The organism is Neobacillus sp. MER 74 (assembly GCF_023714155.1).
On sequence record NZ_JAMAUV010000003.1, the window covers coordinates 115,343 to 173,013 of the forward strand.

54 protein-coding genes and 1 riboswitch (1 of these 55 cut by a window edge) are annotated in these 57,671 nt (G+C 35.4%); of the genes, 13 read left to right on the forward strand and 41 right to left on the reverse strand.

The window, feature by feature from the left end; genetic code table 11:
* Positions 1-187: 187 nt before the first annotated feature.
* From M3610_RS07245 to M3610_RS07395, 31 genes are all read right to left on the reverse strand, one after another.
* Complete coding sequence (locus tag M3610_RS07245; RefSeq protein WP_251457788.1) at positions 188-484, reverse strand: acyltransferase family protein; 297 nt, start codon at positions 482-484, stop codon at positions 188-190.
* A 201-nt stretch (positions 485-685) separates the two neighbouring features.
* The gene (locus M3610_RS07250; RefSeq protein WP_251457791.1) at positions 686-2,239 is read right to left on the reverse strand and encodes a lipopolysaccharide biosynthesis protein; all 1,554 of its coding nucleotides are present in this window, start codon (positions 2,237-2,239) and stop codon (positions 686-688) included.
* 51 nt (positions 2,240-2,290) lie between these two features.
* Entirely contained in the window at positions 2,291-3,169 is an 879-nt protein-coding gene (locus tag M3610_RS07255; RefSeq protein ID WP_251457794.1) for a glycosyltransferase family 2 protein, read from the reverse strand.
* Positions 3,166-4,191: a glycosyltransferase family 2 protein gene (locus M3610_RS07260; protein WP_251457797.1), complete on the reverse strand. Its 1,026-nt coding sequence runs from the start codon at positions 4,189-4,191 to the stop codon at positions 3,166-3,168. Before M3610_RS07260 ends, M3610_RS07255 begins: the two co-directional genes overlap by 4 nt.
* 18 nt (positions 4,192-4,209) lie before the next feature.
* Positions 4,210-5,415 (reverse strand): glycoside hydrolase family 88 protein, encoded by a 1,206-nt coding sequence (locus M3610_RS07265; RefSeq protein ID WP_251457800.1) that lies wholly within the window; start codon positions 5,413-5,415, stop codon positions 4,210-4,212.
* A 25-nt stretch (positions 5,416-5,440) separates the two neighbouring features.
* Positions 5,441-6,622: a glycosyltransferase gene (locus tag M3610_RS07270; protein ID WP_251457803.1), complete on the reverse strand. Its 1,182-nt coding sequence runs from the start codon at positions 6,620-6,622 to the stop codon at positions 5,441-5,443.
* 4 nt (positions 6,623-6,626) lie between these two features.
* On the reverse strand, positions 6,627-7,826 hold the full coding sequence (locus M3610_RS07275) for a glycosyltransferase (RefSeq protein ID WP_251457805.1): 1,200 nt from the start codon (positions 7,824-7,826) through the stop codon (positions 6,627-6,629).
* Positions 7,827-7,841: 15 nt separating this feature from the next.
* Positions 7,842-9,002, reverse strand: a complete 1,161-nt coding sequence (locus M3610_RS07280) for a polysaccharide pyruvyl transferase family protein (RefSeq protein ID WP_251457807.1) — start codon at positions 9,000-9,002, stop codon at positions 7,842-7,844.
* 24 nt (positions 9,003-9,026) lie between these two features.
* Positions 9,027-10,217, reverse strand: a complete 1,191-nt coding sequence (locus M3610_RS07285; RefSeq protein ID WP_251457809.1) for a glycosyltransferase — start codon at positions 10,215-10,217, stop codon at positions 9,027-9,029.
* Positions 10,214-10,966 (reverse strand): glycosyltransferase family 32 protein, encoded by a 753-nt coding sequence (locus M3610_RS07290; RefSeq protein ID WP_251457811.1) that lies wholly within the window; start codon positions 10,964-10,966, stop codon positions 10,214-10,216. Before M3610_RS07290 ends, M3610_RS07285 begins: the two co-directional genes overlap by 4 nt.
* Before the next feature lie 33 nt (positions 10,967-10,999).
* Positions 11,000-11,350, reverse strand: coding sequence for a helix-turn-helix domain-containing protein (locus M3610_RS07295; RefSeq protein ID WP_251457813.1), 351 nt, complete (start codon positions 11,348-11,350; stop codon positions 11,000-11,002).
* Between the two features lie 24 nt (positions 11,351-11,374).
* On the reverse strand, positions 11,375-12,523 hold the full coding sequence (locus tag M3610_RS07300; protein WP_251458350.1) for an aminotransferase class I/II-fold pyridoxal phosphate-dependent enzyme: 1,149 nt from the start codon (positions 12,521-12,523) through the stop codon (positions 11,375-11,377).
* A gap of 49 nt (positions 12,524-12,572) precedes the next feature.
* Positions 12,573-13,223 carry an acetyltransferase gene (locus tag M3610_RS07305; RefSeq protein ID WP_251457815.1) on the reverse strand — a complete coding sequence of 217 codons (651 nt, stop codon included), beginning with the start codon at positions 13,221-13,223 and terminating at the stop codon, positions 12,573-12,575.
* Complete coding sequence (locus M3610_RS07310; protein ID WP_251457817.1) at positions 13,220-13,834, reverse strand: sugar transferase; 615 nt, start codon at positions 13,832-13,834, stop codon at positions 13,220-13,222. Before M3610_RS07310 ends, M3610_RS07305 begins: the two co-directional genes overlap by 4 nt.
* 25 nt (positions 13,835-13,859) lie before the next feature.
* Complete coding sequence (locus M3610_RS07315; protein ID WP_251457819.1) at positions 13,860-14,003, reverse strand: YwzD family small protein; 144 nt, start codon at positions 14,001-14,003, stop codon at positions 13,860-13,862.
* 45 nt (positions 14,004-14,048) lie between these two features.
* Positions 14,049-15,119 (reverse strand): EpsG family protein, encoded by a 1,071-nt coding sequence (locus tag M3610_RS07320; RefSeq protein ID WP_251457822.1) that lies wholly within the window; start codon positions 15,117-15,119, stop codon positions 14,049-14,051.
* Between the two features lie 52 nt (positions 15,120-15,171).
* On the reverse strand, positions 15,172-16,056 hold the full coding sequence (locus M3610_RS07325; protein ID WP_251457824.1) for a glycosyltransferase family 2 protein: 885 nt from the start codon (positions 16,054-16,056) through the stop codon (positions 15,172-15,174).
* Between the two features lie 5 nt (positions 16,057-16,061).
* Positions 16,062-17,171, reverse strand: a complete 1,110-nt coding sequence (locus M3610_RS07330; RefSeq protein ID WP_251457827.1) for a glycosyltransferase family 1 protein — start codon at positions 17,169-17,171, stop codon at positions 16,062-16,064.
* Positions 17,156-18,319, reverse strand: a complete 1,164-nt coding sequence (locus M3610_RS07335; RefSeq protein ID WP_251457830.1) for a glycosyltransferase family 4 protein — start codon at positions 18,317-18,319, stop codon at positions 17,156-17,158. The genes M3610_RS07330 and M3610_RS07335 overlap by 16 nt, the downstream gene beginning before the upstream one ends.
* Before the next feature lie 147 nt (positions 18,320-18,466).
* Positions 18,467-20,293: a polysaccharide biosynthesis protein gene (locus M3610_RS07340; RefSeq protein ID WP_251457833.1), complete on the reverse strand. Its 1,827-nt coding sequence runs from the start codon at positions 20,291-20,293 to the stop codon at positions 18,467-18,469.
* Positions 20,294-20,328: 35 nt separating this feature from the next.
* The gene (locus M3610_RS07345; protein WP_251457836.1) at positions 20,329-20,550 is read right to left on the reverse strand and encodes a hypothetical protein; all 222 of its coding nucleotides are present in this window, start codon (positions 20,548-20,550) and stop codon (positions 20,329-20,331) included.
* Positions 20,551-20,729: 179 nt separating this feature from the next.
* The gene (locus M3610_RS07350) at positions 20,730-21,389 is read right to left on the reverse strand and encodes a CpsD/CapB family tyrosine-protein kinase (RefSeq protein ID WP_251457838.1); all 660 of its coding nucleotides are present in this window, start codon (positions 21,387-21,389) and stop codon (positions 20,730-20,732) included.
* Positions 21,373-22,131, reverse strand: coding sequence for a YveK family protein (locus M3610_RS07355; protein ID WP_251457841.1), 759 nt, complete (start codon positions 22,129-22,131; stop codon positions 21,373-21,375). Before M3610_RS07355 ends, M3610_RS07350 begins: the two co-directional genes overlap by 17 nt.
* A 125-nt stretch (positions 22,132-22,256) precedes the next feature.
* Positions 22,257-24,056, reverse strand: coding sequence for an ABC transporter ATP-binding protein (locus tag M3610_RS07360; RefSeq protein ID WP_251457843.1), 1,800 nt, complete (start codon positions 24,054-24,056; stop codon positions 22,257-22,259).
* Between the two features lie 12 nt (positions 24,057-24,068).
* Complete coding sequence (locus M3610_RS07365) at positions 24,069-25,256, reverse strand: nucleotidyltransferase domain-containing protein (protein ID WP_251457845.1); 1,188 nt, start codon at positions 25,254-25,256, stop codon at positions 24,069-24,071.
* Complete coding sequence (locus tag M3610_RS07370; protein ID WP_251457848.1) at positions 25,249-25,722, reverse strand: lasso peptide biosynthesis B2 protein; 474 nt, start codon at positions 25,720-25,722, stop codon at positions 25,249-25,251. The genes M3610_RS07365 and M3610_RS07370 overlap by 8 nt, the downstream gene beginning before the upstream one ends.
* 48 nt (positions 25,723-25,770) lie before the next feature.
* A complete protein-coding gene (locus M3610_RS07375) occupies positions 25,771-26,067 on the reverse strand; it encodes a lasso peptide biosynthesis PqqD family chaperone (RefSeq protein WP_251457851.1) in 297 nt (98 codons plus the stop codon).
* Positions 26,068-26,994: a phosphoenolpyruvate carboxykinase (ATP) gene (locus M3610_RS07380; RefSeq protein ID WP_251457854.1), complete on the reverse strand. Its 927-nt coding sequence runs from the start codon at positions 26,992-26,994 to the stop codon at positions 26,068-26,070.
* A gap of 88 nt (positions 26,995-27,082) precedes the next feature.
* Entirely contained in the window at positions 27,083-27,217 is a 135-nt protein-coding gene (locus M3610_RS07385) for a paeninodin family lasso peptide (RefSeq protein WP_251457857.1), read from the reverse strand.
* A 206-nt stretch (positions 27,218-27,423) separates the two neighbouring features.
* On the reverse strand, positions 27,424-29,367 hold the full coding sequence (locus M3610_RS07390; RefSeq protein WP_251457860.1) for an asparagine synthase-related protein: 1,944 nt from the start codon (positions 29,365-29,367) through the stop codon (positions 27,424-27,426).
* Between the two features lie 287 nt (positions 29,368-29,654).
* A complete protein-coding gene (locus M3610_RS07395; RefSeq protein WP_251457863.1) occupies positions 29,655-32,243 on the reverse strand; it encodes a hypothetical protein in 2,589 nt (862 codons plus the stop codon).
* 310 nt (positions 32,244-32,553) lie between these two features.
* A riboswitch (SAM riboswitch) is annotated at positions 32,554-32,667 on the forward strand.
* Between the two features lie 134 nt (positions 32,668-32,801).
* Here M3610_RS07395 and M3610_RS07400 point away from each other — a divergent pair.
* The 10 genes from M3610_RS07400 (at position 32,802) to M3610_RS07445 (ending at position 46,316) form a co-directional block, all read left to right on the forward strand.
* Positions 32,802-33,914 carry a methionine biosynthesis PLP-dependent protein gene (locus M3610_RS07400; protein WP_251457866.1) on the forward strand — a complete coding sequence of 371 codons (1,113 nt, stop codon included), beginning with the start codon at positions 32,802-32,804 and terminating at the stop codon, positions 33,912-33,914.
* Positions 33,914-35,107 carry a cystathionine beta-lyase gene (metC, locus tag M3610_RS07405; RefSeq protein WP_251457869.1) on the forward strand — a complete coding sequence of 398 codons (1,194 nt, stop codon included), beginning with the start codon at positions 33,914-33,916 and terminating at the stop codon, positions 35,105-35,107. The genes M3610_RS07400 and metC overlap by 1 nt, the downstream gene beginning before the upstream one ends.
* The gene (locus tag M3610_RS07410; RefSeq protein WP_251457872.1) at positions 35,104-36,969 is read left to right on the forward strand and encodes a bifunctional homocysteine S-methyltransferase/methylenetetrahydrofolate reductase; all 1,866 of its coding nucleotides are present in this window, start codon (positions 35,104-35,106) and stop codon (positions 36,967-36,969) included. The genes metC and M3610_RS07410 overlap by 4 nt, the downstream gene beginning before the upstream one ends.
* On the forward strand, positions 36,947-40,396 hold the full coding sequence (gene metH, locus M3610_RS07415) for a methionine synthase (protein WP_251457875.1): 3,450 nt from the start codon (positions 36,947-36,949) through the stop codon (positions 40,394-40,396). The genes M3610_RS07410 and metH overlap by 23 nt, the downstream gene beginning before the upstream one ends.
* Positions 40,397-40,538: 142 nt before the next feature.
* Positions 40,539-40,952, forward strand: a complete 414-nt coding sequence (locus M3610_RS07420; protein ID WP_251457878.1) for a MarR family winged helix-turn-helix transcriptional regulator — start codon at positions 40,539-40,541, stop codon at positions 40,950-40,952.
* Between the two features lie 14 nt (positions 40,953-40,966).
* Positions 40,967-42,178: an MFS transporter gene (locus M3610_RS07425; protein ID WP_251457881.1), complete on the forward strand. Its 1,212-nt coding sequence runs from the start codon at positions 40,967-40,969 to the stop codon at positions 42,176-42,178.
* A gap of 214 nt (positions 42,179-42,392) precedes the next feature.
* Entirely contained in the window at positions 42,393-42,956 is a 564-nt protein-coding gene (locus tag M3610_RS07430; RefSeq protein ID WP_251457884.1) for an NAD(P)/FAD-dependent oxidoreductase, read from the forward strand.
* Between the two features lie 27 nt (positions 42,957-42,983).
* The gene (locus M3610_RS07435) at positions 42,984-43,367 is read left to right on the forward strand and encodes a VOC family protein (RefSeq protein ID WP_251457887.1); all 384 of its coding nucleotides are present in this window, start codon (positions 42,984-42,986) and stop codon (positions 43,365-43,367) included.
* Between the two features lie 173 nt (positions 43,368-43,540).
* Complete coding sequence (locus M3610_RS07440; RefSeq protein WP_251457889.1) at positions 43,541-45,052, forward strand: MDR family MFS transporter; 1,512 nt, start codon at positions 43,541-43,543, stop codon at positions 45,050-45,052.
* Positions 45,053-45,341: 289 nt separating this feature from the next.
* Positions 45,342-46,316 carry a nuclease-related domain-containing protein gene (locus tag M3610_RS07445; RefSeq protein WP_251457892.1) on the forward strand — a complete coding sequence of 325 codons (975 nt, stop codon included), beginning with the start codon at positions 45,342-45,344 and terminating at the stop codon, positions 46,314-46,316.
* Positions 46,317-46,535: 219 nt separating this feature from the next.
* On the opposite strand, the gene M3610_RS07450 is transcribed toward M3610_RS07445, so the two are convergent.
* From M3610_RS07450 to M3610_RS07475, 6 genes are all read right to left on the reverse strand, one after another.
* The gene (locus M3610_RS07450) at positions 46,536-46,934 is read right to left on the reverse strand and encodes a cytosolic protein (protein ID WP_098572794.1); all 399 of its coding nucleotides are present in this window, start codon (positions 46,932-46,934) and stop codon (positions 46,536-46,538) included.
* 96 nt (positions 46,935-47,030) lie between these two features.
* Positions 47,031-47,180 (reverse strand): hypothetical protein, encoded by a 150-nt coding sequence (locus M3610_RS07455; protein ID WP_251457894.1) that lies wholly within the window; start codon positions 47,178-47,180, stop codon positions 47,031-47,033.
* Between the two features lie 18 nt (positions 47,181-47,198).
* Positions 47,199-48,419 (reverse strand): tetratricopeptide repeat protein, encoded by a 1,221-nt coding sequence (locus M3610_RS07460; RefSeq protein WP_251457896.1) that lies wholly within the window; start codon positions 48,417-48,419, stop codon positions 47,199-47,201.
* Positions 48,420-48,583: 164 nt separating this feature from the next.
* Complete coding sequence (locus M3610_RS07465) at positions 48,584-49,522, reverse strand: magnesium transporter CorA family protein (RefSeq protein ID WP_251457899.1); 939 nt, start codon at positions 49,520-49,522, stop codon at positions 48,584-48,586.
* Between the two features lie 229 nt (positions 49,523-49,751).
* Positions 49,752-50,648, reverse strand: coding sequence for a cation diffusion facilitator family transporter (locus M3610_RS07470; protein ID WP_251457902.1), 897 nt, complete (start codon positions 50,646-50,648; stop codon positions 49,752-49,754).
* A gap of 122 nt (positions 50,649-50,770) precedes the next feature.
* On the reverse strand, positions 50,771-50,908 hold the full coding sequence (locus M3610_RS07475; RefSeq protein ID WP_180230043.1) for a hypothetical protein: 138 nt from the start codon (positions 50,906-50,908) through the stop codon (positions 50,771-50,773).
* 100 nt (positions 50,909-51,008) lie between these two features.
* On the opposite strand from M3610_RS07475, the gene M3610_RS07480 reads away from it, so the two are divergent.
* A complete protein-coding gene (locus M3610_RS07480; protein ID WP_098572791.1) occupies positions 51,009-51,224 on the forward strand; it encodes a YozQ family protein in 216 nt (71 codons plus the stop codon).
* Positions 51,225-51,278: 54 nt separating this feature from the next.
* On the opposite strand, the gene M3610_RS07485 is transcribed toward M3610_RS07480, so the two are convergent.
* Positions 51,279-52,037 (reverse strand): yteA family sporulation protein, encoded by a 759-nt coding sequence (locus M3610_RS07485; protein ID WP_251457904.1) that lies wholly within the window; start codon positions 52,035-52,037, stop codon positions 51,279-51,281.
* 409 nt (positions 52,038-52,446) lie between these two features.
* Here M3610_RS07485 and M3610_RS07490 point away from each other — a divergent pair, with 409 nt between their 5' ends.
* Positions 52,447-53,802: an amino acid permease gene (locus M3610_RS07490; protein WP_251457906.1), complete on the forward strand. Its 1,356-nt coding sequence runs from the start codon at positions 52,447-52,449 to the stop codon at positions 53,800-53,802.
* A gap of 34 nt (positions 53,803-53,836) precedes the next feature.
* Here the strand turns inward: M3610_RS07490 and M3610_RS07495 are convergent, their stop codons facing one another.
* Complete coding sequence (locus tag M3610_RS07495; RefSeq protein WP_251457908.1) at positions 53,837-54,463, reverse strand: LysE family transporter; 627 nt, start codon at positions 54,461-54,463, stop codon at positions 53,837-53,839.
* Positions 54,464-54,713: 250 nt separating this feature from the next.
* Here M3610_RS07495 and M3610_RS07500 point away from each other — a divergent pair, with 250 nt between their 5' ends.
* Complete coding sequence (locus tag M3610_RS07500) at positions 54,714-55,700, forward strand: potassium channel family protein (RefSeq protein ID WP_251457909.1); 987 nt, start codon at positions 54,714-54,716, stop codon at positions 55,698-55,700.
* A gap of 1 nt (position 55,701) precedes the next feature.
* On the opposite strand, the gene M3610_RS07505 is transcribed toward M3610_RS07500, so the two are convergent.
* On the reverse strand, positions 55,702-56,109 hold the full coding sequence (locus tag M3610_RS07505) for a YugN-like family protein (RefSeq protein ID WP_098572786.1): 408 nt from the start codon (positions 56,107-56,109) through the stop codon (positions 55,702-55,704).
* Positions 56,110-56,721: 612 nt separating this feature from the next.
* Positions 56,722-57,671, reverse strand: the 3' portion of a protein-coding gene (locus tag M3610_RS07510; protein ID WP_251457911.1) for a glucose-6-phosphate isomerase. The gene runs 397 nt beyond the window's last position; the window shows 950 of its 1,347 coding nt (coding positions 398-1,347); its start codon lies beyond the right edge, outside the window — the gene reads right to left on this strand; the stop codon is at positions 56,722-56,724.

A 57,671-nucleotide genomic window follows, 5' to 3' on the forward strand; every position in this document is an offset into this window, starting at 1 on the left:
TGTAAGTTTTAAGCATTCGCTTCCTATTAATATCCTTACCTAATTGATATAAATAATCCACTTATCCACCTTTTCAATTCCTCCGCCTAATCATAGAAGTATAAAAATCTATCATAAGGTGGAGAACAATCTTAGTAAATAAGTGTTCAAATTTAATTGTCGTAAACTGTTCAATTTAGTCTAGCACTTACAAATACATACCTTGAGGATGAAAAGTTGCAACCACGAAAGGTACTGAAATAAAAAAAGTAAGAAAATGAACAGGGTAAATTTTTGCGAATCGAGCTTTGTAAAAATTTGAAATCTTAGCCATTGTCAATTCATCAAACTTTGATTGATAACTGTAAGTAAGTATAAACCCTGATAATACAAAGAAAAAAGATACTCCCGCTGAACCTAGTTGCAAGTGAACAAATACTCCTGTGTGAAATAGAAATACCATTAAAGCAGCTAAAAATCTAAAAGAAGTTAATGAATTTAGCAATTAATTCCTTCCCCTCTTATCGTTCTTAAATAATATCAAATCCTAATATTGCACTTATTCTCATTCAATTCATTTATAGAATTGCTCAATCAGACTTTCCTGCGAAATAATTTTATATCTTCATTTCCAATAAAAATGACTAAATGCAAGCACACTTAGTCATTTTTTCACCTTATATATTTCGAAATATATAATTACCTATTAACCCACGTTTCTTATTGTTTTATTTGCTTTAACTTTCAATTTAATCATCCCTATAATATTTTTTACTATTAACAATAAATATTTAAATTCAGATGTTTTATAAAAAATAACTATATACAGTACATTTGGTATAATTAAACAAACTAACCCAACTAAAATTAAATTAAATATATTTTTATGTGGAATAAAATCACATATGAATTTTGTTATGAAAAATACACATACCCCTATAATTATATAGTAAAAATATCTTTTGAAATATGTTAGTAATGGCTTATTAAATACATATTTATATACAAAATAAGGTGTAGTCCAAAAAGGAACCAATAAAGCACTTATAAGTGTTCCGAGAAAAACACCTGAAATCCCAATGTATTTAACTAATATTAAAGAAAAAACAAGATTAATAACAGCTTGATATAAAGGAACATACCTATCCTCATGGAAAATTCCTGAAGTTGATTTTACTGCTGTGATGGAATTCCTCATACCGCGTTCATAAAAGCAAAGCATTAATATTATTAATACACCATGACTCATTATAAACTTTGAACCAATCCATAATGATATAAAAGGTTCAATAATAATTATTAGAAAAATAGTGAAGAATGAATACAACCAAAAATTTAGAAATCTATATACCTTATATAAATTATAAATTTTTTCTTTACTTTCAATTGCAACTAAGTTTCCTATACTATGATACATATTATTAAAAACTTGGTTAATGAATGTTCTACATATTTCTATTAACATATTATAATTTGAATATAATCCAACAGCTGTAACACTCACAAATGAGGAGATAATAATGTTATCTGTACCAAGCACTAAATAATTACCAATATTTTGTAGCACAATTGCCTTTATATTCTTTATAATATTATTCCTAGTGTTGATATCTAATTTACTTGATACCTTTTCCTTCAAAAAAGAATACTTTTTATTTACAATTATAGAAATAACTATAGTATTTAAGATCGTTATGATACTATCGATAATTAAATAAAGTATATAATCTTTTGAATAATATAAGATAACTATTTTTAATGAAACAGATATTATTGATGAAATAGAATAAATTCCAGTAACTATATAACTTTTTTGACATACATTTAAAAATGATATTTTATGTATATATAAATATGGTGTAACTGTGTTTAATAAAAAAATAACATAAATGAAATAAATATCTTCAACACTGGTATCCTTAATAAATAAATCTAAAAAGGGCATTATTGAAAGTCCTAATACTAAAACAATCAAGGCAATTACAAAATATGCCTTTTTAAGCAAATTCATTAACATATTTATTTTATGCTTATCATTTTCTGCAACTGGCTTATATAGACTATATACTATACTCGAACCAATTCCAGCTTCTGCCAACGATAGCATTGCTAATATGTTAGTAAATAACCCATTTATCCCCAAGTAGTCAATACCTAAACTATTTATAAAAACCGTTCGAGAAATAAAACTAAGTAAGGTAATAATGATTTGATTCCCTAAGCCAAAAGATATGTTAATTAATGAATTTCTTACTCTCATATTTTTCTCCACTTTTTTATATTATTAAAACAAGTAAACAGGAGGAGTATCTTAACTTCGATATATCAAGTTTTTACATTTTACTAGAAGAATTGCAAATAATAATGTAATTTTTTTAACTTCTAGGTTCCTAGCGGCTTGTTCAAAATTAATTTTGCTTTTGACTAATTTAAAATATGCATTATAATGAGACAATCTATTCCTTAAATTATAATTATAAAACTTTATTTGTTGTTTAAAAAGAAAGGCTGTTCCCTTAGGATTCTCAACAAAAATCTTATCTCCTGATTTAGTTAGACCATCACTGAGATAATCACATATATAGATTGTGGTATTAAACCATCTTATTATATACCCTTCGTATGCCATGCGATCCCAAACTGTACATTCAGTAATAAATTTCTCTCCTTCAAATTCCTCAAATTTATACTTTTTTATTATTTTAGTATAAAAAACCTCAGCCTTATCACCATTAATATTATATTTCTTACGTTCAAGAGAAGTTGCATCAACATAATCACCGATGAATGATGTTCCCCAAAAATCACCATCAGATTTTCCTTTATTACCGGACACCCCACAAAATTTCCCATCCCTTGGAAGAGATTTCTCCCAATGTACAACATTTTCTAAAGCGTTTTCGGTAAGATAATCATCAGAATCAACAATGAAAAATAAATCTCCTGTGGCTAGTTCGGTACCTTTATTTATAGCTCTATGTTTTCCACCATTCTCTACTTTATAATATCTAATCGAAAATTGGTTATTTTCCTTCTCCCATTTTTCAAATAAATGATTGGTATTATCTGTGGATCCATCATCAATAACTAACCACTCAAAGTCCTTAAATGTTTGTCTTTTTAATGAAGAATATAATTTTTCAATAATATAACCTCTATTATAAGTTGAAGTGAAAACTGTTATTTTCAACTAACTATCCTCCTTTTTAATAATCCTATATTCCTACGCAAATTATAGTATTTCTGTAATAAAAAGCATTCTCCCCAGGTCATGAATGGATATTTTAAAAACTTTTTTACTCTTTTTCGAATATACTTAGGGGTATTTTTATTATCAATTATTGGATAAATTACACCATCATAATTATTTTTAGCAATAAATTTCTTTATTTTAAAAATATTCACACCATTACTACATAATAAAAAAGTTGTATCTATTATTGCTTGAGGTAGAAGAAAATCCTTAAATAATAAATGTATTTCATGACAGTCGGGATATTTATTCTGTAAATATTTCAGGACCCGATATTTAGCTTTGTAACAATCATATCTGTCGAAATTAACCTTTGAAATTGATGAACTATTATGAATAATATAGTTAAAAAAAATATCAGATGCGACTTTTACTTTAATTGCATTTAACAAACAATAGAAAATAAATTCGACATCTTCACCATACTTTGTTGATTCATTAAAAAAAATATTATATGAATTTACAAGTTCTTTGCTAACGGCAAAGGAACCCATGCATATCTTTACATTCCATAAACAAAATTCTCTTACAATTTCAATTCCATTTTTATAATCTTCACTATTTTCCGCTTTAGTGATTTCGCCGTTTTGGACATAATTGAAGCTCCCTAAAAGCATATCTAAATTGTTATATTTTTTTATATTAAAATAAAGACTTGTTAACGTATTATGTTCTAAAGTGTCATCTCCATCTAAAAAATATAGCCATTTACCAGTTGAATTTTTTACACCTAAATTTCGGGCATTTGAAACACCACTATTTTTTACATGTTTTACTTTAATTCTTTTATCTTTCTTTGCATATACTTCACAAATTCTACCACTCTTGTCCGTTGAACCATCATTAATTAAAATCAACTCAAAATTTGTAAATGATTGGCATAATACTGATTCGATGCAAGCCGTAATAAGCTTTTCAACATTATAAACCGGGACAATAATACTAAATAAAGGTTCCAAAGAATTATTCCCCCTCTATTAAATTACTTTACTAGTAATTTTTTTGCCAATAACACGTTCATATTCATTTAGACTTCTTATACAAAATCCTTGCGTAAATGGTAGTATATTAAACAGCATAGAATAAACACCTATTCCTTTTGTGTCACCTTGTGAAAAATCAACTGCACCGGCTCTTCTCGTCACTTTCATTAAATAACTAAATGCCTTATCTACTCCTTCTAAACATTCATTAGAAATATCATTAATTTTTGATGCATTTAATAGGAACCAGCATAATGTAGCGGTTGTTGAAGAATCTGGTCTAGATTCATTTATAGAAACTGACCAATTCCAATTCCCACTTTCTTGTTGAAATTTCAGTACAGCTTTCGAAAACTTTTTAATGATATGTTCTAAATCCTTTTTATATTTACTACCTTCAGGTAATTCATTCCAACTATCTATTAATCCTATGGCAAACCATCCAAGTCCTCTCCCCCAGCCAGCTAGTCCGGATGGAATTTTACTTCGAACATTATATGTATGAAATGGAATATAGTGATCTTTTAAAATTCCATAGTTTTCAAACTCCTTAATCTGTTTCATAGCTAATTCTATACATTCAGTTTTCTTGAAACTATTACCATATGCAATTAAAAAGGGACAAATAAAACCAATAGTATCTACATATCTATAACTTTTCATTGATTTTCTATATTCAACAGTACCATCATTACCAATATGATTTTTTATCATTTCCCAAACATGATCTAATGCGTTTTTGTAATTTTCCTTATTGATAAAATTAATTTTCATAATAGAATAAGCAAGTATTGCAACATCAATATGAGTGGGTTCTTTAATCCATCCACCATTTTTATTGAATTTCCTATTAAGGTATTTTAATAATTCTTCTTTTACTTTATTATCATCATAATTATTCAAATATTCCGATATACCTAGTATTAATGATGCTTCTTGCCAATCTTGTATAGTACTTTTAGTGTAATTCCCTTTAATAATATCCAAAATTACCAGTCTAATGTTATCTGTAACTTTAATCTTTGGTGTTTTGTTAAGCCATTTAACTCCCAATTTAGTTATTGATTTATTCCAAATAAACAAATCTCCCCATCTGCCAATATAGATTCTACTTAACCAATCTTTAAATATAGGTACAATATCAATTAGCCCAATTACCAACACAGTACTTACTATAAGAACACTCAAATTATCGAACAAAAGCTACACATCTCCCTTAAATATGTTAACTAATTAATTTATAAAATATCCCAATTTCACTCTCAGTTCCACAATTTTCATTTTCTAAATTATAGATTAATTTACTTCTTAAATTTTGATCATCAATTAATCTCTTAACCCCTTCATATATTGCTCTTGGATTTTGATCAACAATCAAACCATTTTGTTCATCTTCAATTTGATCATAGATTACCTTAAAGTTTGTTGAGACTATTGGCTTTTTAAGTATTTTTGCCTCTGTGATAGTTAAGCATCTTCCTTCGAATAAGGATGTTTGGACATATATATCACAATGTCTTATGTAGGGGTAGGGATTTTCTTTTAATCCTATTAAATTAAATGAATTATATAAATTTTTAGTATTTATTAACTTTTCTAATTTTCCTCTTTCTTCCCCTTCACCAATTAAATACCACTTAATTTTATAACCATTTTTAACTAAGATATCACAGGCCTCAATAGCCATATCAAATCCTTTTTGGTAATTTAATCTCCCTACTGAACATATAGTTATGTCTTTATGCCCTATTTCAATTTTCTCGTAAGACATTTTATTTATTGTAAATGGGGATATTATATTCCGCATTAGTCTAATTTTATTTTCAAACATTGGAAACCTTTGTTTTAATATTTTTAAACACTCTTCGGAAACTGTCACTAAATAATCTAATTGCTCGAAATATTCTAAATCAATATTCGAATCCATGCCTAGCTTATCATAATCATTATGAATAAAGCCTATTTTTTTATCAGCATTCACTATATCTACACAAAAATAAATTGGGTTTTTTTCAAGAAACCCTATAGCTACATCATATTTTCCTTTTAATTTTTCTATACACTTAGATATATATTTCCATACTCTTTGTTCACATCTGGCAGCATTTTTTTCAGTTTTAAAAATAACCCCCGCAATTATTCTTAATAAGGTTATGTCAAATCTACCCTTTATGATTGATTCGAATATAGCTGTTTTTAAAGACATATCAAAATATTTAAATTCATCCGGCTCTTTTAATAAGTTTACCTCTTTTGGAATCTTATTAAAGAATATGCCTTCGTGTTTAAACAATAATAAATCTACGTCGAGTAATTTAAAGTCTAAAGTTTCCAATAAAGAAATAAGGGCCTTTTCAGCCCCTCCACAATTTAAATTATTAATCACAATTAAAATTTTTTTTTTCATCCTCTTATTCACCTTCAATCATTTCATAAAATTTCCTTATTTCGTTTACTGTTCCTAAAATTTCATAGGATAAGTTATTTGTAAGTTTGTTCTTTAATGAGGGGTCTATCATTAATTTTTCCACTCCATAACATAAATCTTCTTTAGTTATATTAACAATTAATCCATTTTCACCATTTATTATTTGATCTTTTGCAGTATCAAAATTAGTTATAACTATTGGTTTATTAAGTATTTTTGCTTCCTCAATAGCTATGGATTTCCCCTCGTATCTTGAGGGTTGAACATATATGTCAGCATCTTGTACATAAGGGTATGGATTATCCCTATTTCCCAATAAAATAAATTGGTTTTTCAAATTATTCATTTCAATTAATTTTTCTAATTTCTCTCTATCGCTACCATTACCTAATACAAACCATTTGATTTTATAACCTTTATCTATTAGTAGTTTACAGGCTTGTATTGCTAAATCTATACCTTTTTCATGACTTAACCTTGCTACTGTAATAATTTTTGTACTATATCCGTCGCTTCTAATATCTGATTTTTCAACTGTTGATAATGATTTTATTACCTTTGGAGAAACAATATTTTCAATTACTTTAACTTTTGTAGTTAAAGATGGGAATTCTTGATTTATAGAAAAATTACATTCCTTTGATACAGTCACAATCTGATCTAAACTATTAAAATAAGGAAAATCTAAACTACTTAACATCCCAGAGTTCGAATAATTCGTATGAATCCATCCAATTTTTCGTGTAGATTTTACTCTATCAATCACGAAATATATTGGTGATTTTTCAAGATAACCTATTGCGGCATCATATTCCTTTTTTAGTTTGTCTATTGATTTTTTTCTATATTTCCAAGTAGCTTGTTCAGCATATGATTTGTTTTCTTCGATTCTTGTTCTTAAAAAGAACAAAAATCTTGAATAAGCTAATCGAAACCTTCCACTTATTAGAAATGTTAATAAAGAATTAATTAATGGCTTTGCAAAGGTTTTGCTTTCCTCTGATAATTCCAAGATATTTACTGATTTTGGAATTTGATTTAAAAAAGCTCCTTTTTTACTGAATAGATATAGATCTACATTAAATAAATTATAATCTATTTGAGATAATAAATTGACTAAACTTCTTTCTCCTCCACCCACCTCTAAACTTGGCATAACAAATAATAGATCTTTTTTTTTCATACGAGGGCCCCTTAACTATCTAACTAATTCATGTAAGTAATCAACAGCTTTAAAAGACATATTTTGTACAATAGGTATATTTTTTTCTAATTGGATTTTAATTTCTTGCTCATCCCTAACCATCTCATTGAAGGCCTCTTTTAACTTTTTAAAACTTGACATTTCTTGTAACCCTAATACTAACTTTTCCTTTCCAAACAAATCCTTTGAAATACCTCTAGACTTTACGCTATAACCGAGGACTAAAGTTGGAATACAATTTGAATAGGCTGCAATAGTAGCATGTGTCCTAGCCCCAATAAAGTATCTCATTCTAGCTATATATCCCTTATATTGTTTTGCATTTAGGTTGTCTGGTAGTAATATTACACGTCCTGTTGATTTAAACTCTTCATAATATTTTTTTAATACTTCAAAATCATTATTACCTTCTTGAATAACATGTGGTGTTAGAGCAATGGTTAATTCTGTAGTATTTAAAATATAATTAATTAGTTTTCTGACAGCTGTAAAAGAATCGTTATTTCGCTTCATTACAAGCGGGCTATAATTAATTCCAATTGTTTTACCCTCAATCCATCCATGAGGTAAAACTAGTTCTTCTTTTTCCAGAGTAAAAGCAGGATCTGCGCATAATTTTACATTTTTCAAACCGTTATTTTTCAGTAGATTATATGTAAGTGTTTCACGGGCTAAAATTAAATCAAACAGCTTAAGATCTTGAAGTTTTCTTTTGGATAAATCCTCTTCACCAATTGAACAACCCCATAAAACCAATTTCTTACCTTTTTGTTTAACTCTCTTATCTATTTCGTACCATCCAGGTTGTTCACCGTAACAATAATTATCTCCACCTATCGATAAATAGACATCCATATTTTTAATGTGCTTTATTATGTTTTTTTCTATAAAACCTAGAGCATATGATTCATCCTTAAAACATTTATACTTTATTGAAGACAGCAACCAAGGATATGTATATTTTTTTATATCACTCTTAGAACCATCATAAACTGCATCCAAGTTATTTAATTGTTTATCTGTTTCAGGTTTTTCAGAAGCTAAATATACATTTACTCCTCCAATTTTTTGTTTAATTATATTAGTGGTGGAACGAACTATAGCCTCACAGCCTCTGTTATCACTGCCCCCATGAGCAAACATCATTATATTCAAAGAAATTCCTCCTTTATTCTTTTATCAAATTAAACTATAGAGTTTTTCTAATTCATTATTATTACCATAGTCTATTCTTAGATTATTATTACTTATTGAATCTCTTAGTTGATCATTATGAAAAAAAGTCTGTATACCAGTAGCTATTCCGCTTACACTCAAATCACAAATAATTCCCTCTTTACCATTAAGTATTTGACTGTTTGATGTAGAATAATTAGTTATAAGAATAGGTTTGCCTAAAATCTTTGCCTCTGTAACAGTTACGGCTTTACCTTCATATCTAGATGGCTGTACATATATATCACATTTTGTTATATATGGATAGGGATTTATTTGCTTGCCTAGTAGGATAAAACTATCTTGTAAGTTATACTCTGTAATTAATTCTCTAATTTTAGCTTCATCTCCACCATAACCAACAACATACCAAACTATATCTTCATACCCTTTATCTTTTAATAATTTTAATGCTTTAATAGCTTGATCAATCCCTTTCGCATGAGATAATCTAGCTACTGTTAGAATCTTAAATCTATTGTCAGCTTCCATTGGGTTATTAATTTGTTCTTTTCCCAGGGTTCGAATAACATCTGGTGAAGTAATATTTTCTATTACCAGAATTTTCTTTTCTAACTCTTTGTATTTACTTAAAAAGGATTCTTTACATGCCTCTGAAACAGCAATAATATGATCAAATTTTTCCCACATATATAAATCCATTTTTATATTTGTTTCAACTTTGGAATAATCGGTATGAATCCAAGCAATTTTTTTCCTTGCTTTTACTTTTTCTGCAATAAAATAATGCGGCCATAAGTAACTAATTGCAACGTCATATTCTTCATCCATTTTTGGCAAAAAAGGCAGAGCATACTTCCACATCAGTTGCATTTGATAATATCCTGGTTCCTCCATCTTTTTTAACCCTTTATAAAAATTAGCATGTAGCTTAGATAATATCCTTGAGAAAGCTATAAAATAAAATTTATCTTTAACTATTTCACCAATTGATTTTCTAAATGTACTGTAAAGAGGGATTTCCGTTAATAGGTTCGGCTGTTTTGGCAGCAGAGGCATGAAATCCCCTTTATGCCTATATAACATTAAATCAATAGTATGTTTGTCGTAATTAAAGCTATCTAGCATACTAATTAAACTTCTTTCCACGCCACCAACTTCCATATCATAAGACGCTATAAGCAATTTTTTCATGTTTTTCCCCTACCTGTAACAACTTTCCTTATCCTTGCTATGTTTTCGCCACCTATTACTTTAGAAGCAACCGTCTTAATACTGCTTTTTAATCTAGCTTTTGGTGGTAACCAACTTTTATAAAAAAGATGCATCGTGTATGTGTTCTCAGATATAAATTTCCTGCAATTAATATAATCATAAGGTGAAAAATAAGTTTGAGGATAAAAAACTCCTAAGCTAGGGATTTCTTGAAATTTGCCGTTTTGTTTAAGTCCTTTAGTTTTTAATATATTAGTAATAACAGCAACATTTGTTAAATCATTTTGTTCACCATCTGATTGTAGAAAAGTCTTGTCTTTATATGAATCCAAGAATAACCTTATCAAATTATTCCCTTTCGCAGCTCCAATGGTGCTGGTCGCTATATAATTCTCTTGTTCAAACCCCCAAAACGAATCATGGTGTAATAGATCATCGAATGGCTTAAAAACCTGTACATCTGTATCTAAATAAACTCCTCCATACTGATACAAAGCATATACCCTAACATAATCACTAACAAAAGCAAATTTTCTTGATTCATAAGCTTGTTTTACATAAAGATTACAGCTTATATCAGAATTGGACTCATTCCATTCAATTATCTCATAATCCGATAAATGTTTTCTCCAGGTCTCAATACACCTTGTTACAATTTCTGGTTTTTCTTTACCACCAAACCAACAATAGTGAATTATTTTCGGGATCTTATTACTCGTTTTATTCATAAACTTCCTCTAATTGTTTATTTAATATAAAGATCAATTTTTTACTCCATTAATTTGATTTTGCCATTTAATAAATTCTATTAATGTTTTGTACTCTTCTATTTGTTCCTTCTTTATTCCTGATTCTTTTATTTCCTTTACTAAAGCAATAACATCATGATCCAGGATTACCTCTTCTTTTTGGGATGTTTCATTCTCCAGTAAAGTTTTTAGATCAACATTTAAAACTAAGGCAATTTTATTTATCACTTGAATTGAAGGGTTCTGGTTTAAGCTTCTTTCAATATTACTCAAGTACGACTTTGAAATACCAGAGCGTTCAGCAAGCTCCGATAACGTAAGACCATTTTTCATTCGAATTTCATATATATTTCTTCCTATCATTAGCAACTACCCCGTTTTATCTTTTTAAGATTTTCTACTAAATTTCATATAATTTGTTCCACTTCCCATTGATATCCTATCTTTAATAGTATTAATAATTCTTAATTGGGCTTCCACCAACATATTAGACCCTGATGGTAAACATAATCCATTATAAAAGAGATTCTCCGATGTAACCTCTTGGGGAGTGTGTGAATAAAATTTAGTACCAAGAAATGCTGGTTGCAGATGTAATGGTTTCCATACTGGCCGAGCTTCAATATTCTCATCTGCAAGACATTCCAGTAATTCTGCTACTGAAACTCCAGCTTCTTCCTCATTTACTATTAGAGATGTCAGCCATCGATTAGAAATAGTATTCTTCAATTCGGGCATAAAGCTAATTCCAGGTAATTGGGCTAATTCCTGATAATAATTATTAAATATATTTCTTCTGGCTTGCACTCTTTCTGGCAATACTTCTAATTGGGCTCTTCCAACACCAGCTAAAATATTACTCATGCGGTAGTTAAACCCAATTTGGCTATGTTGATAATGAGGTGCAGGATCCCGTGCTTGGGTAGCCAAAAAACGCGCTTTTTTTAATGCAGCTTTATCTTTTGATACAAGCATGCCCCCACCAGATGTTGTGATAATTTTGTTGCCATTAAAGGAGTAGATTCCAAATTCACCAAAAGTCCCACTAGCTTTCCCTTTGTAAGTAGAACCGAGGGACTCTGCAGCATCCTCTATTACAGGGACATTGTAATGGTTACACAGTGAAAGAATTTCATCCATTTTTGCACTTTGCCCATACAAATTCACTACGATAACTGCTTTAGGTAATTTTCCACTATACGAAGCTTCAATAAATGCCTTTTCTAAGGCTATTGGAGACATATTCCATGTTTCTGGCTCTGAGTCAATAAAAACTGGCTCCGCTCCTTGATAAATTATTGGGTTTGCACTAGCAATAAAGGTGAGAGTGGAACAAAAAACTTGGTCACCCTTTTTTACTCCTAATAAAGAAAGAGCCAAATGAATCGCTGCAGTACCTGAACTAACGGCCACAGCTTCATTGGCTCCAACATATTCCGCTATTTCTTTTTCAAAAGCATCCACATTTGGTCCAAGTGGAGCAATCCAGTTTGTATCGAATGCTTGTTTAATGTACTTTAATTCATTCCCACTCATATGGGGTGGTGAAAGAAAAATTCTTTTTTTAACTTTTGTATCTAACAATTTATGTCACCTCCAAAACCTTTCCATTGACTTTTTTTACCCTTGCAGGAATTCCAACTGCCGTAGAATAAGATGGTATAATACTTATTACAGTGGACCCTGCACCAATAATACTCCAATTTCCAATCTTAATATTTGGAATAATTGTGGAACCAGCTCCAACATGTGAACCGTCACCTATTTGGACATTTCCTGTTATATTAACTCCTGGCGAAATATGTGAAAAATCCCCAATAACACTATCGTGTTCAATAATTGAACTTGTATTTATAATACAATGTTTTCCGACTCTACTATCAGCATTTAGAACCGCGTTTGGCATCACTACGGTTCCAGGCCCTATCTTTGCGCTAGGACTTATTACAGCTGAATTGTGTATTAAGCTAGGAAAATACTCATCTGAAAGGTTTAGTCGATTAACAATAGATTGCCGAATGTTATTATTTCCTATAGCTATGAAAAACTTTATATCATAAATGTTCTCTACTAGCCTATTAGCTGAAGAAATGGGCCCACAGTAAGTATTGTTTATAACTTTAACTTTGTCGTATCTATCATCTAAGAATCCAACAATTTCATATCCCTGATTAGAATGAATGATATCCGTAATAACCCTACTATGCCCTCCGTGACCAATCAAAATAATTCTCAACTATGCTCCCCTCCAACGGTAGAATCTGAACCCTTGAAGTTTTCCATTGTAACTTGACCTGGTTGATTGATCCCCTCGGATTTTACTACTTTGTAGACAGTTAAGAATAAAATTTTAATATCTAGTAAAAACGAATGATTATTTACATACCAGATATCCAATTCAAATTTTCCCTCCCAAGAAATAGCATTCCTACCATTAACTTGTGCCCATCCTGTTATCCCAGGTTTCACATTATGACGAAGAGATTGCTCCTTGGTATATAAGGGGAGATATTCCATTAATAAAGGCCTGGGGCCAACTAAACTTATATCTCCTTTCATAACATTTATTAGTTGTGGGTACTCATCTAGACTAAACTTTCTTAGAAACAGGCCAAATGGAGTAAGCCTTATATTGTCAGGTAATAATGTACCTTTATCATCTCTCTCGTCTGTCATAGTACGAAATTTGTATAAGTAAAAAGGTTTCCCGTATAAACCGGGACGTTGTTGTTTAAAGAGTATGGGACTTCCTAATTTTAATCTAATAATCAAAGCAACTATCAAGAAAATTGGGAAAAGGCTTGTAAAAAAAATAAAAGAAATAATGAAATCAAACAATCGCTTCATTATAAATCACCTTCCCAGTATTTAATTAATTCTTAACTGCTAATAGCTGTCGTTTAATATCTTCTACCATTTCCTCAATTTTCAAATTTTTGTTCTCCATCCCTTTTATATAGGCGTATACTAGAATTTCCTGAAGTTCACTCTGTGTAATTTTTTCAGACAAGTTCAATTTTCTTACCTCACTTGATTAGTTTAATTCTTTAATTCAAGTTAATTACCCTAAATAACTACTCTTATAAACAATATTTAAACTTATGACACTTTCATAGTAGTAGTATGCAAAATAACAAATAAGGATTGCGTAATAGATTAACTTCTGATCCTTTTCATTAAAAACCTTTACTATCCAAGATATTAAAATAATCTGGTACAGTTCAAAATAAATATTAAACCTTGCGAATATCCAATTTTGTGTCGATATAATCATAAATACTAAACCAATAATCGACATATTCACTATAAAGTCACTTTCAGGAAATATTTCACGAAGCCGGTCTCTACCAAAATATGCTATTACTAATGGAGCGGCAAATACTACTACCCTAATTTTGTTTGCTCCTCCTTCAGAAAAGTTACTATATTCACTGTATTGTGTATCTTGAATTGTAGAGAATAAAACAGAAGAAAATTGGTTAAATCCTAAAACAATTATTACAGACATTAGTAAAAGTATTAGTGTTGCTTTTGACCATGCCTTATATCTCACTAAAAAAAATATTGGTATTAATATCAGTGCACTTTGGTGAAATAAAGATGCAAATATAATAACTAGTGTGTATTTGAACCAATTTCCTTCAATTAAGTACTTTGTTGCAGTAAAAATAATAGATGCTGCCAGACACTGCCTAATTCCATTCATTGTAATTAGAAATAGTCCCCCTGTTATATAAACGTAAATACTTAATTCTAAAATTCTAGAATATTTATATAAAACAATAAGGATAAATAAATTTGTGATTACCGCTGTTGTAAATATTAAAATTTGTGGGTCGTCTGAATACCTTTTTAAAAGCATTTGTAATATTCCAAAGCCAATATCTTTTTGAGATTTGATCAATTCCCAAGTAAAATCAAAGATTTTATAAGAGTGCATGTAAAAGAACGTATCACCGATGTTATTTCGTAGGCCTGAAACCATAATTAACGATAATAATGCTCCCAAAATAAAAATTTTATTTGGTTTTACTAAAATATATGAATCATTTATAATTATTGACTTAGAAAAATATCTTGAAAAAAATGAAAATATAAAGACTATGGAAAGATTTATCCAAAGTATTGTCATAATATCATTCCTTCCAATTCTTTATTTCTCCTAATCTTATAGTTATAGTGAATCATACAGTTTTCGACTTTGAAACAATGTAAAAAAATAATATAATGCCAAATGGCATTGCTAAGAATGTTAATACTTTCGCTGGACTTTCTCTTAGAAAATTCCAATTACTAATCATTATACTGCTTGATACATAATGAATCGCCTGTCTAAATTTAAACAGACCATTTGTAAATGGCAGTTTCATAAGTTCCTTTCTGTAAAAAGCAAATCCTCTTGGATTTCTTATATACTGTTTAAACATATTTAAAGAAGATCCATCAGGTAGATACTCTACGTAACAAAGAATTTCATTTAATAAGAGCATTTCATACTGCTTATCAAGTAGGTAGTATTTATAGGCCAATCCTACATATTTTTCATCCTCGAATTTAGGATATGGATTTTCCTTTGCTAACTTCGTCCGATAAACTAATTTCTTGTCGCCTGTTCCCCCATGTTTGTAATAGATATCGAACAAAGTAGAACTTTTAATAGTCTGAGGTAACTGGGTACCTATTACTTGATTATCTTTAAATGCATCAAGCCCAATAATACCGCTAAATCGATCGCTCCCATATTTTTTCCAAAACGAAACAATCTTCTCAACAGCATCTGCAGGCATATAATCATCAGAATCAATACATACATTTAGTTCTGTATTGATGAATTCATAAGCTGTATTATGTGCACAATGCATTCCTTGATTTTCTTGCCAATGATAGTGAATTTCTATTTTATTTTCTTGTATCCAACCATTTACTAATTCTCTTGTATCATCCGTTGAACCATCATCAATGATTAACCAAACAAAATCATTACACGTTTGATGAACAAGACTTTGGTAACACTTCTCTAGACAATACGCCCGATTAAAAGTCGGAGTAAATACAGTTAATATTTTCATTGATTTCACCCCGATACTCTCAAATAATAATCTTCAACCTTCTGAGCAGTAACACTAATATCATAACCTCGTTCAGCAATGACATTTGAATATGCTTCTCTATTTGGGTTACTTTCAACTATTTCATGTATTCTTTTTACCCATTTTCCCTTGTTATTTAAAGGAAGGAATTCCACTTGGTTACAACCAAGGTCGACTTCCTTTGAAATATTTTCAGAAATAACACATGGTAATCCTGCTCCTTGTGCCTCAATAAGGGAAACTGGTAAGCCCTCATGTAAGGAAGGGAATACAAATAAATCAAATGCCTGAAGAATACGATTAATATCGTGTCGGATACCTACAAACTTTATCTTGTCGCTAACATTCAAATCAACTGCTTGCTTTTCGAGTTCAGAACGAAGCGGACCATCACCAATTAGTAATAACAATGAGTCATTTTTATGTTTATTAAATTCGGCAAATATCTCCAATAAAAATGTATGATTTTTTTGATGAGCAAATCTACCGACATGCCCAAGTACAATGGAATTTGAATTTATACTTAATTCTTCCCTTACTTCCTTTCTAACTTTCTCTGAAAAGACAAATTGATTACATTCAATCCCATTTTTTAATATTTTAGACACATAGGATTTTCGTTTAAATAGCCACTCAGCTGCATCATTTGAACATGCAAACAAATCTGTAGCACTTGAAAGTATAAAGTTTCCAGCATACCATTTATAAATTCTGGATGCTGCCCCTCCCTCACTGCTAGTATTATGGCTATGTGAAATTCGACTAGGAATCCCTGCTTTTTTTGCCTCACGTAGAACAAAACCACTCATCTTATCCATATGGGAATGAATAATTTTATAACTATTATTTTGAGAAAAAAATTTTTTGAGTTCTTTTAAATATTTAAAATGTCCAACATCTGTAATATATGGAATTCTAAAGACTTTTCCGCCCATTTCTGTAATTTCAGTATCAAATACTCCCTCTTTACAAGTTAAGAAATCAAATTGAACCTTGGATCGATCAATATTACGATATAGATTCATAATTAATGTTTCCGCTCCACCACGATTCATATTGACCACAACATGCAAGATTCTTAATGGACCACCCACAATATATCCTCCATTTCATTCATGTATCCTCGATAAATCTCACTTTTTTCATCTAAGACATTTTGGATGCTAAAATTTGAAAGGATCTTTTTACGTCCCTTTATTCCAAGTTGTTTTTTTAAATCACTATCATATGCTAGTTTCTTAATCCTATGGGCAAATTCGGCTGACTGATTATTAATTAGCCAACCATTTTGGTCATTTTGTACTAACTCCCTATGCCCTCTGTTGTTATTTGCTATTGTCGGAAGCCCACAAGCCATTGCCTCCATTATATTTACAGGAAGTCCTTCTCTAAGACTAGAAGCAACCGCAATATCAGATATTTTTAGTAGATTTTCAATATCATTTCTAAATCCAAGGAATTGAACCATGTCATCAACATTTAATTTTCTTGCAAGGTCTTTACAATCTTCTAATAAAAGTCCTTCACCAGCTAATAAAAGTTTTGCATTAGGCACCTCGTATTTAATTTGAACTAATGCTTCAATCAATAATCTTTGGTTCTTATTTTTATTAAATTCTGCTGCATAGAACATTAAAAAATCATTAGGTTTATATCCTAATGATTCCCTTACACTATGTTTTTGTGATTCATTCAGAGGTTTAAATATTTCAGTATTTACTCCCACACCGTGTACATGCTTGATAGATTTAGCCTTAAATCTATGATTCTTAGCCAAAAGATAGTCTTCTTGATTAATGGTAATTAGACAATCTGTAAGAGAAGCAAGAAACTTTTCTATTGGATAATAAAGTAGCCAGTTTATTAATGGAGCCCCTTTACAAAAATGAAAACCATGTGCTGTATAAATTACCTTAGTCCCTTTTTTTCTTGCATCCCTAGCCACTAAGCGTGATAGTACCCCCCCCATAGGAGTATGACAGTGGATAATACTGTAATGATTTTCATTTATTATTTTTTTCAGGTCTTTATAAGCTTTAATATTCATTTTATGAAGGGGTGATCTTTGAATCGGGATGTTAAACCTCTTATCAACAAATGGAAGTGTTAGATCACCCTGAGCTGCAACATGCACTTCCCATCCTTGTTCTTTAAACCATTTTAGATACGGTAAATGAAATGCTTTAAAGTGATAATCGACGGTTGCACAGAAAAGAACTTTCTTTTTCACTACTCCATCCATCCTTTTTATTTACTTGCTGATTTGCCTGAACAGATGTAAGTAATCCAACACTTTTTCTTTTATATCTTCACCCTGTAAGGAAAAAAAAAATGATTGCTTGTATGGATAAACTTCATTTTTTACCTACATCTTATTTATGGAGTTTCTTTAAACTGGGACTGAGATTTCCGATCGTTGAGTAACTTTATAATTAGCAAGATCAATGAGTTTAGCTCTAATTTCACCTTTTCCCATGTTTGAGTAAGTTAGAATTAATTCTTCAATTTCATTTATTAACAGTTCAGAAGTTTTCCCGATATAAATCTTTGGATAAATTTGCTGTTCGTGAACTTCATCCTCTTTTAGTAATTCCTCAAATAATTTTTCCCCTGGTCTAATTCCTGAAAACTCAATTCCAATTTCCTCTATTGAATTACCGGAGAGTTTAATAAGGTTTTTAGCTAAATCTACAATTTTTACAGGATCCCCCATATCTAGCACAAAGATTTCTCCTCCGTTTGCTAGCGCTCCTGCTTGAAGTACTAATCTTGATGCTTCCGGTATGGTCATAAAGTAACGAATCATATCAGGGTGGGTAACTGTAACAGGCCCCCCTTTTTCAACCTGCTTTTTAAATAGCGGAATTACACTTCCTCTACTTCCTAATACATTACCGAATCTTACTGCAACAAATTTAGTTTCACTTTGTTGGTCCATATGTTGGATGATCATTTCAGCTAGCTTTTTTGCAGCACCCATAACGCTGGTAGGATTCACTGCTTTATCTGTTGAAATCATTACGAAGGTCTTTACACCATTCCAACTCGCAGCTTTTGCTACATTTATTGTCCCAATTATGTTATTTTTAACAGCCTCTTCCGGATTTGCTTCCATTAAAGGAACATGTTTATGAGCAGCTGCATGGTAAACAATATCAGGTTGGTATCTACTCAAAACTGACATCAATTTCTTTTCATCTTGTATATCGGCAATCACTGGAACAAATTCAACTTCAGAATTTTTATTCATTTCTTTTAATTCCATTTCAATTGAATAGATGCTATTTTCACCATGCCCTAATAAAACAAGTGTTTTAGGATTAAAGTTCACTACTTGCCTGCAGATTTCAGATCCAATTGACCCTCCAGCACCAGTGACTAGAACAACTTTATTCGTAATATTATCTGATATGCTACTTATATCAAGTTCAACAGTCTCTCTACCTAGTAAATCCTCTACCTGAACATCACGAAATTGACTAACTGATACTTTTCCTGTCATTAAGTCTTCTAACATTGGTAATATTTGTGTTTTGGCATTTGTTTTTGCACATTCTAAAAAAATAGTATTCAACTCTTTTTTTCTCATTGATGGAATGGCAATGACAATATTTTCAATATTATTATCAATAACAGCCATTTCGATTTTATCAACGCCTCCAATTACAGGAATTCCCAATATATCAAGCCTGTGTTTTTTAGAATCATCATCAATAAATGCAACTGGTAATAAGTCTGCATGTTTATTTTGTAATAACTGCCTTACTACCATAGTTCCAGCCGAACCCGCCCCAACAATTAACGTTCTTTTTTTATTGTCAATTTTATTAAGACTAGAATCACGAAGCATTCGCCAGCAAAAACGAGATCCTCCAATGATGAACATATTAAGTAACCACGTTACTGCAAGTAAACGAACAAAGATTTCTTGAATGATAAGCTGTTGGAAAGTACCTGCAAGAATGACTGAGCTTGTCACTATTTTTAGGATACTTAACAATTCTCCAACACTGGCGTATTCCCAAGCTTTTTTGTATAAATGAAATTTAAGTGACAATGTATAATGACTTAATAAAATAACAATACAACTTAAAACAATTGGAAAAGTTATAACCTGAAAAGTTCCATTTACTAAAAAGCAGCTAATAAATATAGCAGTTAATACTATGCATGAATCTATAAAAATAAATAAGGATAATCGTTGGTGGTATGACATATTCCCCCCCCTTGGATATTGAGCAGTAAACCAACTTAATTTGTTGTTTTTGATCTAATTCGAATTGCATTATCAATTACTTTCTTTATATCAATTAATTGATCTTTTGATGCATCTTGTTTAATATATCTAACTGCCTTTTTTATGCATTTTGGATAAAGATTCTCATACTTCAAAATATCACTTCCTAAAAAATTTTTAATTATATGCTCTCCATAAAGAACATATAAATAAAAATTTTTTATTTTACAGGGCATTTAACCCTCCCTCACATCACACTCTTGACGACCCGCGTCTAAGGTCTTTCACCCACAGCATGACCGAGTGCCTCCATTGATATTGGAAAGGAGACATCTCCAGAAGTTTAAAAAACAAAAAAAGATATAATCGTTCCTAATAACGAACATATATTTCAAAAAAATTTTTTCCTTACTAACTATTGATTTAACACTACTCCCAAAATTTTGGCTTGGGAAAACTCAAGAACTTTTTTTGCTTCAGAAGCCTTTTCTAATTTGGTTTTCCCATTTAGAGTTACTAAAATAACCCCATCACATTGGCTTGCAAGAAGCTTAGTATCTGTTACCTCTAAGACCGAGTTAGAATCTATGATTGTCATATCATAAGTTTGTTCTAACTTTTTGAGAAGATCTTGCATCCGCTCTGAACCGAATAATTCAACTGGATTGAAAGGTACCACACCACTTGATAGTAAATCCAGCCTCCAGATTTCCGTATGATGAACGGCCTCTGAAAAAGACGATCTTCCCGTTAGAATATCCGTTAACCCAACTGAATTAGAAGTATTAAAGAAAGAATGTAAAGAAGGCTTTCTCAAATTCCCATCAACTAGCAGGACTTTTTTCTTCTGCTGGGCTAATGAAACCGCAAGATTAGTAGCAAAAGTAGATTTTCCCTCGCCATCACTTGATGAAGTAATTAATATCGTGCGACTCTGTTGCTCAGTCGTGATGAATTTAATATTGGTTTGAATCATTCTAAATTGTTCAGAAATCATAGAATCAGGATGAGTATGTGTAATAATTGTTCTTTTATCTGCCGACCAAAACTGGCGTATCTTATTTAATACCAACATTCTCCCCCCTGGATTCTAATTGAAATTTCATACTTCTCTTTTTTACATTCCTCTTACTTGCTTTTGGAACTCTTCCTAAAAAGGGAAGGTCCAGTAATTTTTCAATATCGTCTTCAGGTCGGATTCTATCGTCTAATGACTCCAATAAAAATGCTAATCCTATTCCAACAACAATCCCGCCAATTATAGCAATGTATAGTTTATTATTGTTTTTTGGATTGATAGGAGTTGGCTTGACTTTAGCTTTTGATAAAAGACGTACATAATCCTGGCCAACAATATTTGGAACCTCATCCTTAAAAATTTGTGCAGTGGTATCAGCAATTTTTGCAGCTTGAGAAGGATCCTGATCAACCACACTTATACTTACTACTTGGGATGATTCAAGACTCTCAACTGTAAGTTGCGTCGCAAGAGCCTCAGCTGAAACCTTTAAACCTAGTTGCTGAATAACTTTATCTAATATTACAGAGTCTTTCACAATAACCTGAAGTGTCTTTCTCGATTCTTCGTCAGCACCAATAATAACTCTAGAAGAAGAAGCAAATAAAGGGGTGGCGGAGGAATTATTTAATATACCTCCCACAAATCCGGCAATTATTGCTACAAATACAATAATCCAAAGCCTTCTTTTAATAACCAGGAACAATTCTTTTAGATTTATCTCTTTTGCTCTTTTGGGCGTTTCATTTAGTTGATTCACAAAATCACCTTTTTTATTTTTTTGTAAAAAGTTCAACATAAAGAACATCTTGATTTTTAAAATAAGAACTTCAATAAATACTAATATTTATATTTATATTTATTTATAATAATAGTTCTTTATATAGAACATGTCAATGAAAATGATAAATTATATCTTGTGGATCAAACACTAATACCCAGTTGATTTTTTAGCAAATGATTAAACATTCCTCGGTTATCATTTGCAAGATGATAAAATTGTCCTTGTTGTAAAATCTCCCCTTGCTCTAGTACGATAACTTGATCGGCATTCTGAATGGTCGACAAGCGATGAGCTATTACAATAATAGTCATTTTTCCTTTTAGTCTTTCAATTGCTTTCTGAATTTTTGACTCATTCTCAGTATCAAGTGCGCTAGTTGCTTCATCGAGTACAAGAATAGTTGGTTTTCGCAAAATAGCCCTTGCAAGTACAAGCCTTTGCCGTTCTCCTCCGGAAAGCTTTACTCCCCTATCTCCAATTGGTGTATCTAATCCTTTTGGTAGTTTTCGTACAAATTCGGCAGCTACTGAGAACTCCAAAGCATCCCATATCTCATCTTCACTAGCATTATTATTTATTATTAGTAGATTCTCACGGATGGTGGCATTAAATAAAAATGGATCTTGTGGTACATAACCAACTGAACGCCTTAATGAAAGTAGATTTTCGGTCCTTAGAGGATTACCATCAATTAGTACTTCACCAGATTCCGGTTGATTTAATCCCATCAATAAATCAACTAATGTGCTTTTTCCAGCTCCTGATTTTCCAACAACCGCAGTCATTTGATTAACAGGAATACGTAAGCTAACATCTTTTAAAGCATAAGTTGATTGTTTCTTGTTATATCTAAAAAACACATTTTTGCATTCTAATTCATTTTGGATTATAACTGGTTCTACATTATATATATCCCCTTCGTTCATTTCTTTAGCATCGAGACATTGATTTTGTAGATCAACCAGTGCCTTAAAGGATGGAATAATGGAACCTAATTGTTCTAAATTTGACTGAAGGCCTGAAAATCGAGGCCATAATCTTGAGAAAATCACAATTATAAGCATTAACTGCGCTGGCTGTGCTTGAAACATTTTTACAGCTAAAAACACAAAAGTTGCAATTAACAAAGAAGACACTACCTTATATACTAGTTGTGAGATTGTTCTTAATTGAACAAACTCAATGATGTTTTTTTCAATTTTTTCACTTAATAGGCGGAACCAGGATAATTGTGTCTCTTCTAATGTATTCCCTTTAATATCTTTAATGCCATTAAAATTATCTGTAATAGTAGCCAAATAGGTCTGTGATAATAGAAGTGTATCTTTCCCTATTTGGTTTGACTTTTTTATAAACTTTCTTGAGCAATAGATAAGGGCAACTCCGAATGCTAGAATAAAAAGTGTCATTTTGGCGGATAACAAAATGGCAAACCCTATTTGTATCATCATAAATATAATGGACGTAAGAAATTGTAAAAATAATTGTACCCCTCCACCTACTCGGGCAATTTCTGTTGACATTAAGTTGATTATATCTGATTTCCTCTTAGACAGAAAAAAGCTCCAATTAGCCTGCAGAAGATGTTGGTATGTTTGTTCTCTTAAAAATCTAATAAATCCTTGCTGGATTTTTGCATTTAAAATCATTTGATTTTGCTGAAAAATGCTTTGTCCTATCATTATCAGCACATAAATTCCTAAAATAATAGATAAACTAATCGTTTCTGGTAATCTATCAAATATATTTGAAATCCATGAAATTAGACTAGGATCATTAGATCCAAATACCATAATTTTTGTATGACTGATTAAAGGTACTAACAAAAATATTCCAACACTTTCAAATAAACTAATTAAAAACATCCCAAAAAGATTAAAATAAAGAATCCTTCCAGAATAAGAATGGATTTGTTTTGTAAAATACAGGATATGTTTCATTCGTTTGGCCTCCTACTGCAATGCTTGGCTCTTTGTTTTCCTCCAGGCCCATAAAATCGGCCGTAACGGAAAATATAAAAAATGAAGTACCTTAGGGAGTGGTAATGTTTTTGCATCCTCTGGATAAGGAAACAAAAAACTCATTATAAAGAACAGTTTTTGGTAAGAGGACATTAATGAAAAAAGATGACGCTTATGATAATTGGCCACATCTTCTGGAAGAGGATCCGTATGTAGATTCACCATTCTTTCAAGATAAAATATTGCCTCTCGGGCTAAACGTCTCGGTTTATCTCCCTTTAGTAATGGCTTCATTTCCTCTGTAATTGGCGTATTCAGCAGTTCAGAAGATAGGAATAGAGCTTGCCCTCCCAAATCATGATAATGATATTTTTTCAATAAATCATTATTTTTCTTCCAATCAATTCCTCTGCTTATTAATCTATGAATATCAATTAACCAACGAAGTCGTGACCAACCGTGTCTGCATCCATGAGTAACTAAAAATAAGAAGAGGTCTTCGTTACCTAATAAAAAGACTGGTTTAGTCGTCAATGAACTAGGCTTTCTTCTTTCCCATAATTCATTAAACGTGGGTTCAACTCCTGGTCCAGGATTTAACCTCCAGTGAACCTCAAGCTTTACCCCTTTCTCCGGATGGTAAAAGGTTATATGGTGATGCCTCCATTTCCAATCATTTAATACGGTCTCAATATAATCATCTTTTACGTAACCTGATCTAATAACGAGTTTCTCCATTTTTTCTAAGTCACTTAGAGAAACTAGTATATCTAAATCAACTGATGTCCGATGAGATAGGTCCCCGTAAAGTTCATTGGCTAAGATAGGCCCTTTTAAAAATAAAACGCGGATTTGATTCTCTAAACAAATATTATTGATTAGCTCCATCTCTGAACAAAGATATAACATTTGATATGTATTTCTTTTATAAAGATTTAGCAGTTTCCTAACAATGTATTCTGGAAGTTGTTGACTATTAAGTTTACTTATAATTGGATAAATTAAAGGATATACACGATGATGGATGGCTAACTTTAAAAACAAATCCCAATCAATATCTCTGTATTTAGTGAAATCGATTAAATTTAAATGTTCATGACCTTCCAACTTGATAATTTCAAGGATCAATGTTAGTTCGTCAGGTATTGACTTAAGGTCAAGTCTTGTATGATTATCCATTGCGTTCTCCTTTAAAACCTTCATCAGAAAATCCTTTTGCAAATTTGCCGACTACAGTATATCTTTCCATACCGTCTGCACCAGTAATATAATATGGTCCACATCTAACCCATGCATGAGCTGCAAGTCTTCCTGACTCATCTCTTCCAGTTCCTAAATAAAGCGTACTTTCCATATTCCTTCTTTCAAGCATTTTCACCGCAGCAATTGCCTTTACAAGACATTTACTTTCCCGAAAAGTATATCGTCCCATTATTTGAATAGATTGAGAGACTCTTTTTAACATCCTTACATCAATGTTTGCACTTGAAAAAGTAGTTTCTTTCATATGCTCACCTAAGGATGGTGCCACTTTATGGAATGGAATTTTTTTTAGGACACTTGCCCAACTTAAAAAAAGAAAAGCCTCAAGAAATAGTAGCATTGTATTCCTATCTAATGAGAAAAAAATCTTTAATTTATTCATAATTGAATATTAGTCCTTCCAAAGTATCTCTAACCATTCCTATTGAAATCATTTTTTTCCTAAATCAATTAGATTTTCCTTTTTTAACTGCTCTAGAAAGGCAAGTACCTGCTCTTCACACTCTGATCTCTTCACTTCGTATTTAGAGATTAAGTTAGAAATTAAATTATTTATGGTAATTGGTGTTTCAAGTAGATCCCAGATTTCCCCACCTAATTTACCTAAATTATAATATCTACCATTTTTGATGCTCATTAACACTTTTTCTCCATCCATATCACTTGCAATGTTACCTTTTATTTGTGTTACTGTATTATCTGATAATATATTCTGTGCTTCTATCATTTAACATTCTCCTTGTATTGTTTCTAAAATTAATGAAACTAAATGATTAGCAGTGAAGCTAGATACAGGTCTTTGTAATTTATAAATTCCAATTTGTTTTATTATCTTGGAGGATTTTGCAAAATGCCATTCCATCAAGTCCAGTAATTCAATTAAAAAGTTTCGGTAGGTATGTGTAAATAGAGTCTGCAGTCTTTCAATACCTTCAATTTTTCTAAGGACAATCTCTTTTTTTTCAGTTTTCGAAAGTTCAAAAATACCAGCAAGAGGTATTGATTCCCTATAAAAACTGGATGCCACAGGTATAGCAAATTTGTTTTCTCTCTCAATTATTGGGCGATAATTTACCTGATCCATTCCAAATTCTTTTAAACTTTGTTCCCATAGCTTCTGTTGCGGATAAGAAGGTGTAACTATCGGTGTTTCATCTAGCTGAAAAGATATTGGAATTACATCATCACTTAACAACTTATATCCCTGATTAATAAAAGCAGAAGCCAGTGTTGATTTGCCTGCTCCAGAGTCCCCAATAATGGCATAAGCCTTACCATTAATTTCTATTGCACTTCCATGTAATGGAATTATCTTTCTCTGAATTAATATTGCCCCCATACAGGTTCCTAATAAGAACAGCCGTATTTTATCTTCGTCTGCACCAACAAAAGGTGATATATAAATTTCTCTTCCACCTTTAATATAAAAAATACCTGTATCTTGAATTTTAAACAAAACCATGTTTTCTTTGACTTTATATGTTTCATCGTCTAAAACAAACGCTTTCCATTCTTCTGATAAATCCTTAATTTGTATATTCACATCAATACTTTCATTCTGTTCATTCAAAAAAGTGAGTTCAGGAAGTTTGATATCACTTTTTATGTTTAATCCAAAAGCTTTGTAAAGGATTTTTTCACCAACAACTATCATTTTTTCACGCCCTAAAAATCTAAAATGGGTTCTAGAAAGCCCTTATACTGTCTGGGACGTTATAAGGGCACTTCAAGTCTACAATTATTTAGCTGTGTAATTCTGCCTTTTCATTATCAAACGGATCATAGACTGTAAAGTCAACACCTCCGTTATTAGCTCCTAACATTGTCATGTTAATGTTAAGTACTTCTAATTCTGGCTTTTTCCATTCTTTTTTCATATTATCACCTCCCTTCAATGTAAATGAAAATAATCAAAAAATGATAAACGTTCCTAATTAATAGTAAAAATATGGAAAATATCCATTAAACTGATCAAAGATTACAAAATCAACTACACCATCTTCTGCACCTATCAATGTTAACTTAATTTCAAGTACTTCAGACTCTAGTTTCTGCCCTCCTTTTTTCAGAATTAGCATCTACTTTATTCTAAACTGTTAAGAAACCTCATAACGATCAGACTTCTCATTAAAATTCTGATCTCAGGATTGAATGCATAATCACTTCTTGGTTTGTCTTTATATTTAAAAATTAAATTCCTAAGTAATTCAGTGTTTAAGAAATTGGAAATAGCGGGTTTATTAACCATTAGCTCAATCTCATCCATAAATAAATTCCATGAAGGGAGTATTCGATGTACCCAATCGGCCCCTTGAATTCCCCTTGTTTTTTGATTTAATCTAACGTTATCAGGCAAGTAATTTTGCGTTGCTCTTCTTACAAGAGATCGGCCAAATCCATCCTGGACGAATTGGTCTTCTGGTACAGTTAAACAAAATTTTATAACTCGTAAATCATTGGTAGGGTCACGATTCCATAAGGAATATCGTAATGATAGTTTGCTAGCAACTGTTCCATATGTATTCCAGTAAAGTCCCTTCTCAAACCACTCTTTCCTAACCATGAACACATCCGATTTGGTTAAACCATCAATATCATAATTTTTTTCTCTTAATTTACTATAAACCTTCGTTCGATGAGCAAATTCAGGACTAATTAAAACAGGGGGTTCGTATTTATTTTGTTTATTTGAAGCTAATATTTGATAAATCCCTGGATATGCTGTCTTTCCAATAACAGATACCAACCTTGATTTTCTTGCACCTGTCTTCTTGGAGTATTCATCTATTTCATGATATAGTCGTAATAATCTTAATCTTTTTAGGAGATGGGCGTAATACTCAGTAGCAAGTCCCCATGAAATGGTGAAATTACCACCGGCACCATTTAGTAGTACTCCTATATTTTTTTCATGCGCCTTTTCATAAGAGCCTTTTAACCAAAATGAATTTTCAGAGAATTTGTATGGCATCTCCATTATTTCAAGCATTTCATCCACTTCTGTTAAGGAACTTCTTCCTTCAAAATCCAAATAGTGATCATCTATATTTCCTACATGATTAACAATGGATTTAATAAAGGGTGTTTCATTAGCCACTCTATTTTTGGGTGTAAAATCAAAAAAATCACTAGGCGGAATATAACTAAAAGTATGCATTGGTTTATTTTTCTTTTTAAGCGTTTGAACGGCAAAGCTGACTACTGAACTAGAATCCAAGCCCCCACTAAGTTGGGCACCAACATTTTTATATGTTCTAGTTTTCTCGCTAACCGCCTTTTGGAATACATCACGAAATGCTTCTTCATATTCTTCATTTGACTTAAGTAATAGCTTCTTTCTAATGTCCAATGCATGAAACTTTTGGATATTAAATTTTGAACGATCAACTGAGATACTATGACCAGGAGGAATTTGTTTAATATTATAATAGATGGTTGCTGACGGATCTGCTGAATCTAACATATCCGGAATCACTAAAAACTCCGCAAGCCAACTCTCATTCAACTGTTTCCTAATATATGGAAGTGTAAACAATGGTTCGATTATCGTAGAAAAGGCAAACCTCTGTTGATCATGAAAATAATAAAGTGTTCTAGCACCAGTGAAATCCCTGGCACCAAATAATTTATTTTCTCTTGAATCCCAAATCATAAAAGCGAAATCTCCAACTAAGTAATTTGGAGCATCAGCCCCCCATTTATAATACGAATGTAGGATTAACTCACTATCAGTTATTGATTTCCTTTTTTCCAGATTAACTTGTAATCTCTCAAATAACTCTTCTCGGTTATCGATGATTACATCTGCGGTTATTGCACATTCTCTTTCACTATCATAGTACGGAAGCTTTTCATTGACTGATTCTGGAGTAATCCACTGTGCATGGCATCCCAGAAAGACATAATCTTCACACAAAACTTGAACATCATCTGCAGGGAATTTCTCTAATGAGTTCATTAAATTTCTTCCATGTTCCATATTTACTAGTTGTTTATTAAAATGAACAATCCCTACAATTGCACTCATTTGGCTCCTCCTGGTTTATTCAACCCAACGTAGTTTTAACAAATAACTAATATTTTAACCATTATATGTATTGATACTTTTCTTTTATATAGTATAATTTATACTCAAGGTAGCGAACCTTTTGTTCTTTATCAAGAACAACCTCTAGATATAAAATAACATTTCAGTATATTAGTGTCAATTAGCTATTTTAAAATTAAAGAAGTTTTTCTAATTCTCTTTTTATGATAGAAAAAAGGACCAATACTTCGAAATGTATTGGTCTCAAAAATTTAATTACTTCTATATTATTTTACCCTATATGCTTTTAAGTTAGATTTTATATACTCTAAATAATTTAGTGAATATGCATTAGCCTTCAATGCATCATTTGTACGGGCGTTGGCTGTTGACACAGATGTTGTACTGATTGCCTCACTCAATTTGCTTGATGCTAATACATTTTGCTGCTCTGCTAAAAGTACATAATTACGAAGAACATTTTGCTGGCTTGCAGGAATTTGTGTACCAGTATAGGCTCCAAGAAGCTCTTTTAATCTTGTAATTTTCACTTTAGCTTCATCATTAGCAGCTTTTGCCTTATTTAAATCTTCATTAATCAATTCTTTTGTCTGATTAGTACTAATCTTATTCAACGCAGCCTTAATGTTATCTTGAGTCAGTTTACTCTTATCCACAGCAACTGTGACGATTGGCATCATATCTTCAGACTGTTGACCAGGGTTGTTAATGGTAAAAGTAATAGTTTTTACTGTCTCATTTCCTGCGTGGTCTACTGAAGTTAATGTAATTGAGTGATTACCTACGGAACTTACTGCAGGAAGTGTTGTACTATCTCCGTTAGTTTTTACTTCTGCATTACTATCAATCTTATATGTGATATAACGAATTCCTGCTGCATCATCGCTAGATGAGAATATAACTGTGACAGGTGCAGTATAAGATGTAGCATTTGAAACACCTGATGTAGAAATTGTTGGTTTAACATTGTCTGTTGGCGATAGCGCAACATTTAAATCTGTTACAGGAGGCGGAATGTCAACTGCACGACTGGTTGTCGTTTCAAATCCAGGACGACTCACAACTACCCGATATTTTCCAGCAACTGCATCCCATCCATATCTTCCATCAATGCCAGTAATTTGAGGATTGGTAATAGGCGACATTCTGCCTGGATACGCTTCCTCACTCATATTTACCCATGTATCAACTTCCGGATCAAAGTACTGTAATATAACCTTTGCACCCGGTAAGCGCCAATCTTCCCCTTTATTTCCATTATAAATAAATCCGCTTGGATCAATTAATTGGATTGGGAATTCTAACGGAGTACCAGTCGTTCCATTAGCATATCGAGGAACTACCTTTATAGTCATTGGCGATTCCCATAAGCCTACTTGGCTTGGTGTAAATGTATGCTTCCAATCCACGCCATTTGTAGTATCCATTTCATGCTCATATCTTGTACCATCTCCATCTGTCGCAATCAACGTCACTCCAATAGCTCTTGGATTATCAAAGGCTGCATTTACCGTTAACGGACTAACCCGCCCAGCAATTGGTGTTCCATCATTAGAGGTGCCCTGGCTGCCACCAAGAGTAATATTAGTTGGTACAACTGGCTCTAATGCTTCTACTTGATATTCTGCAGTTGCAAAAGGTTCATTCGAACCATTTGTATATGCTTTTACTGTAATCGTATGTCGTCCTTGTGTTGTTGCTCTAAGACTCCATGCGGATTGAGTCGTTGAACCGCTATTTACAGTTCCTATAGAATGATCGGAATCATTATTAATAAGAGTGATTCCTGAATCTGCTTCAAGAACTAACCTTACATTATTTTGAGTTGTTTGAGTGTTATTTGTAAAATAAGAAATTATGTTAAAAGGAGCAGAAGACCATTCATCATATGTTAATCTTTGTCTTCCACTTAAAACAAGTGCCCTGTCTCCACCGACACCTGGTCTACCATAATAAGTAGTTATAATTTTTTGTTCTCCTGGTGCTAATGTTTTAGGGTCCCACCACATGCCTACGGCACTATCACCTGTTCTCATACCAGGTGTAACAGTATAGTCCCACTCAGTACCAGAAATTCTTCCCCAGTTTGTTATGGCAAATCGATCTGGGGCAGTAGCGTCACGTCCGCTCATAGAATATTGAGCACTTATATCTGGATTATTGAAGTTGTTGAACGCTTGCCAAAATGCAGGGACTGAACTTCCAGAATAATCCTTTTCATAATTGATAGATTCAACTTCTCCATTTCCCGGAACTTTAAATGGGGCTTGGTCATTTCCATCAACCATTGTATCCAACATCATTCTTAAACCAACATCATGGTTTTCCGTTCCTGTGTTTGTAATAATGTACCTAATCTGTAATGCATCAGGCAGACCTGTTGCCGGATTTATTCCGGCCTGTAAGACTTGCTTTACTGCTATGTCACCAGTTTTCCAAACAGATTCATTTTTTGTATTTCCATCATTATTAACTGGAGCTTGGGTAAACTGACCATCAGGCTGGTTACCATAGATTAGGGTATTCCCATCGACTTTTAACGTTGTAAAAGAGGTTCCTGGGCTTGATGGCCAACTATAAATGAGATTAAACCATCTTTCTGCACCCTCTTCTTTAAGTCCTGCATTGAATCTTCCATCAGAACCGACTTGAGCCTGGATAAAATCATTTCCTATGTTCCCACCATAAAGTGAGGCGATTGAAAATGTCCGGGCCTGTTTGGTAGGAAAAGGTTTTTCCTTAATGGTTTCCGTCTTTGGTTCTTCCGCCCCGTAAACCACACTTTGCATCGCGGATAACAATGCCAGTACAAAAACTAATGTTACAGATAACCGTTTTTTAAAACTACTCAACATTTAAAAATCCTCCTGCTCTCTAGTTTAATTCTCAACAAAAGCTTTTTATTTGACCTCTTCTTTTAGTACCCCCTCTTTATTTGTGTTCTTAATTAAGAACAATGTAATTATATTCCATTTATCACCTGAACTAAAACTAAATTATGTAGTCAAATACTATGAAAATAGCTGATATATCAACATCATTCGCCAACTTTCCCTAAATACTTACATGACATTTATGAAACTATTTATAGATATTAAAATAAAAAACAAATTTGACATAACACGAATTTTGTAGTAAATTTTATAAATAATCTAAATAATTGTTTTCTTATCAAGAGAGGTTGAGGGAAGGGCCCTGTGACACCTCAGCAACCTTCAATGTTTATTCTCATTGAAAAGGTGCTAAGTCCTGCAAATTTATTAATTTGCTAGATAAGAAGAATGACAGTGCGTTGTGCATACAAAAGTCTTCTTCTTATAAGAAGACTTTTTTTATTTATCAAAAAGCTTTATTACTCAATCGCGTTAATGTGAAAAATTATATTCATTTTTTATTACTAAGGAGTGTCCATCATGTACAAAATCGATACGAAACTTGCCCAAATAGGTAACCGAAGTGAAACAACTACTGGAACGGTTAACCCACCTGTATACTTTTCAACGGCCTTCCGCCATGAGGGTATTGGCCAATCAACTGGCTTTGACTATACGCGAACAGGAAATCCAACACGCCAGCTCCTTGAGAAAACAATTGCTGATTTAGAGAATGCGGATCAGGGATATGCATGCAGTTCTGGTATGGCGGCCATTCAACTGATTCTTGCACTATTTGAATCTGGTGATGAATGGATCGTCAGTGAAGATTTATATGGAGGCACCTACCGCCTATTAGAACAGGGATATAAAAAATGGGGCTTAACGACTCAATATGTGAATACCTGTTGTCCGGATGAGATTGAAAAGAAAATTACCCCGCAAACAAAAGCTATTTTCTTAGAAACGCCAACCAATCCGCTCATGCAGGAATCTGATATTGCGGCCGTTTCAAAAATTGCAAAGCAGCACGGATTATTATTAATCGTGGATAACACTTTCTATACTCCACTCCTGCAGCAGCCGATTACACTTGGTGCGGATATTGTTATCCACAGTGCAACGAAATACTTAGGTGGACATAATGACGTCCTTGCCGGCCTTGTTGTTGCAACTGGGAAAGAACTTTGTGAAGCATTGGCCTTCCACCATAACGGTGCTGGAGCGGTGCTAAGTCCCTTTGATTCTTGGTTATTAATGCGCGGAATGAAAACATTGTCCCTTCGGTTGGAACGACATGAAAAAAATGCAAAAAACATCGTCGAATTTCTTTCGGAGCATGATGCGGTAACAGATGTCCTTTACCCTGGCCGAGGTGGAATGGTTTCCTTTAGGATCAAAGACGAAACTTGGGTTAATCCATTTTTACAAGGTTTAAAGCTTATTAGTTTTGCGGAAAGTTTAGGTGGGACAGAAAGCTTTATTACCTATCCGGCAACACAAACACATGCGGATATACCAGAAGAAGTTCGTATTCAAGCAGGCGTTTGTAATCGGTTATTACGTTTTTCTGTAGGACTTGAGGATTCACAGGACATAATTGAAGATTTAGAAAAAGCATTTATCCATGTTCAAGAAGGAGCGATTGCCTAATGTCACACGATCAATATACCTTTGAAACCAGACTCCTTCATAATAAGCACAAAATTGATCCTGTAACTGGAGCGGTTAGTGTACCGATCCAACATGCATCAACCTTCCACCAATCGGACTTCGATCAGTTTGGCAAGTATGATTATGGCCGCAGTTTAAATCCGACAAGAGAAGCACTTGAAGATGTGATTGCAGAACTCGAAGGTGGAATCAAAGGATTTGCCTTTTCATCTGGGATGGCGGCCATTTCAACAGCGTTCCTCTTGCTTTCTGCAGGTGATCATATTGTTATTACAGAGGATGTGTATGGCGGGACATTTCGGATGGTCACGCAAGTTCTCACCCGACTCGGAATTGACCATACCTTTGTTGATATGACAAATTTAGAGGAAGTAAAAGAAGCTATTCAGCCGAATACAAAAGCGTTTTATGTAGAAACACCATCAAATCCATTAATGAAAGTGACTGACATACAAGCAATAAGCAACCTTGCAAAGGAGACGGGTGCATTAACATTCGTTGATAACACGTTCCTTACCCCTTCACATCAAAAACCATTAGAGCTAGGTGCCGATGTTGTCCTGCACAGCGCGACGAAATTTTTATCTGGCCATAGTGATGTTGTTGCTGGCCTTGCCGTCGTCAATGACGCAGACCTGGCGAAAAGATTAGGCTTTTTACAGAATGGATTTGGGGCCATCTTAGGCGTTCAAGATGCATGGCTAGTATTAAGAGGAATCAAGACACTGCACGTACGCTTGGAACAATCTCAAAATTCAGCTATCAGACTAGCAGAGTTTTTAAATGCACACCCGCTTGTTGATAAGGTCCATTATCCGGGACTGGAAAGTCACCCGCAATATCACATTCAGAAGAATCAAGCCGCTGGACCTGGAGCAGTCCTATCTTTTGAATTGGCAAATGAAGATGCACTTCGAACCTTTTTAGCAAACGTGGAAATACCTGTTTTTGCTGTCAGTCTTGGAGCGGTAGAATCTATTCTTTCTTATCCGGCAAAAATGTCCCATGCTGCGATGCCTCAAGAAGATCGAGAAAAGCGCGGGATTACCAATAGTCTTGTTCGTTTATCGGTTGGACTAGAAAATCCTGATGATTTGATAAAGGATTTTTCACAGGCTCTAGAACATGTTCGTAAGAATCAGTTGGTATTACAACAAGGAGAATCATCATGAGCTTTTTAGAAAAATTAAAAAATCAAATCTTAATCGCCGATGGCGCCATGGGAACTCTATTGTATTCCTACGGTAAGGATAGTTGTTTGGAGGAATTGAATCTTTCCCAGCCAGACCACATTCAATCCATCCATAAAGCCTATATTGATGCCGGAGCTGATGTGATTCAAACCAACACCTATGCAGCAAACTACCTTAAGCTGCAAAGGTACGGTTTAGAGGATTCCGTCAAGGAAATTAACAGTGCTGCTGTCCAATTGGCAAAACAGGCTGCTTCCAAGTCCAATACGTTCGTTCTTGGAACGATTGGCGGCAACCGCGGAGTCAAACCAGATTCAGTTTCGATTGAAGAATTAAAACGAAGTTTCCGTGAACAATTGTATTGTCTTCTTCTAGAAGGAGTAGATGGCCTATTGCTCGAAACCTATTATAATCTGGAAGAGCTTGAGACAATCCTAACCATTGCTAGAAAGGAAACAAAACTGCCAATCATTGCCCAGGTTTCTCATCAAGAGCCGGGTTTTTTACAAGATCGGACGCCTGTCAATGACGCCCTGCAACGACTAGAGGCGCTGGGGGCAGATGTAGTCGGACTTAATTGCCGTCTTGGTCCCCATCATATGTTATTAGCCTTGGAGCAGATCGAACTACCTAAACACGCCTTCTTATCTGCCTATCCAAACGCTAGTCTCCCTGCCTATACAGATGGTAAATTTCATTACGAGGGAGATGCCGATTATTTTCGAAATTCAGCACGGGCTTTCCGCAGCCAAGGCGTCAGGTTGCTCGGAGGCTGCTGCGGTACAACGCCAGAACATATTAAAGCCTTTGCAGCTGAATTAAAGAATAGTGTCCCGATTACTGAAAAAATAGTAAAATTAAAACCAAAGAGAATTATCGTTGATCAACTTTCTCCACAAAGGGAGTTCACTCCCCTTCATGAAATCGTGAAAGAAAGGCCATCGGTGATTGTAGAATTAGATCCTCCAAGAAAACTAGATACAACTAAGTTCTTCGAAGGAGCCAAAGCCCTAAAAGAAGCAGGAATTGATTCAATTACCTTAGCGGATAATTCTCTTGCAACGGTTCGTATATCAAACGAATCTTTAGGATATTTGGTGAAAGAAAAATTAGGAATGCGTCCGCTGATCCATATTGCTTGCCGTGACCGCAATATTATTGGCTTGCAATCCCATTTAATGGGGCTTCATACGCTTGGCATGAATGATGTTTTAGCGATTACAGGTGACCCTGCAAGAGTAGGTGATTTCCCTGGTGCTTCTTCTGTTTATGATGTTTCTTCTTTTGAATTGATCCAGATGATTAAACAATTAAATGAAGGCTTATCTTTTTCTGGAAAGGATTTGGGGCAAAAGACGTCTTTTAGTATTGCTGCAGCCTTTAATCCAAATGTTCGCTCTGTTGAAAAAGCGGTAAAGAGATTAGAGAAGAAGATACAGTATGGTGCTGATTATTTTATCTCCCAGCCAGTTTTTTCGGAGGAAAAATTAATCGAAGTCTATGAGCAGACCAAACATCTTGATGCACCTATTTATATAGGCCTTATGCCGCTGACAAGCAGTAAAAATGCCGAATTCCTTCATAATGAAGTGCCGGGAATCAAAATTGCTGATTCAATCCGGAACCGAATGGCAATGTTCAACGATAATCCCGAACAGGCAGCGCGTGAAGGAATTGAAATAACTAAATCACTTATCGATACTGCACTCGATTTATTTAACGGAATTTATTTGATTACCCCATTTTTACGCTATGAATTAACTGCTGAATTGGCGTTATATACTCGTCAGCGTTCAAGTGAATTGAGGAGGAGCAACTATGCCGAAAACACCATTTACTGAACAACTCAAAAAACGAATCCTCGTCATGGACGGGGCGATGGGAACAATGATCCAAGAAGCAAATCTGACAGCGGAAGACTTCGGCGGCGAGCAGTACGAGGGATGTAACGAGAACCTTGTTCTAACTGCACCCTCAGTTATTGCTAATATTCACCGTGAATATTTAGAAGCTGGGGCAGACATCATCGAGACAAATACGTTTGGGGCAACAAGCTTGGTCCTCGATGAATATGAACTTGGTTTTAAAGCTTATGAGATCAATAAAATCGCTGCCTTTCTCGCTGTGAAGGAAGCATACAAAGTATCAACAGATGAGTGGCCTCGATATGTGGCTGGATCGATGGGACCGACAACAAAAACATTAAGTGTCACGGGTGGAACTACCTTTGATGCCCTGGCAGCCTCCTATGAAGAGCAAGCGATTGGCTTAATCGATGGCGGTGTTGATTTACTACTGCTTGAAACAAGTCAAGATATGTTGAATGTAAAAGCAGGCTATGTTGGGATTGAGCGGGCGTTCGAAAAAACGGGGAAAACACTTCCGCTGTTTATTTCGGGAACAATTGAGCCAATGGGGACAACACTTGCAGGACAATCAATTGAATCGTTTTTTATCTCCGTTGAACATATGAATCCTGTTGCTGTTGGACTTAACTGTGCTACAGGTCCTGAGTTCATGCAGGACCATGTCCGCTCCCTTGCGGATTTGGCATCAACAGCTGTCAGCTGTTATCCGAATGCTGGTTTGCCTGATGAAGAAGGACATTATCACGAAACACCTGAGACGTTAGCGAAAAAGCTGGCTGATTTTGCTGCTCATGGCTGGCTGAATATTGTTGGCGGCTGTTGTGGAACGACTCCTGCCCATATAAGAGCCATCGCAGATGCGATGAAGGAATTCCAACCGAGAGAATTTAAACCAAAGGCCGTTCATATGGTCTCAGGTATTGAACCATTTATCTATGATGACCCTACACTAAGACCAATTATGGTCGGTGAACGGACAAATGTAATCGGCTCACGCAAATTCAAACGTTTAATCACGGAGGGGAAATTTGAGGAAGCGTCCGAGATCGCACGAGCCCAGGTAAAAGGCGGAGCACATGTGATTGACCTTTGCCTTGCCGACCCTGACCGTGAAGAAATGGTTGATATGGAAAACTTTATTAAAGAAGTGGTGAAAAAAGTTAAGGCTCCCCTTGTCATTGATTCAACCGATGAAAAGGTTATTGAACGGGCCCTTAAATACTCGCAAGGAAAAGCGATTATTAATTCGATTAATCTAGAAGATGGCGAAGAACGCTTTGAAGCAGTGGTCCCATTAATCCATCGCTACGGTGCAGCTGTGGTTGTCGGCACCATCGATGAGGAAGGCATGGGGGTAACGGCCGAGCAAAAACTGAAGATTGCGAAACGATCCTATGATCTGCTTGTCAATAAATATCGTCTAAAACCACAGGATCTCATTTTTGACCCGCTTGTGTTTCCTGTTGGGACCGGGGATGAACAATATATCGGTTCCGCCAAGGCTACGGTTGAGGGGATCCGGTTAATTAAGGAGCATTTACCAGAGGTACAAACAATCCTCGGCATTAGTAATGTTTCCTTCGGGCTTCCTCCAGTCGGAAGAGAAGTTCTCAATTCTGTATTCCTATACCACTGCACCCAAGCAGGACTAGATTATGCAATTGTTAATACGGAAAAACTAGAGAGATTTGCTTCCATTTCTAAAGAAGAAGTTCAATTAGCAGAAGCACTTCTTTTTGATACAACTGATGAGTCGCTGGCTACCTTTACGGAATTTTATCGCGGCAAAAAGAAAGAATCGAAATCCACTGTTCCAAATATGACTCTTGACGAGCGGCTCGCCTATTATGTGGTGGAGGGAACAAAAGAAGGATTACTGCCAGATTTAGACCTAGCCCTTGAAACCTACCCTGCCCCGCTGGATATTATTAATGGGCCATTAATGGAAGGGATGAAGGAAGTTGGCCGTCTCTTTAACGATAATCAGCTCATCGTTGCCGAGGTTCTTCAAAGTGCAGAAGTTATGAAAGCTGCCGTTTCGCATTTAGAGCCACACATGGAAAAAGGCGATGTGTCTGCTTCTAAAGGAAAAATCATTTTAGCTACGGTCAAAGGTGACGTTCATGATATTGGGAAGAACCTCGTCGATATCATCCTCAGCAATAATGGTTATGAAGTAATCGACCTTGGGATTAAGGTCAATCCAACCGATTTAGTCCAGGCGATTCAGCGTGAAAAACCAGACATGGTTGGCTTATCTGGCTTACTGGTAAAATCCGCACAGCAAATGGTGTTAACAGCACAGGATATGAAGGAATCCGGTATTGCCATCCCTATTCTGGTTGGAGGAGCAGCCCTTTCTCGGAAGTTCACTGATTCGAAGATTGCCAAGGAGTATGATGGACTTGTTCTTTATGCCAAAGATGCGATGACCGGTCTTTCGATTGCGAATCAATTGAATTCAGAAGAGGAAGTTCAGAAATTAATGCAAGAGAAAAATGAAAAATTAGAATCTCTAGCTATTCCTAGAGAGTTTGAGCGCCCTTCCTCTGTTTCCGTTGCTGTAAAACCGAAGCCAGCCGTGTCGACCCAGGTTCCTGTCTTTACGCCAATGGATACAAAGCGGCATGTCCTTAAATCATATTCCCTTTCTCATATTGAACCATATATCAATATGCAAATGTTGATTGGTCACCATCTTGGTGTGAAAGGGAAAATTGCCAGGTTATTAGCCGAAAAGGATGAAAAAGCGGTTAAGGTGAAAGAAGTCGTTGACCAGTTATTGACTGATGCGCGGGTAAACGGCTGGATTTCTCCAGCTGCTGCTTATCAATTTTTCCCAGCACAAGCGGATGGTAATAAAGTGCTAATCTTTAATCCAGAAAATCCAGACGAGGTCATTGAAACATTTGACTTCCCGCGTCAGGAGTCGGCACCACATCTTTGTTTAGCTGATTTCCTTAAGTCAGTGGACAGTGGGGAGAAAGATTATGTCGGCTTCTTTACGGTTACAGCTGGCAGAGGAATCCGTGAAAAAGCAGAGCAATTTAAGCAGGATGGACGCTTTTTAGAGTCTCATGCCCTCCAAGCGCTGGCATTAGAGACGGCGGAAGGTTTTGCCGAGTTAATTCACCGTCAAATGCGCGACCGTTGGGGCTTCCCAGATCCACTTGATTTCAGCATGCAGGATCGTTTTACGGCCAAATATCAAGGTCAGCGTTTTTCATTTGGCTACCCTGCTTGTCCAGAATTGGAGGATCAAAAGAAGCTATTTAAGTTGATTCAACCAGAGGAAATCGGCATTCAGTTAACAGATGGCTGTATGATGGAGCCAGAAGCTTCTGTTTCAGCCATCGTATTTGCCCATCCGGAGGCACGGTATTTTAATGTATTAAGATAGGATTTTTATTGAATTGCGCGGAGTTTTAAAAGCTCCGCGCATTTTTTTATCTGTATATACCTTCCTTGACAATTTTCAATAAATACACTATAGTTACCTAGGTAACTAATTAATCAAAAGAAGTTTGAGGTGTGCTACATAAATGAATAGCCACGAATTATTCCATACACTGCATCAGCTTTCACGGCACCTGACTAATACACTCAATGAAGCACTGAAACCTTTAGGTTTATACGGATCACAATGGTCCGTCATTTTTGTTTTACAATCCAAAGGTTCATTAACCCAAAAAGAACTTTGTGATTATTTATTCGTTGAAGCCCCACCGATGACACGCACCATTCAACGGCTTGTCAAGCAAGGATACGTTCGCCAGGTCCCAGGTAAGGACAAGCGCGAGAAACTGGTTCAATTAACAGATGCGGCATTGACGCTGTACCCAGAGTGGGAAAAAGCCGTCATAGAAAATAATCAATCATTATTGAAGCATCTTCCAGAAACATCACAGGAGGAGCTTTTTCATTTACAAAAAAGCTGGTTACAAAAGCTTTTATAAAAAGGAGCGATCATATGGATAAACCTAAATTATGGACGAAAAGTTTTATAAGTATTTCGTTAAGTAACTTTTTTCTATTTTTAACCTTTTATGTTTTACTCGTTACACTTCCTATATATGCAATCCAGGAATTTGACAGTAACGCTTCACAAGCGGGATTGATGACAACTGTGTTTTTGATTTCGGCGATTATCTCTCGTCCGCTTGCTGGACAATGGCTTGAAAAAGCGGGTCATAAAAAAGTCCTGCTTACTGCACTGATTGTTTTCTCAGGTGCCTCGATTTTATATTTCTTTCCAAAAACAATCCTTGGATTCTTGGCCATTCGTTTGTTACATGGGGTTGGTTTTGGCATGGCGACAACCGCTGCAGGGGCAATCGTAGCAGACCTTATTCCGATTTCGCGCCGTGGTGAAGGAATGGGTTATTTTATTATGTCAACCAATATGGCCATGGTGTTAGGGCCATTTATCGGCTTAACCTCCATTCAGCAGTGGGGCCCGGAAACTCTGTTCATTATTAGTGTCATTGTTGCGGTCGGGGCCTTGGTCACTGGATTAAGTGTAAAAGTTAAAGAAACAGAGGAAACTGTCCATCCGGTTGTACAGTCTGCCTTTTCAATCAAAAGCCTGTTTGAACCTTCGGCCGTTCCGATCGCCATTGTAGGCTGCTTTCTTGCCATCGTTTATTCAGCCCTTCTTTCTTTCGTATCTGTTTTCGCAACGGAAATACACCTTGCAGAGGTTTCCTCCCTTTTCTTTGTGGTCTATGCGATTGTTTTATTAATTTCACGGCCTTTTACCGGAAAATGGCTTGACCTGTATGGACCAAATGTAATTGTCTTTCCATCCATCGTATTGTTTGCGATTGGAATGTTGGTCTTAAGTCAAAGCGGCAGTGCGGTAACCTTTCTCCTTTCAGCAGGAATGATTGGTTTAGGCTGGGGAACGCTGTTTCCAACCTTCCAAACAATCGCGATCCAAGACGCTGCTCCACGAAAAAGAGGACTAGCTACTGCCACTTTCCTATCAATCTATGATATCGGGATCGCCTTGGGCTCGTTTGTGGTCGGATTAGCGGCCGCAAAAATGGATTATGGCTCTCTTTATTTCTTTTGTTCTTTCTATGTTCTTTTGGGTATTGTTCTTTATTATTTCCTTCATACCCGAAAACATGCTTCGTTTAAAGAACATAGCCAAAGAGAGGTAAATAACCTAAACTCGTAATGTACATGACCATCTATACCGCTTCAAACCAAGAACCTTCATTTCTAAACAGGGAATGTTGGTTCTTTTTATTTTGCGGACAGTGATATAGAGTTTGTTTATTAGAAAAATTCAAATATTTTATCGAAAGATAGGCAGTTGATTTTACATATCTTTCTATTTACGCTAATCTTATTTTGAAATCAATTTTTCAATATATGGGGAGGTAAATACTATGTTTGATGTATTAATTGTTGGTGCTGGACCTACTGGCGCAAGTGCGGCTCTTTTCACTGCGAAAGCTGGAAAGAAAACAGTGGTTATAGATAATGATAAGAGCGTGACAAAAAGAGCATGGATCGAAAACCATTATGGAGTGGCAGAAATTACTGGACCTGATCTTGTTGAAACTGGTAAAAAACAAGCAAGCAAATTTGGTGCAGAAATTGTTCAAGCTACTGTCTCAAATATCAGTAAAACAGAGGCTGGATTTAAAGTAGAAACAGATCAGGGTGAATATGAAGCAAAACATGTGATCCTTGCTACAGGAATGTCTGTTGATCTTGCGGAATCTGCCGGATTAACAACAAAGCCAGGAACTGAGCCACGAATCAAAGCAATTTTTGATGTTGATGCTTCAGGTAAAACAAATATTGACGGGATTTGGGCAGCTGGAACAGTTGCGGGTGTGAGCATGCACACTATCATTACTGCTGGCGATGGGGCCAAAGTGGCGATCAATGTTATCAGTGAAATTAATGGTGAACGCTATGTTGACCATGATGTTCTCAAAGCTTAAATAGGGATACATAAAGGAGGAAGTCAAATGGCTGTTAAGAAAATGGACCATGTCGGTGTATATGTTAATCACCTAGATGCCTCCCTAACCTTTTATCAAGAAGTGGTTGGTTTGGAGATAAAGGACAGGTTTACAATTGAAGACGGTTCGATTATACTAGCATTCCTTGGATTTAATGGTTCTGATGAAACTGAATTAGAATTAGTTCATGGAGGAAATCCTAATCTTCCAGCAGAAGGGAAAGTCAATCATATCGCCTTCCTGGTTGATGATATTGAAGAAGAATTCAACCGTTTACATGGTTTAAATGTAGTCTTTCTTAGTGATGAAATTGTGACACTTCCGAACGGGTATCGTAATTTCTTTGTACAAGGCCCCGATGGTGAAAAGGTCGAGTTTTTCCAGAGATAAGATTATATTAAAAAAAGGGACTCAGTGCGGATGGGTCCCTTTCTTTTATTGGACGCGTTCGAGGCTTTTCACCATAAAAATTGACAGGTTTAAACCTTCCTTTTAAAATTGGTTTAGCTTGATTATCAATAAAAAAGCGGAGCCTTTTATTTTTAATATTAAGGGGAAATTTTATGATCAAAAAAGACACAAATCTTAAACCCGTTGTCGCGGGTTTGCTGTTGGGGATTTTAATGTCAGCTATGGATAACACCATTGTGGCAACAGCGATGGCGACCATTGTAGCAGACCTCGGTGGTTTTGATAAATTTATTTGGGTCACCTCTGCCTATATGGTAGCTGTAATGGCAGGGATGCCTATTTTCGGTAAGCTTTCCGATATGTACGGACGGAAACGCTTTTTTATTTTTGGTCTGATTGTCTTTCTGATTGGATCGGCTTTGTGTGGTGTGGCCCAAGATATCATACAGCTTAGTATTTATCGAGCGATTCAAGGTATCGGCGGCGGGGCACTAATGCCAATCGCCTTTACCATCGTTTTTGATATCTTCCCACCCGAAAACCGTGGGAAAATGACTGGTTTACTGGGAGCTGTTTTTGGAGCATCCAGTGTATTAGGACCATTACTTGGTGCGTATATTACTGATTATATTAGTTGGCATTGGGTATTCTACGTGAATGTACCAATTGGTATTGTTTCGATCTTTTTAATTGTTCGTTACTACCATGAATCATTGCAGCATTCGAAGCAAAAGGTTGATTGGCTTGGCGCGATTACCCTGGTTATTTCTGTGGTTAGCTTAATGTTCGCGCTTGAACTAGGCGGAAAAGAATATGCTTGGGATTCTACCCCGATCATCGGGTTGTTTGCAAGCTTCTTCGTCTTTTTTGTAGCTTTCTTTATTGCCGAAATAAAGGCTGCTGAACCAATTCTGCCGCTTTGGCTGTTCAAAAGACGCTTATTTGCCACCTCGCAAATCTTATCGTTTTTATATGGCGGAACGTTTATTATCTTAACCGTATTTATCCCTATCTTTGTTCAAGCGGTCTACGGCGGGTCAGCTAAAAATGCAGGATTAATTTTGACGCCAATGATGCTTGGCTCTGTTGCGGGGAGTTCTGTCGGGGGGATTTTCTTAACGAAAACGTCCTACCGCAATTTGATGATTGTTTCGATTATTTCCTATGCTCTTGGCATGTATAGCCTTGGAACGTTGACAGTTGATACAGCCCGCTGGTTGCTGACCATCTATATGATTTTGGTTGGCTTTGGGGTTGGATTTTCATTCTCCTTGTTGCCGACGGCATCAATGCACAATTTAGAACCGCAAAATCGCGGCACAGCCAACTCTACGAACTCATTTTTGCGGTCGTTTGGAATGACACTTGGCGTAACGGTTTATGGCACCCTGCAAAACAACTTGTTTGCTGATAAATTAAAAGAAGCATTCAAAGGTATGCAAGGGGCAGGAGATTTTAAAATGGGCGATCCACGCCAAATCTTCCAAGCGAGTGAACGCTCGAAAATCCCTGACTTTATCTTGGATAAAATTATTGCAGCGATGTCCGCTTCGATTACACATACCTTTTTACTAACACTAATTCCAATTGGGATTGCGGCGGTTACGATCTTTTTCATGGGCAATGCCCGAGTGGTTGTCAGTAAAAAAACTGGCAATGGATAATGAATATGCACTTGGGCGATGTTCCGATCGTTCCCCAAGTGCTTATTTTTGTTGCTTTTCTGCAAACTTACCGGCGATTGGATAAAATAGGGATTTGCTCATTAACTACTGAAATTCGCTCATTGAAACCCGGGAATCGCTCATTAACTACTGAAATTCGCTCATTGAATTCCGACCACTCGCTGAGAGAATTATATTAGAAAAATATTTTACAAGAATCGATAAAATTCGGCAGGAATTTCAATCCACATATTAGAATTTTATACTTAAAATGAGAGGAGTGATAATTTTGGTAATAAAAGAAAGGACAAAACCATTAATTTTGCTTATTTTAGAGGCTTTAATACGGCGTCTTCCCCCCAGCCACCCAAAGTATCAGCAAATTTTAGAAGAGCATGGGCGGAGGCAGGCTGGTTACATAGGAGAGAAATCACTCGATTACTATTACCGTGAACTGCCGCATCAAAAATATATGATCCTCCACGATTTAAACCTTCCTGATGGCGACTATAACTGCCAAATTGATACCCTTCTTTTAACACCTGAATTCGCCCTAGCAATTGACGTCAAAAATATGGCTGGAAAGTTAATCTTTGATACGGAAAATGAACAGTTTATTCAAATCAATAATGGGAATGAAAAAGGATACCCCTATCCGATTGCACAGGCGGAAAGGCATCAAAAGTACTTGCAGAAACTTCTAGCTGCAAATCATTTTCCTCCCCTTCCGGTCGAATATTTAGTAGTGATCAGTAATAGTTATACTTCCTATGCAGTTACAGGAAAAAATGCCCACAAAATAAAACCGCGAGTATGTAAGGCCGATGTCTTCTTAAACAAAATTACCCTTTTAGAAAAACAATATTCGAAACCGCTACTGACCTCTAAGGAACTCAAGAAGCTTTGCCGCCTCCTAGTGAAAATGAATACCGTTCCGACAAGCTATGTACTAAATAAGTACGGTATTCAAAAATCAGACTTGTTAACAGGTGTCCACTGTCCTACCAACTCTAACCATTCCCTCATTCGTAAAAAACAAAATTGGTATTGCCCTTCCTGCGATGCTTTTTCAAAAGATTCACATATTAACGCACTGAAGGATTATTTTCTGCTGTTTGGTCCGACGATAACCAATAAGCAGTTTCGGGAATTTGCTCATATAAAATCACGTGATGTGGCAAAAAGGATACTTTTATCTTGTAATCTTCAATGCCTTGGAAAGTACAGAGCACGGTACTACGCCCCTAAGAAGTTCCCTTGGTGAGTTTTTAATTACTTTCTAACAAGATAAACTGCGATTCGCTCATAAAGTATTAAGATTCGCCCATTGAACATGGAAATCGCTCGATGATTGATGGAATTCGCTCATTAAACACCGAAATTCGCCCAAAAGCTAAAATATGCAACTCTTAGATTTCCCATTTCAGAGAAAAAACCAATAAAGGACACCTAATTTAGGTGTCCTCAATCAATAACTCACGATTTATACCTCAATATCTTTCCCTTCCTCAACAACATGGAACAATAAATGGGCTAAGTGATGAATCGGGCCGTATTCTTCCTGATCCTCGTCGTCTGGTTCTTCGTTAAATTCCATATCATTTAAGAACAGTGCCATGAATTCGTAAAAGTCCTTCAATTGGAAAGAATAGCAGCCGACTGGGTCTTCATTGTCTTCTTCATAATGCAATATCATGTAGGAGAGGTCCCCGTCCACATCTTCTGCATCAAAAAACACAAATAGACCAATGTTTGTGTCGAGCTCGAAAAGATGCCTTGTTCCACCTTCTGTTGCTTTCGTGAAATCGTCCTGGCTTAGTTTCTGAATTTGCATGCTATCTACATTATCTTCTTGATGGAATCCGACAACAAATGATTTCATGTTTTTCTCCTTCTTTCACTCCAAAAATAAAAAACACATATTATTAGCATGTCCTAATACAATAAAAAAATCCCTGATAGGTTCAGGGATTTACAATCAGCCAATCGGCGGTTGAATTGGATGGTTTAACACATTATCTTCTGCCGAAATGGCCACATCATATGTAGTTGAAACTTTTACATCTTTCGTGGTCGCGAAAAGTGCAATCAGTGAGATTGAAAACAATAGGACAACAAACTTTTTCATTGAAATTGCCTCCTAAACCTAAATTATTTTATTTAAATATTTTACGGCATCGATCGCCAGACCCTTTTGAGTATAATAGTCGGCAAGTATTTTATAAAAATGGGTTAAGTCTTCACTATGCTCATTTTCCTCTTCCAGGTAGGGAATGACCTTCCCTTCCAAATATTTAAATGCTTTTACAGGAGATGTTAGAAGAAGGAGATAATAGTCTGCTAAGATTCGGTATTTTTTTACGGATAGTTCTTTTGAGAGAAGGTTTACTTCTTGGAAACAAAGCTTTGCTTTCTCTAATGATTTAAGTGAATGGTGAAGTTCCCCAATCGCATATAACGTGACTAGGTAGTGCTGGTTTTTGTTTGGCTGCAGGGCCAAACTCTTTTCATAATAGTATAGTGCTTTCTTTGCATTATTCATTTTAAATTGCAAATGGCCCATATTATGATAGATTTGGGGAAGTAATTTATCTTTTCGCAGTAATTCTGCATTGCGGATTAAGTGTTGAAAACACTCTTGTGCTTCTTCGTAAATATTGGAATGGGTATAATTAATACCTAACAGCATAAGTGTGTGGAGTATTCTGATGAAGTTGTGCTGATTCATGAATAATTGCAGTGCCATTTTTCCAAAATGGATGGCATGTCCTGAAAGCTCCAGTGAACTTTTTACAAGCGCTCGATGGTACAAAAATTCACCACTTGTTGTTTCTTTATTGTTTTCTGTATGTAAGGCATCGAGGATTTCATCCGCCGTTTGAAATTGACCCTTCCACATTAAGAATATCGCATTATAATAGCGAAATAAATAGTCTTCATGTTGGGAAAAATTTTTCTTTTGCTTATATAAAAGCGCTCGTTGACCATCTGCTTCATCCACTTGGCCTTTAAAGATTAAATAACGGAACTTATATAGTTCGTAGATATAAATATATTGAGAGAATGGAATTAGATGTTCAATCTCCTTAAGTTTTTGATAATATTCTTCTATTTCATCTCTAAGATAAAAGTTAATCTTCTCGTCAAGTCCTTTTAATAAGGATTTAATTTCTTCCTCTTGCTCCTCCATCTCTTCGAGTCCGATATTTAAACGCTTTAGTAATAGAGCAATCGTCCCTTGATTTGCTTCTTTTGAGTTGTTTTCAATTTTACTTAAATGCGGGACAGAACAAATTCCTTTAGAAAGCTCTGCCTGTGTTATTCCTCTTTGCGTTCGATAGAATTTAATCAGGGCTCCAAATTCCATATTGCCACCAGACTATGCCTTTCCTTTTTTTACTATTTTACAACAATATGAGATTTTCACATAGATACTTTTCAGATTATTAAAAAATATTACTTTTAGAGCCCCAAAAAACTTGGGAAAGTTTTTTAAAACGGTAAAAAACCAGCCCCTAAAAGGACTGGTCTCTAAAAATATTTCTTTTTCCAAAAAACAAAAGCTGTTAAACTCGTTAAAAATGCCGAGATTACTAGTGGTATGGCATACGAATGGGTAGCGTGCTGCAAAGGTATATCAACATTCATCCCGTAAAAGCTTGCCACCATTGTTGGGAAGGATAAGATAATGGTAATCGAAGTTAAGAATTTCATGACGATGTTTAAGTTATTGGAAATAATGGATGCGAAGGCATTCATCATTCCGGTTAAAATGGATCGATAGGTTTCGGCCATCTCAATCGCCTGTGTTTTTTCAATAATCACGTCTTCTAATAAGTCCTTGTCTTCTTCATACATTTTTAGATAATTAAATCGCAGAATCTTATCGAGGACAACCTTATTTGACTTTAACGAAGTTGTAAAATAAACCAAACTTTTTTCTAATGCTAGGAAAGCGAACAACTCTTTATTTTTTAATGACTGATGAACAACATGTTCAATTTCATTTGTTTTCTTATTAATTTGTTTTAAGTAACGTAAATAGTACGAAGAAATAACGAACAATATTTGCAAAGCAAAACGGGTCTTTTTAAAGGTAAAAAACTCTTTTACTCTGTTTTTCCGAAATTCTTCTAAAATGGGGGTATCTTTTAAGGAAACTGTAATGATACAGTCATCTGTTAGAATAATGCCGATCGGGATCGTTTCATATCCAGCAAAGCCATTTTCATCATGAACGATATAGGGAAAATCGACAATGATATACACTCGGCCATCGTCTCGTTCAATCCTCGGACGTTCCTCATCATCGAGAGCATCTTTAATGATATCTACATCGACTTGGGCTTCCATGGACACCTTATTGATTTCTTCTTGGGTTGGGGAATACATATTAACCCAGCACCCTTTTGATATAACATCAACCGTTTCTAAAACTTTTGTCTCTGTACTTTTAAAAATTTCCAGCATGACTTAACCTCCTCACTCACTTTGTTCGAGGAAGCCAACAACCTTTTCTAGAGTTGATATTCTTGCTATTCATTTCAATCCATTCAAAGATCACATTGACTTCCCCACACCTACTACTTGGGTCCGGGTCTACGGAATAACTCAAAAATATCAACTCCCTCTAACTTTTTATATTTCCTATCCTATCATAAACCCTATTCACTGAAAGTACAAAGGAGTTTTTCTAAATTTATTCATCTTCTGCAAAAAAAGGATTTAAATGGATCAAAACTTCCTGAATGTTATCGTTCTTATCCATCAGTTTTTGTTTGATTGCTTTTGCCAAATCATGTCCCTGCTTGATGGTTTTATAATGATCGATCGAGATGCGCAAATCTACCAATACATAATGACCAAGTTCTCTCGCTCTAATTCGGTCAATTCGTTTTACATCATTGAATTCCTTCACAACTGCAACGTATTCTTGCAGTGTCTCAGTATCAATGTTCCGCTCCAATAAAATATCAAATGCCTCGGTTAACATTTCCTTAGCGATTTTAAAGATTAAATAAGCGACAAAGATACTGGCCGCCTTATCCCCGTATAATAAAAAGTGAATATCAAAACGGCTGCCAGCAATTGAGAGCAGCACCCCGATTGCAGCCGCAATCGACGCCACAATATCGGCTTTGTGATCAAATGCAATGGCCTCAATGGCTTTACTCTTATTTTCTTTTGCTACTTTTAACGAACTTCGATACAAAATAATCTTAGTCACATAGGAAAAGAGGGCCACCCACATCGCCAGAAAACTCGGTGATTCCACTTCATGAAAGAAACCGCTAATTCCTTCATAAACCACATAAATGGCAACAAGAAAAAGCAAGATCCCGATAACCCCAGAAACTATGACTTCTGCCTTTCCATGTCCATATGGATGTTCGTCATCTGCTGGCTTATTAGCAATTTTTATGACTAACAAGACTATTACTGAAGCAAACACATCTGCAGCGGAATGAATCCCATCAGCGAAAACTGCGTCACTATTTCCAACCCACCCAATGATTATTTTTCCTAAAGTAAGAATAATGTTACTGATTACACTAATCCAGGCCACTTTTTTAGCCAAGGTTTCTCTCAATTCCATAAATACGTAAACCACCTTTAAAAATACCTCTAGAAAGCATAGTAAATGCCACCATAATGGATCTAGAGAAAAAGTCTTGCCTGCTACAAGCTATGTTGTAGTCTGGCAAATTATGTAAGTAATTATCCTTCCTGGCCATCCATTTCTTCTTTCACCATTTCGACTTCTTCAACAACAGATATTTTGTTAATTTGGTCATGAAGAAAATGGAACGCCTGGTCTAATTCTTCACGTGTTGGAAACTCATTTTTTTTGTTCATTATAGTACCTCCATTGCAGATTTATTTTTTATTAGGAGTAATCCTGTTAAAAAAAGAAAAAAATACCCTTGTATCAAACATTGAAAGGGAGGAATACAGGATGGACAATAAGAATCAGAAAGCAAATCCAAAGAAAGAATTGGCAGGAAGTTTCTATCATCCAAGTTATTATCAAGAAACAGATGATCTATCTGCCGGAATAGCAACTACACATGAGCAAGCCAGTGACACATATACTGAAGGTGAAATTGGTGCGGTAATTGATGATGTAAACGGTAAGGATATACCAATACCGCAAAAAGGCTACGATAAATAATAAAACCAGAGAAAACAGCTCTCGCTCGAAAGCTGTTTTCTTTTTTGGTTGTCATTATTTATCATCATGGTCGACATAAGGGTCATGTTCATAAGCCGGTAAATCCCCGAATGCAGTCATAATGCCTTCCTCATCAAGGGCATCTTCGTAACTTTCATGCTGCGGGTTTGGATAAACCTTGATATTATTTCCATACATGTCATTTCCAACAAAATTTTCATAGTCCTCGACATAGCTAATGTTTTCGTCTGCTTCAGTATAGATATCACTATAACTATCCTGTGGAAAGGCTAAATCGGAAGGAGTCTCGGATGTGCCCCACGCGGCAACAGTCTGCCAAGAATCTTCTGCATCAAAAGCAACGTTCTCATCTTTTTCGTCCATATCAAACTTACCAAAGGGCGGCATCAAAACGCCTTCCTCCACGGGGCGTTTGTGTGAAGTAACCTGATCGGGACTGTGCTCAATACAATAGGTTGTATTCGGCAATGCCTGTAAACGTTCTAAGGGTATTTCCTTACCGCATACTTCACAAGTTCCATATGTGCCATTTTCCATCGCTTCTAATGCGTGATTTATATTCCTTAGCTCAAATTCATAATGTTCATTTAAAGCAATATCCTTCTCACGCTCATATAATTCTGTTCCCTCATCAGCAGGATGGTTATCATAGCTGGATAACTCCCCCATTGACTCATGAAAATGACCTCTTTCTAAGCCAAAGTGATCATTTTGTTCGATATGTTCTTCTACCTCACTTTTTTCTTGTAACAACTGTAAACGTAACTCAGCTAATTGCTGTGTCGATAACATGTGCTAGACCCCTTTCAATGAAAAGCGCTAAGTATATTGTTCCATCTATTTCACCATTATATTTTTTGTTATTATCGTTCTCTTCTATTTTCATTTTTTTCGTGGTTGATTATGTAATGAAAATTTAATTCCATCAAAAACCTAACTACAGGATTGTTTATTAACTGAATAAGAAATGGATAGGCGTGTATCTTAAGAAATATCAAAACTAGGAGAAATGAGGGGATTATGTGGTTAATGAAAACTTTGACAAATTCAGACAAGAGCAAAAGGAGCATCGTTCAACCTATTTAGGCGGGAACAGAAACCAAAAACCTGGGCTTAATGATGCCGAATATAATAATCAAGATAATACCGACAAATCACCAGGCGCGACCGGTAGAGATATATAGAGAAAAGGAGGATTTCGATGAGTAAATCCAAGTCCGGGGGGAATGAGAAGAGCGACATGAAATGGTGGCAGCTTTCTTTGTTTGGCGTGGGTTGTACAATTGGAACAGGTTTCTTCCTTGGCTCGGGCTTAGCAATTAAAATGACAGGTCCATCGATCTTGGTTGCCTTTATGATTGCTGCCCTAGGGACATATTTTGTCTATGATGCTTTATCCAAAATGACGTCCCAAGAACCCTTACAAGGCGGGTTTCGGTCGTATGCGAAGAAAGCATATGGCAGGTGGGCAGGATTCAGCAGCGGGTGGGTCTACTGGTCATCGGAAGTCTTAATCATGGGAAGCCAGATGACGGCTCTCTCGATTTTTTCCCAATTTTGGCTTCCCAAAATCCCCTTATGGATATTTGCTACGATTTACGCAGTTTTAGGACTAGCAGTGATTTTAATCGGAGTAAAGGTTTTAAATAAGCTCGAAAATATTCTGGCAGTCTTAAAAATCTCAGCGATATTAATGTTTATAGTAATTGCTTTTCTGGCCATCTTTGGGGTAATCGATGGTGATCGTCCGATTCAGTATCCGAATACCCAAAAAGAAATTATGCCCCATGGATTGAAAGGCTTATGGTCAGCAGTGATTTTTGCCTTCTATGCTTTCGGTGGTATTGAAATTCTTGGATTAATGGCGACCAATTTAAAGGATCCGAAGGAAGCTCCCAAAGCAGGCAAAGTCATGTTGTTTACGCTCATGATCATCTATGTGGTATCGATTGGTCTTGCTGTCATAATTGTTCCTTGGAATCATTTTAACACAAAAGAAAGTACCTTTGTTGTCGCTTTAAATGCATACCATCTTTCCTTTGTTCCTCATTTTTTTAATGCAACATTAATTATTGCCGGATTTTCAACAATGACAGCTTCACTTTATGGCGTAACAAGCGTGCTAGTTACCCTTGGAGAAGAGGGTGATGCACCTGCATGTTTTTCAAAGCCAGGGAAATTAAAAGTCCCGCTGGCATCCCTGCTTATTACCATGTTAGGAATTACTGCCTCGGTTGTTTCAGCCTTGGTTTTACCTAACAAAATTTATGAGTGGGTTACCACGGGTGCCGCCTTAATGCTCCTTTATAATTGGCTCTTTATCCTGGCATCCTCACGAAAAATTTTAGAGCTGCAGCTGAAGGAAAAAATTATGTATTCCATTGGCGCCTTATTTATTTTAATTGCGGTTAGCGGCACTCTTTTTCATGAAACAAGCAGACCGGGCTTTTTTATTAGCTTAGCCTTTCTTGGAATTATTGGAGTGATTACCTTATTCATGCAGTTAAGATGGAAAAAGTCGAAGAAAAAAGTGCTTAGCCCATGGCCGACTGCATAGAAAAACCAGCGAATTCTTTTTGCTGGTTTTTTTGTTATGCAAATAACACATTAAAGGCTTGCATTCCAAAATAAATCCCAAAGCCAATCAATGAAAGACCAGACAGGCAAGAAATGCCGACAAGTAATCGGGGAGTTAAGAAATTACGAAAACTGCTTGATACACTCGCCATGGCAATATCCCAAATCAGCAGCCCAATAAAAATTGCACAGCTGTAGAGGACTAATTGAGTCGGATTTGAGGATGCAGCTGTTTTCGCAAGGACGGACCCATAAATCCCTAACCAAAATAGAATCGTTAAGGGATTAGAGATCGACATAAGAAATCCCGAGAAGAATGATTTTATCAGTGGTTCCTTCCCTCTGGATTGCTCTAAATTAATTTTTCCCGCGTTCATGAAGGTTTCTATTCCTGTATACATAAGGACAAAACAGCCAAAAAACCAAAGAAACGTTTGCATAAATGCGGTTTCAAGAAACTGGACTACTCCTATATAAACAACAAGCATATACATGCCATCGGCAATAACAGCCCCGACTCCAATAAGCCACGAATTCATAAATCCGTTCCTAATGCCCCTGTCAATCTGAGCAGCATTAATTGGACCAATCGGAGCCGCCAGCGATAATCCTAAAAGTATATAGCTCAAAAATACATTCATCTATATCTCTCCTTAATAACTAAGTAGAAGCCTGTCTATAATTTTTATTCAAAGAAATAGGTTTGTACCACAAAAAAATAAAACCTTCCTGTCATCGGAAGGTTTTTCACTTACATTATTGTTTTGGACCTATTGTTAAAATTATCAAGCAGTCCTATTAGATTAATCCGTTTTCGTTAATAATAAAAATAACTGGTTCAGCACCTGCTCTACGTGAAGGTGCTAAAAACACTAGAAAGAGGTGACAATCGTGCCAAACAGAGTGTATATCAGCTTCTTACGTTTGCCGCTCCTCGTCCGAATTCTATTAATGGCATTACTTGTGTTTCTCTTATTCGGAATCTCTATTCACTTTTTAGAACCAACCACCTTTCCCACCATTTTCGATGGCATCTGGTGGGCGATAATCACTGCATCAACGGTAGGGTATGGTGATTATGTCCCACACTCCTTCTTAGGCAGACTCACCGCATTGATTCTCATCCTATTCGGTGTTGCCTTTGTTTCATCCTATTTTGGAACATTGGCCGCAGCTGCCGTCACAAAACAAGATGCCCTGTCTGAAGGGAGAATCCCTTATAAAGGGGAGGGACATATCATCATTATCGGCTGGAATGAACGATCGAAGGAGTTAATTAATAAGCTTACCACCACAAAATATCAACAAATGATTGTTTTAATTGATGAATCGCTTGAAGCAAATCCCGTAAAATCAAGATTTGTGCACTTTATTCAAGGGAAGGGTCATGTAGATGATACTATCGTCAAAAGTGATATCAAGAATGCGGAGAAAGTGTTAATTACTGCAGATCGAGGAAATGATGAACTGCAAGCAGATATGAATAGCATTCTTACCTTGCTCACTATTAAAGGAATATGTGCACAAGTTAAATGCATCGTTGAGATTTTAACGAGAGAGCAAGTAATTAATGCCTATCGAGCCGGTGCTGATGAAGTAATTCAATCAAATAAATTGACCAGCGTCTTTATGGTAAACAGTTTGCACTCGAATGGAGATGGACTGTTGTCAAACGTTGTCCATGAATTACAGGAAAGCAGATTGTCATCCTACCCCGTTGAGGAACCTGAAATTGGTAAGCCCTTCAGCGATGTATGTCTCTTATTATTGAAAAAGGGCTTCCTCCTGATTGGCATTCAAAGAGGGGAGGAAACATTATTGAATCCATCCCACTCCTTGCCTATAGAGGAAAATGATCAATTATTAATTTTCAAATAGGTTAATCCTGGAGGAGAAGCATTTCCAATTCCTGTACCAGTGCTGTTCCAGAATCTCTATACCTCTCTGGAATGCTCGCATCCTTATCGACAGGTTCTTGAAATTGATTTAGGGTCCCTGAGAAGGTTCCTGTGCTTCCTTCGTCATCTAGCCCTGCTTCATATTTATGGGACAAGAGGAATGGTCTTCCCAGCCTTACTGTACAATTGTTATCATCTAGTTGCCCATCGACGGCTTGAAATGGCAGCCGTACGAATAGATAGCCGTCCTGATCATCAAGCTTATAATCAAAGGCACCATGGTCATAATCCCAGTTTCCGCCAATCGAATAGCCGATTGGTTTTAATTTTTGTTCAAGTTCAAATAGGTCAAACTGTTTTCCTTCCACTTTCGATGGTAACTCAATCATCAACATTAACCCCCTAATTTTCAATACCATTAGTTTCTCCAAATCCAATCATTTTAATAAAAGGCTGTATTCGGAATAATATTGTTGTTTCTGGAACCGATTTAATTAAATAAATCTACAAAAGAAATTATAATTAGGACAAAATTACTTTTGAAGTTTCGAAAGCTATCTGAAGTCGACCGAGGTTTGGACACTCTTGCCTTTGAAATCACCAACGCTGTCTGAAGACCACCGATGTTCGGACACTCTTGCCTTTGAAATCACCAACGCTGTCTGAAGACCACCGATGTTCGGACACTCTTGCCTTTGAAATCACCAATACTGTCCGAAGACCACCGAGATTCAGACAATGTTTGCCTTTGAAATCACGAAAGCTGTCCGAAGTCGACCGAGGTTCGAACACGGTTGCCTTTGAAATTACGAAAGCTGTCCGAAGTCGACCGAGGTTCGGACACCGTTGCCTTTGAAATTACGAGGTTCGGACACGTTTTCCTTCGAAATCACCAACGCTGTCCGAATAGGCCACAAATCGAACACAGCAACAAAGTTTCCGATAAGAGCCTAATAAAAAAAGAGAACCGAATGTATTCCATCAGTTCTCTTTTCTATATTTTATAAACGTTTTTCTAATTCTGCTTTTTTCTCTTCGTATCCTGGTTTACCTAGAAGGGCAAACATATTTACTTTGTATGCCTCAACACCTGGCTGATCGAAAGGATTCACTCCAAGTAAGTAGCCGCTCATGGCACAGGCTTTTTCAAAGAAATAGACAAGGTATCCTAATGTATATTCATCCATGGCTGGAATGTTAACAATTAAATTTGGCACACCGCCATCTGTATGAGCAAGCATCGTCCCTTGAAATGCCTTATTATTGACAAAGTCTACTGTTTGACCAGCAAGGTAATTCAAGCCATCTAAATCATTTTCTTCTGCTTCAATTTTCAGCTCGTGACGAGGTGTTTCCACTTTAATGATTGTTTCAAACAAATCACGACGACCTTCTTGAACATATTGTCCAAGTGAATGGAGATCGGTTGAAAAATTGGCTGAGGAAGGATAAATTCCTTTTTGATCTTTGCCTTCACTTTCGCCAAATAACTGCTTCCACCACTCTGAAAAATATTGCAAACCTGGCTCATAATTTATCAGCATTTCAATGGTTTTGCCTTTATTGTACAACACATTTCTAACAGCAGCATATTGGTAGGCAGGATTATTTTCGAGTTCGGATTGACCAAAGGCTGTTTGTGCCTCTGCAGCACCTTCCATGATTTTCTCAATGTTTGCCCCACTTACTGCGATTGGAAGCAAACCAACTGCTGTTAGAACAGAATAACGTCCGCCAATGTCATCAGCGATGACAAACGTTTCATAGCCTTCTTCTGTTGCTAAGGTCTTTAGAGCACCTCTTGCTTTATCTGTTGTAGCATAGATTCGTTTGCGAGCCTCATCTTGACCGTATTTTTCTTCAAGAAGTTTACGGAAAATGCGGAAAGCAATTGCTGGTTCAGTTGTAGTTCCAGATTTAGAAATGACATTAATAGAAAAGTCCTTTCCAT

Excerpts from the sequence above, each read along its gene's own strand:
- M3610_RS07425 (WP_251457881.1), top strand. The coding sequence starts at position 40,967 with ATGGATAAACCTAAATTATGGACGAAAAGTTTTATAAGTATTTCGTTA.
- M3610_RS07350 (WP_251457838.1), bottom strand. The coding sequence starts at position 21,389 with ATGTTGGTATTAAATAAGATACGCCAGTTTTGGTCGGCAGATAAAAGA.
- M3610_RS07485 (WP_251457904.1), bottom strand. The coding sequence starts at position 52,037 with ATGTTATCGACACAGCAATTAGCTGAGTTACGTTTACAGTTGTTACAA.
- M3610_RS07285 (WP_251457809.1), bottom strand. The coding sequence starts at position 10,217 with ATGAAAAAATTGCTTATAGCGTCTTATGATATGGAAGTTGGTGGCGTG.
- M3610_RS07470 (WP_251457902.1), bottom strand. The coding sequence starts at position 50,648 with ATGGAATTGAGAGAAACCTTGGCTAAAAAAGTGGCCTGGATTAGTGTA.
- M3610_RS07480 (WP_098572791.1), top strand. The coding sequence starts at position 51,009 with ATGGACAATAAGAATCAGAAAGCAAATCCAAAGAAAGAATTGGCAGGA.
- M3610_RS07475 (WP_180230043.1), bottom strand. The coding sequence starts at position 50,908 with ATGAACAAAAAAAATGAGTTTCCAACACGTGAAGAATTAGACCAGGCG.
- M3610_RS07465 (WP_251457899.1), bottom strand. The coding sequence starts at position 49,522 with ATGCTGGAAATTTTTAAAAGTACAGAGACAAAAGTTTTAGAAACGGTT.
- M3610_RS07430 (WP_251457884.1), top strand. The coding sequence starts at position 42,393 with ATGTTTGATGTATTAATTGTTGGTGCTGGACCTACTGGCGCAAGTGCG.
- M3610_RS07375 (WP_251457851.1), bottom strand. The coding sequence starts at position 26,067 with ATGATAGAAGCACAGAATATATTATCAGATAATACAGTAACACAAATA.
- M3610_RS07440 (WP_251457889.1), top strand. The coding sequence starts at position 43,541 with ATGATCAAAAAAGACACAAATCTTAAACCCGTTGTCGCGGGTTTGCTG.
- M3610_RS07450 (WP_098572794.1), bottom strand. The coding sequence starts at position 46,934 with ATGAAATCATTTGTTGTCGGATTCCATCAAGAAGATAATGTAGATAGC.
- M3610_RS07320 (WP_251457822.1), bottom strand. The coding sequence starts at position 15,119 with ATGACAATACTTTGGATAAATCTTTCCATAGTCTTTATATTTTCATTT.
- M3610_RS07390 (WP_251457860.1), bottom strand. The coding sequence starts at position 29,367 with ATGAGTGCAATTGTAGGGATTGTTCATTTTAATAAACAACTAGTAAAT.
- M3610_RS07370 (WP_251457848.1), bottom strand. The coding sequence starts at position 25,722 with ATGAATAAATTAAAGATTTTTTTCTCATTAGATAGGAATACAATGCTA.
- M3610_RS07490 (WP_251457906.1), top strand. The coding sequence starts at position 52,447 with ATGAGTAAATCCAAGTCCGGGGGGAATGAGAAGAGCGACATGAAATGG.
- M3610_RS07455 (WP_251457894.1), bottom strand. The coding sequence starts at position 47,180 with ATGAAAAAGTTTGTTGTCCTATTGTTTTCAATCTCACTGATTGCACTT.
- M3610_RS07300 (WP_251458350.1), bottom strand. The coding sequence starts at position 12,523 with ATGAGTGGGAATGAATTAAAGTACATTAAACAAGCATTCGATACAAAC.
- M3610_RS07355 (WP_251457841.1), bottom strand. The coding sequence starts at position 22,131 with ATGTTGAACTTTTTACAAAAAAATAAAAAAGGTGATTTTGTGAATCAA.
- M3610_RS07385 (WP_251457857.1), bottom strand. The coding sequence starts at position 27,217 with ATGAAAAAAGAATGGAAAAAGCCAGAATTAGAAGTACTTAACATTAAC.
- M3610_RS07310 (WP_251457817.1), bottom strand. The coding sequence starts at position 13,834 with ATGAAGCGATTGTTTGATTTCATTATTTCTTTTATTTTTTTTACAAGC.
- M3610_RS07365 (WP_251457845.1), bottom strand. The coding sequence starts at position 25,256 with ATGGATAATCATACAAGACTTGACCTTAAGTCAATACCTGACGAACTA.
- M3610_RS07435 (WP_251457887.1), top strand. The coding sequence starts at position 42,984 with ATGGCTGTTAAGAAAATGGACCATGTCGGTGTATATGTTAATCACCTA.
- M3610_RS07345 (WP_251457836.1), bottom strand. The coding sequence starts at position 20,550 with ATGCCCTGTAAAATAAAAAATTTTTATTTATATGTTCTTTATGGAGAG.
- M3610_RS07340 (WP_251457833.1), bottom strand. The coding sequence starts at position 20,293 with ATGTCATACCACCAACGATTATCCTTATTTATTTTTATAGATTCATGC.
- M3610_RS07275 (WP_251457805.1), bottom strand. The coding sequence starts at position 7,826 with ATGAAAAAAAAAGATCTATTATTTGTTATGCCAAGTTTAGAGGTGGGT.
- M3610_RS07380 (WP_251457854.1), bottom strand. The coding sequence starts at position 26,994 with ATGATAGTTGTTGGTGAAAAAATCCTTTACAAAGCTTTTGGATTAAAC.
- M3610_RS07360 (WP_251457843.1), bottom strand. The coding sequence starts at position 24,056 with ATGAAACATATCCTGTATTTTACAAAACAAATCCATTCTTATTCTGGA.
- M3610_RS07250 (WP_251457791.1), bottom strand. The coding sequence starts at position 2,239 with ATGAGAGTAAGAAATTCATTAATTAACATATCTTTTGGCTTAGGGAAT.
- M3610_RS07420 (WP_251457878.1), top strand. The coding sequence starts at position 40,539 with ATGAATAGCCACGAATTATTCCATACACTGCATCAGCTTTCACGGCAC.
- M3610_RS07460 (WP_251457896.1), bottom strand. The coding sequence starts at position 48,419 with ATGGAATTTGGAGCCCTGATTAAATTCTATCGAACGCAAAGAGGAATA.
- M3610_RS07410 (WP_251457872.1), top strand. The coding sequence starts at position 35,104 with ATGAGCTTTTTAGAAAAATTAAAAAATCAAATCTTAATCGCCGATGGC.
- M3610_RS07325 (WP_251457824.1), bottom strand. The coding sequence starts at position 16,056 with ATGAAAATATTAACTGTATTTACTCCGACTTTTAATCGGGCGTATTGT.
- M3610_RS07400 (WP_251457866.1), top strand. The coding sequence starts at position 32,802 with ATGTACAAAATCGATACGAAACTTGCCCAAATAGGTAACCGAAGTGAA.
- M3610_RS07270 (WP_251457803.1), bottom strand. The coding sequence starts at position 6,622 with ATGAAAAAAAAAATTTTAATTGTGATTAATAATTTAAATTGTGGAGGG.
- M3610_RS07295 (WP_251457813.1), bottom strand. The coding sequence starts at position 11,350 with ATGATAGGAAGAAATATATATGAAATTCGAATGAAAAATGGTCTTACG.
- metH (WP_251457875.1), top strand. The coding sequence starts at position 36,947 with ATGCCGAAAACACCATTTACTGAACAACTCAAAAAACGAATCCTCGTC.
- M3610_RS07495 (WP_251457908.1), bottom strand. The coding sequence starts at position 54,463 with ATGAATGTATTTTTGAGCTATATACTTTTAGGATTATCGCTGGCGGCT.
- M3610_RS07395 (WP_251457863.1), bottom strand. The coding sequence starts at position 32,243 with ATGTTGAGTAGTTTTAAAAAACGGTTATCTGTAACATTAGTTTTTGTA.
- M3610_RS07290 (WP_251457811.1), bottom strand. The coding sequence starts at position 10,966 with ATGAATAAAACGAGTAATAAGATCCCGAAAATAATTCACTATTGTTGG.
- M3610_RS07505 (WP_098572786.1), bottom strand. The coding sequence starts at position 56,109 with ATGATTGAGTTACCATCGAAAGTGGAAGGAAAACAGTTTGACCTATTT.
- metC (WP_251457869.1), top strand. The coding sequence starts at position 33,914 with ATGTCACACGATCAATATACCTTTGAAACCAGACTCCTTCATAATAAG.
- M3610_RS07335 (WP_251457830.1), bottom strand. The coding sequence starts at position 18,319 with ATGGATGGAGTAGTGAAAAAGAAAGTTCTTTTCTGTGCAACCGTCGAT.